This is a genomic window from Nocardia nova NBRC 15556, from assembly GCF_001613005.1.
Classification (GTDB): domain Bacteria; phylum Actinomycetota; class Actinomycetes; order Mycobacteriales; family Mycobacteriaceae; genus Nocardia; species Nocardia nova.
This window is the reverse complement of the sequence record NZ_BDBN01000077.1, coordinates 1-50,757: the sequence shown is the minus strand read 5'-3', so window position 1 is coordinate 50,757 and position 50,757 is coordinate 1. Positions and strand designations below refer to the sequence as shown.

Here is a 50,757-nt window from a genome sequence, read left to right as displayed (position 1 = left end):
CGGCAGCGCCCACCTCGCCGGTCGTGGCCGCGGCCGCCGAATCGCCGGTCGCGGAGGGACTCTCGGCCTCACCGTCGACCGCGCCGGCGGGGTCCGCAGGCGCACCCTCAGCGGTATCAGCAGCGGGAACGGCACCGAATTCGGCGGGCTCGGCGACAGCTGCGTTCGAAGGTTCCTCGGCCGCAGAGGTTTCCGGAGCGGCGTCGGCCGCGGACGTCTTGTGGGCGGCCGCATCGGCAGTCGACACCTCGGGCGCGGCCCCGCTGGCGCCGGTCGCGGAGACGTCGTTCGCGGCGTCCGACTGCGATTCGACGGTGCTCGAAATACCCTCGGCGGCAACGGCTTCCGGTACGGCAGCGGAGACGTGTCCGGAGTCGCCCACACTGTCCGCTACATCCGAAGGCTGGTTGTTTCCGGCTTCCGACGCCTCGTCGCCCTCGACGGCTTCCGGCGCGCTCTCGGCGGCGGTGTCTTCAGCGGCGGCCGTATCGGGCTCCGTCGCGGCGAGGTCCGTCGACGCCTCCGGAGCGATGGTCGACGGCGCCGCGGCCTCGGCGGCCCCGTCCCGCGCGTTCAGTTCCTCCGCCGGGACGACCTCGATCGCCGCATCGTCGTAGGCCTCGTAGAGCGGGGAGCCGGCACCGGTGGGCAATTCGGTGTCGGAGTGGGCGCCGCAGCCGTATTCGACGTGGACCACCCGGCCGTCGGCGCCCATCGCGTTGGCGCAGACGCCGAAGGCGGCACGCAGCGCACCGGCGAGGGGCACGAAGAATCCGCACACTCCGCACGTTCCGGGGGCCGAACGCGCCATCTCGGTGTCGGGGCCGAATTCGGAGTACCAGCGCTCGGCGGCCTCCACGCGCCCCTCACGGCTGAGGACCTGGCGGCGGCCGAGGCCGACCTCCTCACACACCTCGTCGACCACCGGGTCGCCGGTCTCCAGATATCCGGGCACCAGGCGCGGATCGTCGACGCGCGGGGCGAGCAGATCGCCGGGCGCGAGATCGCCGGGGCGGATGCGCTGGTCCCACGGCACGAATTCCGGCGCCACCAGTGCGCCCGGCCCGGGTAGCAGCGCGGATTCGCTGACCGTCGCGTATTCGGCATCGGGCGCGGCCGCGACCACGACCTCCCACCGCCAGCCGCGGTACCCCGGCAGGGTCGCCGCGAAGTGATGGGTCGCCGCACACTCGTTCTCGCCGGTGACGCCCAGATGTTCGCCCACACCCGTGGGCTGCAACTCCAGGAGCGCACGGCGAGCCAGGTCGACCGCCCCCGCCAGGATCGGTCGCACGCCGGACTCCGAAACAGACACTGCGCTCACGTCCTACATTTTGCCGTATGAAATGCCAACGCCGTGCGGCGGCCGCAGCAGTGCTGATCGCGGCGTCCACAATGCTGTCCGCCGCGGCCTGTGAGCGCGACGACAACACACCGCGCCTGCGGGTCGAGGTGGTCGCCACCCGCCCGCACGACCGCACCGCGTTCACCGAGGGGCTCGAGGTCGACGGCCCGGTTCTCTACGAGAGCATCGGGATGGAAGGCGACTCCGGAGTGCGGGCGACCGACCTCACCACCGGCGCGCCGATCGCCACCGCGAAACTCTCCGATGCCTACTTCGGCGAGGGCATCACCCGCGCCGGGGACACCGTCTGGCAACTCACCTGGAAGAACGAGACCGCCTTCGCCCGCGATCCGCGAACGCTCACCGAACGCCGCCGCGTCCACTACGACGGCGAAGGCTGGGGCCTGTGCACCCGCGGCGACCGCCTGGTGATGAGCGACGGCAGCGACACCCTCACCTTCCGCGATCCGGCCACCTTCGCGACCACCGGCACGATCCGGCTCACCAGCCATCACGACGCCCGGCTCAACGAACTCGATTGCGCCGCAGACGGTTCGATCTACGCCAACGTCTGGCCGACCGATCAGATCCTGCACATCGACCCGGTCGGCGGCGCGGTACTCGCCGAGATCGAGGCCGGCGGCCTGTTGCGCCCCACCGAGCGCACCGGAGCAGACGTCCTCAACGGCATCGCCCAGCTCCCCGGCACCGACCACTTCCTGATCACCGGAAAGTACTGGCCGACCATGTTCGAGGTCCGATTCGTCCCGATGTGAGCGCGGCGGTCACCACGACGGCGGCCGACACGCATCGGATCACAGCCCGGCCGATGTCCACGCGCCGACCGAGTGCGAGAGAATCGACATGTGACTGCCTCCCGCGAACCCTCCGGCACCGAACCCGGTCCGTGGGACGGCGAGGAGTATCCCGCTACCCGGCGGCATCCCGGCTACGACCGTTACCCGCCGCCGAACACCCCGTCGTCGCACGCCCCGTCGTCCGCGCCCCTGCCTCCGCTGCCGCGCCGCGGCGGTGAACCGGACGTGCCCGAATTCGTGACCCGGCGCATGGCGACGGGTGAGCCACCGCGGGCCCTTCCGCCGCGCGGATCGCACAGCGACGACCGCTCCGGCGAGGCCCCCGAGGCCCCCGAGGCACCGAGCGCAGCCGAGCGCCCCCGACCCAAGGACGCGAAAATCGCCGAACGCCAACGTGTCCCTCGCAAGATGACGGTGACGCGCGTGATGGCGATGCGCACCAGGGACCTCACCGAGAAGGGTTTCCACACCTTCCAGCGCGCGGCGCGAGCCGACGGCGCGGGCGAATCCGGGCTCACCGCACTCGTTTACGCGACCATGGCCAACTTCGCCCTCGACGCCGCGATCGCGGTGGCGCTGGCCAATACGCTGTTCTTCGCCAGTGCCACCGCGGAATCCAAGACCAAAGTGGCGCTGTATCTGCTGATCACGATCGCGCCGTTCGCGGTGATCGCGCCGCTGATCGGCCCGCTGCTGGACCGGCTGCAACGCGGGCGCAGACTCGCGCTGTCGACCTCGTTCGCGATCCGGGTGGTCTTCGCGATCCTGCTGATCTTCAATTTCGACAGCTGGGCGCTGTATCCGCTGGCGCTGTGCATGATGATCTCGAGTAAATCGTTCGCGGTCCTCAAGAGCGCGGTGACGCCACGGGTGCTGCCGCCCGGTATCGATCTGGTCCGCACCAATTCCCGGCTCACCGTATTCGGCCTGGTCGGCGGGACGCTCGGTGCGGGCGCGGTGGCCGGAGCGGTCGCCGCGGTGGCCGGATCCGTCGGCGCGCTGGTGTTCGCGGCGCTGATCGCGGCGGCCGGGGCCTATCTGAGTCTGCGGATTCCGTCCTGGGTCGAGGTCACCGAGGGCGAGGTGCCGGCGACCCTCGGCTACCACAGCCGCAGCGGCACCGAAGTGCTGGACCGCGGTGAGAAGTCCGCGGTGAAACCCGGTCGGCGCCGGCAGCCGCTGGGCCGGTCGGTGGTCACCGGACTGTGGGGCAACAGCGCGATCCGGGTGCTGACCGGCTTCCTCACCTTCTATGTGGCCTTCGTCGCGAAATCGACCGAACACCGCCCGGTGCAGCAGGCCGCGATGCTCGGACTGGTCGGCGCGGCCGCGGCGATCGGCAACTTCGTCGGCAATGCGACCGGCGCCCGGCTGAAACTGGGCCGGCCCTCGCTGATCGTGGTGGAGTGCACCGCGGCGTGTACCGCCGTCGCCGTCGTCGCGATGCTGCTCGACAACCTGGTCGGCGCCGCAGTCGCGGCGCTGGTGGCGGCCTGTGCCAGCGCGCTGGCCAAGGTCTCGCTGGACGCCTCGATCCAGGACGATCTGCCGCCGGAATCGATCGCCTCCGGATTCGGGCGCTCGGAAACGGTGCTGCAGCTGTCCTGGGTGGTCGGCGGCGCCGGCGGCGTGCTGCTGCCGACCGTGTACTGGGAGGGCTTCGCGGTGGTCACCGCGGTCCTGGCGCTCGGATTGGCGCAAACCTTCGTGAGCTACCGTGGGCATTCGCTGCTCCCCGGATTGGGCGGTAACCGTCCGCAGCACGTCAAACAGGAAGTCCCCCTAGCGACAGGAAAACAGCCACAGTGACCAAGCCCAGCACCCGCACGATCCTCGCGCTGGCCCTGGCGGCAGTTCTGGTCGTCGCCGCGGCCGTCGCCGGCATCGTGGCGGTGGCGGTGCACAACGCGCACGAGGCCGATCCCACGGTCACCGCCTATGCGCACGGCAAGACCGTCACGGTTCCGCCCTATCTGTACTGCACGATCGGCGAACCGGATCCGCACGGCCGCGTCTCCCCGGACTGTAGGCGCACCGAGATCACCGCGGAACTGAATCCGCCGCTGGGCTATCCGGTGCAGCTGTCGCTCCCCCGGCACATCGCCGACGCGCCCTGGGTGATGGTGCTGGAGTACCAGCAGATCGACAATCCGGGCAAGACCGTGCAGCACCTGGCGTCCTACCGCGACTACCCGCAGGGCACCCTGGCCGTGACGGTGGACAGCCATCCCGAACCGAACCTGCGCCTGATCGGCGTCGAGGTGCAGCTGCTGCTGCTCGTGCGTGACGAGGCAGGCAACGAAGCGTTCTCGCCGTATCAGGCGTGGTCGATCAGGGCGGCGTGACCGCGGTTTCCTCGCGAATCAGGCGCTCGCGAACTCAGTGATCGAGTTCGCGGGCCACCCCGCGCACCACTTCGGCGATGCGCTGCGCGGTCTTGCGATCGGGGTACTTACCCTTGCGCAGCTCCGGCTGCACCGTCGCCTCCAGCAGGGTGATCATGTCCTCGATCATCCCGTGCAGGTCGTCGGGCGCCTTGCGCGGATGGGCCGGAGCTTCCTTGCGCACCCGGTCGTTGCGGCCCTGCGCATTGCGCACCGAGGGCAGCGGATCGAGCAGCTTCAGGCTCAGCGCCTGCGGGCCGCGGCGACCGGCGGCCATTCCGAACTCCACGCGCTGGCCGGGCTTGAGCGCCTCGACACCCTTGGGCAAGGCGGACGACCGAACGTAGACGTCCTCACCCTCATCCTGGGAAAGGAAGCCGAAGCCCTTGTCGACGTCGTACCACTTCACCTTGCCGGTCGGCACTGCGCTCACCCGTTCGTCATCGTTGTCCGGTCCGTCCGAATCCAGCGGGGTCACGAACGACCCCGGACACGGACGTAGGTTCCGGCGAAACGCCGGAACCTATCTCTGTGCGAAAAGAACGCGCCCCACACAGCTATGCAGGACGCGATTGGTTCGAGTCTACCCCGGTGGGGATAGGGCGAGCACATCCGTTTTACGGTGCACCCATGCCGGACTCCTCCTCGCCCCGCGCGCCCCGGGGCTCCAGCGACGTGCTGTTGCGCGTGGCCGTGGGCCTGTTCGCGGTCGGCGTGCTCGCGATCGTCGCCATTTTCCTCACGCCGATCCTGACCGACGCCGACCCGCCGCTGTGGCTGTATCTGGTGGCGATGGCGGCGACCCCGCTCGGGCTGCTGCTCGCGATCGCGTTCGCGCTGTGGTCGGGGCGACGCGCCCGCTGACTGTTTCCCCAACACGCCGGGCAATTACACGTGTGACCTTCGTCACATAACGACGCGATAACGCCGCGGTCACGACCCGCACTCGGCGGAGACACGCCGTACTCACCTGCACAGACGCCGATTCGGAAGGTCTTGCGGCACAGCGCGACCGGCCATACACGCCGGTTACCAAATAGTGATTTTTCAGCCGGATCGTCGTACCGTCTATCGCAGCCGGGACATCCCGGCACCACCGGCCCGCCGCACCGAGCCTCGCCCCGCGGGTACGGACCCCGACGGAACCAGGGGCGAGGGCGGGGAACCCACGTTCCCACAGAGGTTTTCGGAGCTCAACCGAGTTTCGAAGCCTCCGCAGGAAGCGGGAACGGCCGGCAACGACCGATCCCTTGGGGTGAAGTCCCGGCGAGCCGGGACCGGACGGCCTCTCAGTCCGAACCCGACAGCTCACCTCGCAGGCGCGTACGAGAGGAAGACGACCCGATATGAGTGGACGCCATCGCAAGCAGACCAACACCGGTCGCACCGTCGCCAAGGTCGCTGTCTCCACCGCGATCATGGGTGGCGCGGGTGTGGCTCTCGCTGGACACGCCGCCGCGGCTCCCGATTCGGAGTGGGACCGCCTCGCACAGTGTGAATCCGGTGGTAACTGGGGCATCAACACCGGCAACGGCTACCAGGGCGGTTTGCAGTTCTCGCAGTCGACGTGGGCCGCTCACGGCGGCACGCAGTACGCCCCCTCCGCCAACCAGGCCAGCCGCGACCAGCAGATCGCGGTCGCCGAGAAGGTGCTCGCGACCCAGGGTTGGGGCGCGTGGCCTTCCTGCTCCTCCAGCCTCGGCCTGCACGGCAGCGCCACTCAGCGCGAGGTGCCCGCTTCTCCCGCTCAGTCCCCGCGCTGGCAGCCGGGTGCCGCCGAGAGCGAAGCCTCGACCCAGGCCCCTGCCGATGGCAACCAGCAGGTGTTCTCCGCCGTCGACAAGGCCGTCACCGCCGCACAGGCGCAGGGCGTGCAGCTGCCGCAACCGGCGCTCGACGCGTACAACGCCTTCAAAGCCAGTGGCGCCAAACTCGATCCGTCGATCGTGAACTTCTACGAGGCGAACAAGGGCCTGCTGCCCAACTAGACCGCTCACATAGTTTCCCCCTGCAGGGAAGGCCCGCATCTCGCGATGCGGGCCTTCCCTGCGTTTCCGGGGAGCATGAAGCGTGTATGCCCGCCGACGGCCTGCCTGCGACGCGAGCGCGGCGATGTCCGCCCGGATAGGACGCCTGGATACGGGACCCCGGATACGAAAAAGACCCGCCTTCCTATTACAGGAACGCGGGTCTTCTTCGTGTTCGCGTCAGCGGTTGACCACCGTGTGCGGATGCACGTAGGGCAGGGTGTCAGCCGGCACCGGAAACTCGGTGTCCTCACCGTAGGGCGAGAGGCCACCGGAACGGGTCGACGACAATTCGGTAACCGCGTGGTCACCGTGGTCCACCTCGGGCCAGCCGTTGTCGACGTAGGGTTTCTTCGATTTGTTCACCACGGCCTCATTCTGGCATGTTCGCTCGCCGTAGTCTGGATTGGATGACCACGACCGATGCCCGAGCCTCCGACGACGGCGCCGGGACGCATTCCGGGGCCGACGCCGGACCCGCCGAGCTCGGCACACTCACCGACTGGCTGAGCTCCCGCAGCGACGACGATCTGGTCCGGCTGCTGGGTTTGCGCCCCGACCTCGCCGTGCCGTTGCCCGGTTCGATGACCGTACTGGCCGCCCGCGCGGAACAGCGGGCGTCGGTGCTGCGTGCCGCCGACGATCTGAACACACTCGAGTTCGCCGTAATCGAAACTCTCGCCGCGCACAACGCATTCGGCGGCAGCCGCCAGGAGCGCCCGTTGCCGCGCCGGCGCCTGCACGAACTGCTCGCCGATCGGGTATCCGCCGCCGCTGTCGACGCCGCGCTCGCGCGCCTGATCGAGCGCGCGGTGGTGTGGGGCACCGAGGAACTGTTCGTCGTGCCCGCCGCGCCGGAGGCCCTGCCGTGGCCGATGGGGGCCACCACGGAACTCCCCGACGCACTGACAGAGCCCGAGATCGAGACGGCGCTGCGCGAGATCGGCGGCGCCGAACGCGCTCTGCTGGACAAGCTCGCGACCACCGGCCCCCGCGGCCGCACCCGCGACGCCGCGCCCGGCACCGATCCGGAGCGGCCCATCCAGCGGCTGCTGGCCCGCCGGCTGCTGATCTGGATCGACGACGAGACCGTCGAACTCCCTCCGGCCGTCGGCCAAGTGCTGCGGCGCGAACCGGTCACCGATCCCCACGTGCTCACGCCCCCGCAGCCACAGACCCGCGAGCACTCCGCCGCCGACGTGAACGCCGCGGCGGCCGGTGAGGTCGGCGAGTTGCTGCGCCACGCCGGCGACATCCTCGAGGTTGTCTCCCAGGTGCCGGCGCCGGTGCTGCGGGCGGGCGGCCTGGGGGTGCGAGAACTGCGGCGCATCGCCAAACAGACCGGGCTCGACGAGACGCGGGTAGGGCTGCTCGTGGAGGTGCTGGCCGCGGCCCGGCTGCTGGACAAGGGAATTCCCGAGCCGCCGCCGGACAACGACGCCGGTGAGGATTTCTGGGCCCCCACGATCGCCTCGGACGGCTGGCTGGAGGGCCCGGCGGCGCGCCGGTGGGCGGTGCTCGCGCACGCCTGGCTCGAGTTGGACCGCTTCCCGTGGATGATCGGCCTGCGCGATGTGAACGACAAGCCGCTGGCCGCCCTCTCGGCGGAGCTGCGCACCGCGCACGCGGTCCCCGATCGGCGTGCGATCCTGGCGGTGACCGCGGAGTTCCCGCCGGGTACGGCGATCACGGCCGCCGATGTGGCGCGGGTGCTGAGCTGGCGAATGCCGCGGCGGCGCAGGCATTTCCGCATCGAGGCGGTCGAGCGCACGCTGTCGGAAGCGGCGGCGCTGGGGGTGGTCGGCCGCGGCGCGCTCACCTCCGCGGGCCGGGCGCTGCTGCACGGCACCGTCGCCGACGCCGAGGCCGAAATGGACGCGGCCCTGCCCGAACCGGTCGATCACGTGCTGGTGCAAGCCGATCTGACCGTGGTCGCCCCGGGGCCGCTCGTGCCGGAACTGCGGGAGCGCATCGCCCTGGTCGCCGATATCGAATCCGCGGGCGCGGCAACCGTCTACCGCATCGGCGAAGGGTCGGTGCGGCGCGCGCTCGACGCCGGCATGACCGCCGCCGAACTGCATCAGCTGTTCACCGCCCATTCGCGCACCCCCGTCCCGCAATCGCTGACGTACCTGATCGACGACGTGGCACGCAGGCACGGGCGCTTGCGCGTCGGGATGGCGCAATCGTTCGTGCGCAGTGAGGATCCGGCGTTGCTGGCCGAGGTGCTGGCGGCACCCGTGGCGGGACAGCTGGCATTGCGAGCCGTCGCGCCGACGGTGGCGATCTCGCAGGCGCCGCTGGGCGAGGTGCTCGAGCAGCTGCGCGCGGCGGGGTTCAGTCCGGCCGGTGAGGATTCGTCGGGGGCGATCGTGGATCTGCGCCCGCGCGGGGCGCGGCTGTCCACCCGGCCGAACGAACGCCACGCCTGGCGGCCCACCCCGCCCAGTGCCGAACAGCTGCGGCTTCTGGTGGGCGAACTGCGCGCCGGGGAGAAGGCCGCCCGCAGCCGGTCCGGGCAGCGGGTGCGTAGCGACGGCACCCGCACGAGTACCGCGGCCACACTGGCGCTGCTGCAACTGGCGGTGCGGGTGCGCCGCCCGGTGCATATCGGTTACGTCGACGCCCAGGGCGTGGCCACCCAGCGCATCGTGGAACCGGTGCGGGTGGCCGGTGGCCAGCTGGATGCCACCGATCCGGACACCGGCGCGATCCGGCACTTCACCTTGCACCGGATCGCGTCGGTGGCCCTGGTCGAGCCGTGAACCGCGGCTCGTAGCGGCCTCAGCTCTTGGGGTTGGCCAGACAGAACGTGGTCTTGGGCTCCGAGAGCGTCAGGAAGGTCGAATTCGCATCGCAGAGGAATTCGTCGTTCTGACCGTCGACCCGCTTGACGACCTTGACCGTCGCGTCCGCCGAGTCGCAGTCGGCGTAGGAGTATCCGGTCGTCTTGTCCTCGTGATAGCAGCTGCCCTGTTTGAGGTTGGGCGCCAGGCACAGGAATGCGGTGGTACCGCCGTTGAAGGTCTCCTCGTACGAGGAGTATTCGGCCCCGCAGTCCTGCTTCTTGTCGGAGGTCGATTTCACCGTGTAGACGGCCTTGGCCGAGGAGCAATCCACCGGCTCGGTCTTGGAATCTGCGGGCGATCCCTCCAGCACGTTGATGCAGTCACCGACCTTCGCGCGGGCGGTGTCGGATTTTGCCGCATCGGAAAACATCGAACAGCCGGTCACAGTCAGGGCGGCGACCGCCATGAGCGCCAGCACGAGACCCTTGAGCGGTCTCGGTCCTGCGAACTTCACCTACGAAAACCTTTCTCGCCGAGCCGTTCACCAATGGCGAACGTGGTGGGGAGGATACCCGCCCGCCCTGCCGGGCGGGTCCCGCCTCACATATGCAGCGAGTGCAGGCCGTACATACCCATCAGCGAATAGTTGACGATGCTGGGCAGCAGGTGGTTGAGAAGCAGGAGCCCGAAATAATTCACGATCCGATACACCTTTCGAATATCCGCGAGCGCAGCCGCACACGCGCGATCTGTAGTCGATATCCTCGCCCGAATCGTTACGCTCTGCAGCATGAAGCTCGAGCAGACGACCGCAGAGCTCTATGCCCTCGACCCCGCCGAATTCGTGGCCGCTCGCGACGAAGCGGCCCGCACCGCGCGCGCGAACGGCGATAAACAGCTGGCCACGGCGATATCGCGGCTGCGGCGTCCGACCGTCGCGGCGTGGGCGGTGAATCTGCTGGCGCACAAGGCAACCCAGGAATTGGGGGCACTGCTGGATCTCGGCGAGGCGTTGCGCGAGGCGCAGCGCACCCTGTCCGCCGACCGGATGCGCACCCTCGCCGACCAACGCCGCAAAGCGGTGAACGCGTTGACGGACAAGGCCGCTCGCCTCGCCTCGGACGCGGGGAAGAAGCTCACCGAGCCGGTGTTGCGTGAGGTCGCGCAGACCCTCAATGCGGCACTGGCGGATCCGGAGGTCACCGACCAGGTCCGTGCCGGCGTGCTGACCGCCGCGGTCGACTACGCCGGTTTCGGCCCGGCCGGGCCCGCCTTGGCCGCCGTTCCCGACGAGCGGTCCGAGGAACCGGCCGACACCGGCGCCGAGGAGCTGGCCGCCGCCCGGGAAGCGCTGGAATCCGCTCGGGCGGATCGTGATTCGACGGCGGACGACCTCGAACGGCAGCGCTCCGACGTGGCCGCCCTGGACGAGCGGATCACCGCGTTGCGCGACGAACTCGCGCAGGCCGAGGAATCCCGCCGATTCGCCGCCGCCGGGGTGACATCCGCCGAAGCGGCGTTGCGACGAGCCGATACCGAACTGGAGCAGGCGCAGCAGCGCGTGGACGACCTGGACCGGTAACCGCGAAACAGGTTGCCGCCGATCATCTTCGGCGGCAACGGCGGATCAGCCGCGCAGCGAACCCGGGTACAGGTACTCGTCCGGCGGCGGCGTGGTGGTGTCGAGCCAGGCGGTGAAGAATCCGCTGAGATCCGTCGTGGTCTTCGTTTGGATGAAGCTGCGGAATTCCGGCATGGAAGCGTTCCCGTAGGCATGGGACCGCACGAATTGCGCCACGGCGGGAAAGAACACGTCGTCACCGAGTTCGTGGCGCAGGGCGTGCAGGAACAACGGTCCGCGCGAATACACCGTGGTGAATTCGTTTCCGGCGCCGGGATTCTGCAGCGGAATCTCCCAGTAGGCGGGCTTGTCGAGGGTTTTGGCGATCGTGCGGCGGTAGAGGGCGTCGACATCCTTACCCTCTTTCCGTTCCGGCCACAGATAATCGGCGGTATAGCTGGCGAAGCATTCGTTGAGGCACACATCCGACCAGTTCCGCACCGACATCGAATCGCCCCACCACTGGTGGGTGTTCTCGTGGACGACGGTGTTGAAATCGGTCCACGGCGCGTAGATGGGCCGGGTCTGGGTCTCCAGCGAGAAGTGCAGGTCGGTGTCGACGTAGATACCGCCGCCGCTTTCGAACGGATACGGGCCGTAGAGGGATTCGAGGAAATCGAGCACCTCCGGCAGCCGCTGCTCGAGTGCCTTGCCCTTGTCCGCACCCGGCGCGAAGGCGCTGATCAGCGGAGTGCCGTTCGCGCGGCGCTGTTCGAGGAAATCGAAGTGGTCGATCGCGACGGTGGTGAGATAGCCGATCGAGGGATGTTTCGAACTCCACGTCACGGTCCGCTTGTCGCCGGCGACGGTATCGCTGATTCGCAGTCCGTTCGAAACCGCTTGCCACTCTTGCGGAATCGTCACCCGCAAGTCGAAAGTCGCCTTGTCCAAGGGTGTGTCGTTGAGCGGGTACCAGGTGGTCGCCGAATGCGGCTCACCGGCGGCGAAGGCACCGCCGCTCGGTGAGATGGTCCAGCCGGAATCGGGGTCGTCGGATTCGTTACCCGCATAGTCGACCGTCACCGTGAACGGCAGCCCGGGCAGCACCGGCAGCGCCGGTGTGACGGTCAGTTCGTGTTCACCGCCGGTGGTGAAGCCCGCCGGCAGGTTGTTCACCGACACCTTGGACACCGCGGGCCCGGCGTAGTCGAGGTTGAACGCGCGCAGCGGCTGCGTCGACACCGCGTCGATCCGCGCCGTACCGGCGAGATGCCTGCTCGGCGGGTCGTAATCGATGGCGACGTCGTAGTGCTGCACGTCGTAGCCGCCGTTGCCGTCGTCGGGATAGTAGGGGTCGCCGAGGCCGGGCGATCCGGTGAACGGATCGGCGGCGGGCTGGGCCAGCACCGGGATCGGTTGCACCTGGCCGGGGAGCACCAGCGCCACCCCGCACAACGCTCCCGCCGTGAGACACCGTGCCCAGGCATGCGACTTCATCGACCCTCCACCCCTTTCGCGGCACGGTGTGCCGACCATCAGCCGATGCTAGTCGGCCCCGCTGCGCGCCGGAACCGCCACACGCGTCACCCGCGCAGTTCCTCGGGCAGTTGCTGCGGATCCAGCAGCAGCCGTTGGGAATCGACGCGGCCCACTTTCTCGGCGAGGCCGAGATTGTCGGCCAGCAATTTCCACTCCACATCGCTGATCGCGGTCCGGGCGCGCTCGATCACGCCCAGGTCGCGGGTGCCCCAGGCGATCGGCATCGCGCTCACCGCTTGGCGCAGATCGCCGACCGACCGCGGCGCGCGATCGGCCCGCACGGTCACCGCCGGAACCTGCTCCCCCGCGTCGGTGTCGTGCCCCGGCAGGGCACGTACGACGCGGGTGATCAGCGCGTAGCGCGGCACGGCGCCGGGTTTGGCGAGGTTCACCAGCGCGAGCAGCGTGATCCCCTTCGGGTGCCGTCCCGACACCACGGCCGGGACCAGCTCGCCCTCGGCGTACAACTTCTCGATGCGCGAGCGGTACGGCGTCCACAGCGCCACGAACAGCGCGGTGATGGTCGCCAATGCGAAGGCCACCGCCAGGAGGAACGAATACGGGTGATTGAGCCAGATCAGCCCCGCGGTACCGAGGCCGAGCACGATGGCCGCGGTGAAGGCCAGGATCCGCAGCCGCCGGATATCGCGGACGACTTCGTTCACCGCCCGGGCATGTTCGCGGTCGACCGCGAATTCGAAGCGTCGCACGTGTCAAATCCTCACATCTGTCCGGCAGCGGTAACCCAGCGGCGCGCCCACCGCGGCCCGATCGGCTGCCCTACCCGATCGCCGGGCCCAGCAGATCGTCCGCATCGGTGATGCGATAGGCATACCCCTGTTCGGCAAGGAAACGCTGGCGGTGGGCCGCGTATTCGGCATCCAGCGTGTCACGTGCCACCACCGAGTAGAAATGCGCCTGACCACCGTCGGACTTCGGGCGCAGCAGCCGGCCCAGACGCTGGGCCTCCTCCTGACGGGAACCGAAGGTGCCCGAAACCTGCACGGCCACGGACGCTTCCGGCAGATCGATGGAGAAGTTCGCGACCTTGCTGACCACGAGGACCGGGATTTCACCGTTGCGGAACGCGTCGAACAGCGCCTCACGCTCCTTGGTGCGGGTCGAACCCTGAATGACCGGAGCGTTGAGGTGTTCGCCGAGTTCGTCGAGCTGATCGAGATAGGCCCCGATCACCAGGCTGGGCGCGTCGCGGTGCCGGGCCAGGATGGATTCGACGACGGGGAGTTTGGTGCGCGCGGTGGAGCAGAGCTTGTAGCGTTCCTCCGGTTCCGCGGTGGCGTAGGCCATGCGTTCGGCTTCGGTGAGGGTGACCCGTACCTCGATGCAGTCGGCCGGCGCGATCCAGCCCTGGGCCTCGATGTCCTTCCACGGCGCGTCGTAGCGCTTCGGGCCGATCAGCGAGAACACGTCGCCCTCGCGGCCGTCCTCGCGCACCAGCGTCGCGGTGAGCCCGAGCCGGCGCCGCGACTGCAGGTCGGCGGTCATCCGGAACACCGGGGCGGGCAGCAGGTGGACCTCGTCGTAGATGACCAGGCCCCAGTCGCGGCTGTCGAACAGTTCCAGGTGCTTGTATTCGCCCTTGGTCTTGCGGGTGATCACCTGATAGGTCGCGATGGTGACCGGGCGGATCTCCTTGCGCTCGCCGGAGTACTCCCCGATCTCTTCCTCGGTCAGCGAGGTGCGGGCGAGCAGTTCTCGCTTCCACTGCCTACCTGCCACGGTGTTGGTGACCAGGATCAACGTCGTCGCCTGGGCCTTGGCCATCGCGGCGGCGCCCACCATGGTCTTGCCCGCCCCGCAGGGCAGCACCACCACACCGGAACCACCGGCCCAGAACGAGTCGGCGGCCAGCTCCTGATAGTCGCGCAGATGCCATTCGTGCGTGGCGAAGTCCAGATCGATGCGATGCGCCTCGCCGTCGACGTAGCCGGCGAGGTCCTCGGCGGGCCAGCCGATCTTCAACAGCATCTGTTTGATCCGCCCACGCTCGGACGGGTGCACGACGACCGTGTCGTCGTCGATGCGGGCGCCGAGCATAGGCTGAATCTTCTTGTGCCGCAACACTTCTTCCAGCACGGCGCGATCCAGGCTCACCAGCACCAGGCCGTGGGCGGGATGCTTGACCAGCTGCAACCGCCCGTAGCGGGCCATGGTCTCGACCACGTCGACCAGCAGCGGCTGCGGCACCGCATAACGCGAATAGCTGACCAGCGCGTCGACGACCTGTTCGGCGTCGTGCCCCGCCGCCCGCGCGTTCCACAGCGCCAGCGGCGTGACCCGGTAGGTGTGCACGTGCTCGGGTGCGCGTTCGAGTTCGGCGAACGGCGCGATCGCCTGCCGGGCCGCATCGGCCTGCTCATGGTCGACCTCGAGCAGCAGGGTCTTGTCGCTCTGCACGATGAGCGGTCCGTCCGTCACGGCACCTCCTCCAGATTCTCGGGCCGGCCCCCTGCGCCCCCTGCGCACGAGGAATACGTCCCACATTGTTGCCGGGACCCCCGACAAACCTTCATCAACCCTACGCGAGCTGGGCAGATGTTCGCTGTGAGTGCACTCGCAGCCGGACGCGTCAGAGCGCCGATCCGGACCCGCGCAGGGGCGGCCAGTCGGTGGCCGGCTCCGGCGGGTCGCCGGCCAGCCGCCCGGCGACCCAGGAATCCCTGCGCACGCCGCGCTGCACAGCCGCCCCACGCAGCAGCCCTTCGTAGTGGAAGCCGGTCCGCCGCACCACCGCGGCGGAGGCGAGGTTGCCGACGAACGCCCGCCACTCGATGCGGGCCAGGCCGAGCCCCTCGGCGGCGAAAGCGAAATCACAGACCAGCCGGACGCTGCGGGTCATCAACCCGCGCCCGCGCACCGCGTCGCTGAGCCAGAAGCCGATCTCGGCGGCCCCGGGCTGCGGCCCGGCCTCGAGGCCGACCATGCCGGCCACCGGCCCCTGCGCTGCCGTGCGCACGGCCCAGACCGGACTGCGGGCCGCCCACCCGGGCGCGACGATATCGGTCAGGAATCCCACCGCGTCGGCCCGCCGATACGGCACCGGCACCGTCGTCCACTCCGGGATCGACGGCTGCCGGCAGCACGCGACGATCGCGTCGATATCGGCCTCGGCCGGGCGCGACAACCACACCGTCCCGTCGGTCAGTTCACAGTCCTCCACGGCTTCATGCTGGCACGCAACCCAGCGGTGGCCCAGCGGATTTCCGGCGACCGTAGAATCGGACCAATGGTTGCCGCGTTGCTCGCCGATTTGTTCGAATCTCATCGGGCGCATCTGCTCTCGGTGGGCTATCGGCTGACCGGCAGCGTGGCCGACGCCGAGGACGCGGTGCAGGAAAGCTGGCTGCGGCTGGCCACCACCCATCAGTCCGAGATCGAGGACCTGCGCGCCTGGCTGACGACCGTGGTCAGCCGGATCTGCCTGGATCGGCTGCGCAGCGCCGCCTTCCGGCGGGAAAGCTATGTGGGACAATGGCTTCCGGAGCCGATCGTGACCCGCGTGACGCCCTCCAGCCTGCCGGATCCGCTGGAATCGGTGGTGCGCAAACAGGATTGCCGTTTCGCCGCGCTGGTGGTCCTCGACACCCTGACGCCGCCGCAGCGGGTGGCATTCGTATTGCACGACGGGTTCTCGGTGCCGTTCGACGAGATCGCCGAACTGCTCGAGGTGACGCCCGAGGCGGCCCGCCAGCTCGCGGTCCGGGCCCGGAAATCCCTGGCCGCGGCCCCGGAACCGGTATCGGACACCGAACATCTGGCCGCCGTCCAGCGACTGCTCGAGGCGCTGTATTCCGGCGATGTGGCGGCGGTCGTCGCGGCCCTGCATCCGGATTCGGTGTTCATCGGCGATACCGGCGGCACCGCGAAGACGGCGGCGCGGGCGATCGTCGGCGCGGACAAGATCGCGCGGTTCGTCCTCGGGCTCATCCGGATGTATCAGGTGGAACAGGCCGAACTCTCGCCCACCGGTTCCGATCGATTCGAATTCGTCGGCGTCAACGGCCAACTCGGGTTGCTGCTGCACGAGCGCGCTCCGCGCAACGGTGCGCCGGGATCACCACCGCGCGTGGTCGGCTTCACCGTCCGCGACGGATTGGTCTGGGGCACTTACGATGTCGCCAATCCCGCGAAGCTCGGCGGCATTCGCCTGCCCCGGGATCCGGCGTAGCCGCCGGAACGCATCGAGCGTCCCGGCGGCTCGTGACTACGGAGTGGACGAACCGGTCCACATGTCCGGGGTGCTCGAACCGAGTCCCCAGTTGCCCGTGGACGATCCGGTACCCCAGTTCGGCGTCGAGGATCCCCAGCCCCAATCGTTGCTGAAGATGTTGTGCAGGGTGTCGTTGATGTATCCGAGGACCGTTCCCGCCGCCGGATGCAGCAGAAGGTCGAGATAGGAGGCCATACATCGCCCCTTTCGAGCCACCACCGAAGTGGTTGTGAGATAGAACACGGGGAGGCTAGCTGTCACCAGGAAACCGCACAACCATGCAGGTCAGAAGCCCGAATGAAATGTGAAACATAGCCTTTCGCTATCGCACCGCAACCGTAGCGAACGGGCGGCAAGCATCGCCCCGATCCCCGGCCCGGGGTGTGCGCCGCGGGCACGACGGCGGTATCGCTACGTTGGGACCATGCCAGCCATCCCCACCGTCGCCCGCCTGCGCCCGTTCCGCGCCACGATCTTCGCGGAGATGACCGAGCTGGCCGTGCGCCACGACGCGATCAACCTCGGCCAGGGATTCCCCGATTCGGACGGCCCGGCCGCGATGCTGGAGGTGGCCCGCACCGCCATCGCCGACGGACTGAACCAGTACCCACCCGGGCGCGGGATGCCCGTGCTGCGCTGGGCGATCGCGGCGGACCGGAAGCGCCGCTACGGGGTGGACTACGACGTCGAATCGCAGGTCGTGGTCACCGTCGGCGCCACCGAGGCGATCGCGGCGGCGGTGCTGGGCCTGGTGGAGGCCGACGAGGAGGTGGTGCTGATCGAGCCGTACTACGACTCCTACGCCGCGGTGGTCGCCCTGGCCGGCGCCACCCGCCGCACCGCGCGGCTGGTGCCGGACGGCAACGGATTCGTCCTCGACCTGGACAGCCTGCGCGCGGCGATCACGCCGAAAACCCGCATGCTGCTGCTGAATTCGCCACACAACCCGACCGGCGCGATCCTGTCCCGGGCCGACCTCGAGGCGATCGCGGAGCTGGCTCGCGAGCACGACCTGATCGTGGTCTCCGACGAGGTGTACGAACATCTCGTCTACGACGGCAACACCCACATCAGCATCTCGACGCTGCCCGGCATGGTCGAGCGCACGATCGTGATCTCCAGTGCGGCCAAGACTTTCAGCGTCACCGGCTGGAAGATCGGCTGGGCGTGCGGCCCGGCACCACTGATCGACGGGTTGCTGGCCGCCAAGCAGTTCATGAGCTTCGTCGGTGGCGGGCCGTTCCAGCCGGCGGTCGCCTACGCCCTCGAACACGAGCAGCAGTGGGTCGCCGATCTCCGTGACCGCCTGTCCGACAAGCGCATTCGGCTCTCGGAGGCACTGGCCGACGCCGGATTCCGGGTCAAGCGCAGCGATGCGACCTATTTCGTCTGCGCCGATATCAGCCCGTTGAGTTCGGCCGACGCACTGGTCTTCTGCCGGGAGCTGCCGCAGCGGCTCGGCGTCGTCGCGGTCCCGATCGAGGTGTTCGCCGACGACCGCGAATCGTGGAACCGCCTGGTGCGCTTCGCATTCTGCAAGCGGGACGACACACTCGACGAGGCGGTCCGCCGTCTGCACGCGGCCCACGTGTGATCGGCGCGGCGCACGATCGAGCGGTCACCTTCGCCCCGAGCCGCGAACGAAGGTGACCGCGATCCTGTCTCAGCCGCGGCGCCGGGCCACCGCGTCGGCGAGGCGGTCCAGCTGCGCCGCCGTGGTCTCCCAGTCCAGGCAGGCGTCGGTGATCGACTGGCCGTAGGTCAGATCGTCGGCGTGGCCGAGGGTGAGGTCCTGACGGCCGGCGACCAGGAAGCTCTCCATCATCACACCCACCACCGCGCGGTCACCCGCGGCGATGCGCTCGGCGATATCGGTGACCACGTCGACCTGCTTGTTGTGGTCCTTGTTGCTGTTGCCGTGGCTGGCGTCGACGACCACTCGCTGCGGCAGCCCGGCCTTCTCCAGGCGCAGGCAGGCCTCGGCGACGGAGGCGGCGTCGTAGTTCGTGCCGGCGCTCCCGCCGCGCAGGATCACGTGGCAGTCCGGGTTGCCGCTGGTGCGGATCAGCGCCGAGCGACCGTCGAGGTCGGTGCCGGGGAAGACGTGGCTGGCCCCGGCCGCGCGCACCCCGTCCACGGCCACCTGCACATCACCGTCGGTGCCGTTCTTGATCCCGACCGGCATCGACAGCGCGCTGGAGAGCTGCCGGTGCACCTGGCTGGCCGCGGTGCGCGCGCCGATCGCACCGTAGGAGACCAAGTCCGCGATGTACTGCGGCGTGATCGGATCGAGGAATTCGCAGGCCACCGGCAGTCCGAGACCGGTGATGTCGACCAGCAGCCGCCGCCCCAGTCCGAGACCGGTGTTGACGTCGAACGAACCGTCCAGATGCGGATCGTTGATCAGGCCCTTCCACCCGAGCGTGGTCCGCGGCTTCTCGAAGTAGACCCGCATCACGATGTGCAGGCGATCGGAGAGTTCGGCGCTCTTGGCGGCCAGGCGGCGCGCGTAGTCGAGAGCGGCCTCGGGGTCGTGCACCGAACACGGACCGACGACGACCATCAGGCGGTCGTCGGCGCCGTCGAGGACTTTCACGGTGGCGGCGCGGCCGGCCCGCACGGTGTCGGCGAGCGCATCGTCGATCGGATGCTCGCGGCGAACCTCGGCGGGCGAGAGCAGGGGGCTGATACTCAGCGTGCGCTGATCGTCGAGGTCACTGTGTGAGGCATCGACATCGGCTGCGGTGGTCATGATGGGTTCCTTTTCTCAGGCCGACCCACCGAACGAGATCCCGTGGAGCCGGTCTGCAATCCGGCTCGGGGTGGGAGAAGGTCAGCGCGGGTCACCGACCGACCCACCCGGGGCCGGCTTGGTAAACCAGAAATACGCGCGCTGCACGAGGGTGACTGTACCAGGGGCGCGGCGGGAGTGGATTCGACCGGGTGGCCGGACGTGACGGTCCCCACAGGCGCGGCGGACGCGACGGGGCCCGGCCGGGATCGAACGATCCTGTGCCGGGCCCGAATTCGCGTGCGGCGGTCAGAACATGCCGGGCTCATAGGTGCCCGCCGGGGTGCCCGCGATGACGTTGAGCCGGTTGTAGGCGTTGATCAGCGCGATCAGCGAGATCAGGGCGCCGATCTGCTCGTCGTCGTAGTGCTTGCGCACCTGCTGCCAGGTCTCCTCGCTGATGCCGCGGTGGACATCGGCGAGGCGGGTGCCTTCCTCGGTCAGCGCGAGCGCGGCCCGCTCGGCATCGGTGAACACGATCGCCTCTCGCCACGCGGCGACCAGGTTGAGCCGCACCGAGGTCTCGCCCGCGGCGGCCGCATCCTTGGAATGCATATCGGTGCAGAAGCCGCAGCCGTTGATCTGGCTGGCGCGCAGCTTGACCAGTTCCTGCGTCACCTTGGGCAGCGGCGAGTTGTCCACGACCTGGCCGGCGTTACCGATCCGCTTGACGAACTTGGCGGCGATCTCGTTGCTGAACAGAGCGAAACGGGGTTCCATGACCATCCTCCTGTACACAGTGAGCCGCGCTTCGCGGCGTCGCTACACAGAGATGACGGCGCAGCACCCACCCGGTGTGACATCCGCGGAAGTGATGCCGATCACACCGATTCGAAGCGGCTCAGCGGCGGGCGAACGAGTAGGTCACGTCGGTGAGTTGTTCGGACAGGTCCCAGAGGCGGCGGGCGGTGACCTCGTCGCGGGAGGCGGCCGAGGAGCCGCAGCGCTCGGGATAACCACGCAGGCCGCCCAGGTGGGTCGGGCCGTAGAAGGCGCCGGGTTCGACCTTCGCAGTGGCGGCGTAAAGGCTTGGTAGCGCGCCCATTTCGGCCGACTGGGCGAGAATCCGGTTGCCCAGGGCCATGATCGCGTCCAGGAACGACTCCGTATGCGATTGCAGTTCGGTGCTGGCGTAGCCGGGATGGGCCGCGACCGAGACCTTCGGCGAACCGGCCGCGGACAGGCGGCGCTGGAGTTCGTAGGCGAACATCAGATTCGCCAGTTTCGACTGACCGTAGGCGCGCCAGCGTTCGTAGCGCCGATGCTGGTAGTTCGGATCGGCGAGGTCGATGCGGCCGATCATATGGGCGCCGCTGGATACCGTGACGACGCGATCGGAGATCTTGTCGAGCAGCAGTCCGGTCAGCGCGAAATGGCCGAGATGGTTGGTGCCGAACTGCATTTCGAAGCCGTCGGCGGTGCGGCGCAGCGGCAGGGCCATCACGCCGGCGTTGTTGATCAGCACATCGGCGCCCTCGATCGTGCGCGCGAATTCGCGAATCGAGGACAGGTCGGCCAGGTCGAGCCTGCGCACCTGCACCCGTTCGCCGATGGTGTCGGCGACCGCCCGGGCCTTCACCTCGTCGCGGCAGGCCATGATCACCTGCGCACCGGCCTGCGCCAGGGCCCTGGTGGTGGCCGCGCCCAGTCCGCTGTTCGCGCCGGTCACGATGATCGTGCGACCGCTCTGGTCCGGAATATCGGAGATGTTCCAACCGCTCACCCGCACGAGTCTAGGCGGGCACCGGCCGCTCCGCGCTGTTGTCGCGAGCCGGGCCGTGGCGTTTCGGGTCGCCCGTGACGCGACACGACCTCACCTGATATAGGGTTGCCTAACCTATCTAAGGCAGCTCGACACTGCGCAGCTCGACCGGTGAGGCGTTACCCGTGACTTCGATATCCCCCGCTCAGCAGGACCTGCTCGACGGTTACGTACCGTATCCGGCCGAACTCGCCGAAACTTATCGGGCCGCGGGCTACTGGCGCGGCGAACCGCTGGGCGAGCTGCTGCGCGACGCCGCCCGCCGCGGGCCCCGGCGTCCCGCCCTGCACACCGAGAGCGGGCCGATCGACTATGCCGAACTCGATCGCCGCGCCGATCGCGCGGCCCACGGGCTACTCGCCTTCGGACTCGAGCCCGGCGACCGCGTAGTGGTTCAACTGCCCAATGTGACCGAATTCGTGGAGGTGCTGTTCGGGCTGCTGCGCGCCGGGATCGTGCCCGTACTGGCCCTGCCGGCGCATCGGCAGGCCGAGATCGAACATCTGACCCGGCTGTCGGGGGCCGCCGGCTACATCGTCGCCGACAAGGCCGGCGACTTCGACTACCGCGAACTGGCGGCCGCGGTGGCCGCGCGGGTGCCATCGTTGCGCACGATCTTCGTACTCGGCGATCCCGGCGACTACGTCGATCTGCGAACGATTGCGCGCGAAGGCGATTCGCTGCCGGAAGTCGATGCGTCCGGTATCGCGGTGATGCTCGTTTCCGGCGGCACCACCGGCCTGCCGAAACTCATCGCCCGCACCCACGACGACTACCACTACAACGCCCGCGCCGGCGCCGAAATCTGCGCACTGAGCTCCGACGACGTGTACATGGCGACACTGCCCGCCGCACACAACTTTCCGCTCTCCTGCCCGGGCATTCTGGGCGCGGTCGCCGCGGGCGCGTCGGTCGTCATGCTGGCCGACCCGAGCCCGGAGAACGCGTTCGCGACCATCGAACGCCACGGCGTCACCGTGACGGCGGTGGTCCCGCCGCTGGCCCAACTGTGGTGTGCCGCGGTGGAATGGGAGGAGGCCGACCTGTCCAGCCTACGGCTGCTGCAGGTCGGTGGCGCGAAATTGGCCGAGGTCAATGCCCGCGAGGTGACTCCGGCCCTGGGCGCGACCCTGCAGCAGGTGTTCGGCATGGCCGAGGGACTGATCAACTACACCCGCCTCGACGATGCCGAGGAAACGATTCTGATCTCCCAGGGCCGCCCAGTCTCCCCCGCCGACGAGGTCCGCGTGGTCGACGGCGAGGGTAACGACGTCACACCCGGCGAGGAAGGCGAACTGCTCACCCGTGGTCCGTACACCATTCGCGGCTATTACCGTGCGCCGGAACACAATTCCCGCGCCATCACCCCCGACGGCTACTACCGCAGCGGTGATCTGGTGCGGCAACTGCCGAGCGGGCATCTGATCGTCTCGGGCCGGATCAAGGATGTGATCAATCGCGGCGGCGAGAACGTCTCCTGCGACGAACTCGAGGAACACCTGCTGGCCCATCCCGCGGTCCGGCACGCGGCCGCGGTCGGACTGCCCGACGCGGCCCTCGGCGAAAAGGTCTGTGCCGTCCTGGTGATCGACGGCGAGATGCCGAGCCTGGCCGAGATCAAGGAGTTCCTCACCGCTCGCGGCCTGGCGACCTACAAACTGCCCGACCTTCTCGAACAGGCCGACGCGCTGCCGTTCACCGCCGTCGGCAAGATCGACAAGAAGGTGCTGCGGGCCCGCTACGACACGCAGACCGCGACCGCGCCGAACCGAGCCTGACCGCCGCACCGAACTCTCGTCCCACGGCCCCTCCGGTACGAGAAAGCCCGGCGGTAGGTCCCGCCGGGCTCGTTCTATCGGGCTTCGACGACGTAAGGCGCTACGCTGCCCAGCTTTTCGCAGGTCTCGGTGAATTCGCGCTCCGGGCGCGACTGGGAGACGATGCCGGCTCCGGCGCGCAGCCAAGCGCCCTCCGCGGTCTGGTAGATCGCCCGCAGCACCAGCGTGGCCTCCAGCGCGCCGCCCGGCGAAACGGTCACCACCGCACCGGAATACAGGCCGCGGGCGTCGTGGTCGAGACGGAACACCGCGTCCACGCCGGTGCGCTTGGGGATACCGGAGGCGGTCACCGAGGGGAACAGCATTTCCAGCGCATCCCAGGCGCTCTTGCCCTCGGCGAGGGTGCCTCGCACGGTGGAGGCCAGATGTTGCACACTCCCGCGTTCGCGCACCGCCATGAAATCGGAGACGGCGGTGCTGCCCGGCTCGGCCACCGCGGCGATCTCGCCGAACGAGGTCTGCACCGAAATGGCGTGCTCGACAATTTCTTTCGGATCACCCACCAGCTCTTCGCGCGCGGCGGCATCGGCCGTCTCGCCGCGACCGAAGGCGCGGGTGCCGGCCAGCGGCTCGGTGGTCACGACCCGGTGGCGGTCGACCGAGGCCACCAGCTCGGGACTGAATCCGGCCGCCTCCAGGCCGCCCAGTCGCAACAGGAACGAGCGCGCGGGCGTGTTGCTGGCGCGCCCGAGCCGATAGGTCTGCGGAACGTCCACGGGGAAGGGCAGATCCACCTTTCGCGACAGGATCACCTTCTGATACCGCCCGTCCCGGATCTCGTCGACCGCCTCGGCGACCCGGCCGCGATAGTCGGTGGGATCGATGGTGACATCCACCGGCCGCGCCGACGCCGGAGGTGTCGCACTCGCCTGCGCGATCAGTTCGTGGATCTCCGCGGTCTCGCGGGGCGTCGCACCGGACACCCGCACGCCGGAGGCGTCGATGCGCACCTCGATGCGCGGAATCATCAGCTGCGCGAGGGTGGTTCGGGCCGGAACGTGCGCATCGGCGCCCAGCGCCCAGGCGCAGAATTCGAATCCGATCCAGCCGTAGGCGTTGCGACCCCGCAGCGGCAGCGTGGCCAGCGCCGCGTCGATCACCGCGGCCGGGCGGCCCTGCCACGGTTCGACGGTGGACCGGCCCTCCCATTCGACACGCAGTTCGCCGGAGTCCAATTCGATGCTGCCGATCGGATCGGCGGCGAACACCCAGCCGTCGGGCCCCTCGTAACCGACGTACTCGCCGAATCGGTCGGCCGCGGCGAGCGCCGCCATGGCGTCGGCGGGTGCGATCGCCGACGCCGTGCCCGTCACCTCCGGCCCCGTTGCCAGCTGCCCCGTCGCCCCCGGATCGTCCCCGTAACCGTTTCGCACCCGCTCGTCCGTGGTCGACACCGTTCCTCCAAGGTTATGCTTACCTAACTACAAGAGGTGAGGTTAGCATTACCTGTCCTTTTCGGTATTGTGCCGGAGCACACATCGGAATCGCTTTGCGAGCGTCATGGTCAACTTCCTGCGCGAATATGCTTCCGCGAGCTTGAATGGTGGAGCGCCGTCGAGGAGGGGCCCGCCATGATCGATCACGCTGCCGGCAATCCGGCTCCGAGTACCGCGAAGGATCTGCCGCGCTCGGCCGTCGCCCTGGTCGACGCAGTGTCGCCGGTGGAACGCGAATTGATCGGCGGCTGGCTCGCCGAGGGCGGGATCGCCGCCGAACTCGGAATCGACGCTCCCGTCACGCAGATCGACCTGGACGCCGCCGCTATCGCCGCCCGGCTCGTCGGCCGCCGCGACGACCCGCTGGTGATCCCGATCCGGGTGCTGTGGCTGCCGCCCGAACGAGACGGCGTGCGGCGCACCACCTTCGCCGATCTGGCGCTGCTGAGCAATCCGCGCCGGCCCCACCGGCTGCTGCAGCGCCGGCTGGTGGACAAGGCGCCCGACCGGCATCTCATTCTCACCGGACAGCCCGCACGGCTCAGCGATCTGCGTACGAACAACCCCGGGGCCGCCGAAAGTTCGGAACCGTTCGCGCGGGCGATCGTCCGTGCGGGCACGGTGGCGCTGGAACGCGCCGAACGATCGGTGATCGGCGACCGGTACAAGGTTCCCCGGATGGTGGTCGAGGAGATTCTCGACTCCCCAGACTTCCTGCGCCGCCTCGACACGATCGCCACCGAAACCGGAACCGAACCGCGCGAGGTGTACCGCCGGGCCGAGAAGGCGCTGCGCGAACTCGTGGCCGCGCAGAGCCGGCTGATCTCGGATCTGTTCACCCAGGCGATGCGGCCGGTGCACGCCTCGGCCTGGAGGATCGACTGCGACCGGTCCGGGCTCGCGGCACTGCGGCGCCTCAATCGCAACTACCCGCTGGTGTTCCTGCCCTCGCATCGTTCCTATGTGGATGCCTTCGTCCTCGGTGACGCGCTGGCGCGCAACGACTTTCCTCCCAACCATGTGATCGGCGGCGCCAATCTCGGTTTCTGGCCGATGGGGCCGATCGCGCGTCGCACCGGCACCGTCTTCATTCGCCGCAGCTTCGGCGACGACGAGATCTACAAGGCCGTGGTCGAGGAGTACTTCGCCTATCTGCTCGCCAAACGCTTCAATCTGGAGTGGTACTTCGAGGGTGGGCGCACCCGTACCGGGAAGTTGCGCCCGCCCCGGTTCGGACTGCTGAACTACCTGGCCTCGGCCATCCGTTCGCGGCGCATCGACGATGTGATGCTGGTGCCGGTGTCGATCACCTACGAACGGCTCAACGAGTTGGGATCCATTGCGACCGAACAGGTCGGCGGCGCCAAGAAGCCCGAGGGGCTGACCTGGCTGGCCCGCTACATCCGCAGCCAGCAACATTCCGCCGGGCGCGTCTACGTCCGTTTCGGCGCGCCGCTCTCGGCGCGCGACCGGCTGGCCGCCCACGGCGATCCGATGCAGCCGATCGCGGAATCGCTCGCTCCGGATCCGGAAGAAGTGTCGGACCGGCAGCGCAAAGCCGTGCAGCGCTTGGCTTTCGAGGTGGCGGTCGGCATCAACGCGGTCACTCCGGTCACGGTCAACGCGCTGGTGACGCTGGCCCTGCTCGGTGTGCACGAGCGCGCACTCACCCTCGGCGAGGTGCGCCAGACGCTGGAGCCGGTCCGTGGTTACATCTCACGCCGCGCGCTGCCGACCGGCGAGTTGGATACGCTGCGCGACGATCAGGGTCTGGCGGTGGTTCTGGAACAGCTGTCGCTGGCCAGGGTGGTGACGGTGTACCGGGGCGGGCTGGAACCGGTGTATTCGATCGAGGCCGGCGCCCATCTGGAAGCCGCGTTCTATCGCAACAGTGCCGTGCACTGGTTCGTGAACCGGGCGATTCTGGAATTGGCGATTCTGGAGGTGGCCGACCAGCAGGCCGGCGCCGCACCCGGTATCGAGGCCATCTGGGATGCCGCCTACCGGCTGCGCGATCTGCTCAAATTCGAGTTCTTCTTCCCCGACCGGATCGAATTCGCGGCCGAGATGAGCGCGGAGATGCTCCTGGTGGACCGCGATTGGGAGCAGCGCGGCAGTGCCGCGGAACTGGTCTGCGCGCTGGCCGATTCGGGATTCATCATGGCGCACCGCGTGGTGCGCTCGTTCTTCGATGCCCAGCTCGTGGTGGCCGAGCGCCTGGCCGCCGCCGATCCGGCCGCACCGCTGGACCGCAAACAGTTCATCGACGAATGCCTGGCCGTCGGACGCCAGATGCTGCTGCAGCAGCGGCTGCACAGCACCGAATCGGTATCGTCCGAATTGTTCTCCAGTGCGGTGAAACTCGCCGAGAACTACGGTCTGCTCGATCCGGGCACACCGGATCTCGCGCGGCGTCGCCGCGAGCTGGCCGACGAACTGCGCACCATCGGCGCTCGCATCTCCCGTGCGGCCGCTCTCGATCCGTCCAGCCGCGCACCGCAGGGGACAGTGTGAACCTTTCCGAAGCGATTTCCGCCATCCGGACCGGGCCGCAGGGCCCGCGAGTGGCGGCCGTATTCGACTTCGGCGGAACGGTCGTCGCGGGCTTCGCTCCCGCCGCCGCACCGCTGCGCCTGCTGCGCGGACGCGACTCGCGCCGGGCACTGACCGACACGCTGCTGTACAGCATTCGCGGTTCGCGGACCGAGGGTGAGTACGAGCGCTTCCTGCAGCGCCTCGCCCGAGTGTGGGCGGGCCGTACCGAGGAAGAGCTCACCGAACTCGGCGAACAACTGTTCCGCAGCACCGTCTACGGGCACGTGTATCCCGAAGCGTGGCAACTCGTCCGGGAGCACGAGGGGGCCGGGCACACGGTGGTGATGGTCACCAGCCTCACCCGTTTCCAGGTGCTACCGGTGGCCCGGGAACTCGGGGTGGACCACGTGCTCTACACCGCGATGGCCACCGCCGACGGCGTCCTCACCGGCTTCACCGAGGGAAAACCGCTGTGGCGCAACGAGAAGGCCGCGGCGGTGCGGCGCTTCGCCGCCGAACACGATATCGATCCCGCCGACAGCTACGCCTATGCCGACGCGGCCCCGGATATCCCACTGCTGGAATCCGTCGGCCATCCGGTCGCGGTCAATCCGGGACCGCGCATGTCCATGACCGCCGGTGAACGCGACTGGCCGACCCTCACCTTCAAGCCGCGGGAACCGGCCCGCGTCACCGACTTCGCCCGTACCGCGGTCGGTTTCACCGGGCTGCTCAGCGGCGCCGCCTTCGGGGTCGCCTCCCGCGCCGCCACCCGCCGCCACCGGGCGATGGCCGACGCCATGATCGCCACCGCCGCCGACACCACCCTGCGCACCACGGGCGTACGGGTGCGGGTGGTGGGCGCCGAGCATGCCCGGCAGCCGCGTCCGGCCGTCTTCCTGTTCAATCACCAGAGCCAGTTCGACATGGTGGTGCTGGCCGCGGTGCTGCGTTCGGGATTCACCGCTGTGGTGAAGAAGGAGGTCACCACCAACCCGGTCTTCGGCCCGCTGTTGCGATTCGCCGAGGCCACCTTCATCGATCGCTCCGACACCACGAGTGCGAAGGCGGCGTTAGAACCGGTCGTCGACACCCTTCGTGGCGGGCTCTCGCTCGTGGTGGCGCCGGAGGGCACACGCTCGATGACGCCGCGGATCGGCCCCTTCAAGAAGGGCGCCTTCCATATCGCGATCGAGGCCGGGGTGCCGATCATTCCGCTCGTCATCCGCAACTCCGGCGAAATCGCCTGGCGGAATTCGGCGATCGTGCGCAAGGGCACGGTGGATGTGGCGGTCCTGGCACCGATCGATGTGAGCGGCTGGGATCCGCAGCACATGGACGCCGACATCGCGCGCGTGCGGCAGCTGTTCATCGACACGCTGCTGGACTGGCCGGACGATGCGGCCGTGGAGGCAGTGCCCTAGGTGCCGGACGCCCCCAGCCCCCTAACGCCCCAGCCCCCTAACGCCCCAGCCGCTAGACGCGACGGCCGAACAGCAGCTTCCACGGCATCAGCGCCGATTCCAGCTGCACCTTCAGGCTCATCTTCGACGCGCCCTTGGTGCGCTCCTCGAAGCGGATCGGCACCTCGGCGATCGAAATACCCTGCTTGATCGTGCGGTAGTTCATCTCGACCTGGAACGAATAACCGTTGCTGTGGATCGAGGCCACATCGATGGCCCGCAGCGTCTCCGCCTTCCACGCCTTGAATCCGGCGGTCGCGTCCTTGACGCCGAGCCGCAGGATCGCGTTGACGTAGAAGTTCGCCCAGGCCGACAGGGCCTTGCGATACCACTTCCACTCCGCCGCGGTCGAGCCGCCCTCGACGTAGCGCGATCCCAGGACCACACCGGCATCGGAGGTCTCGAGCTTCTCCAACATGGCCGGAATCACCTCGGCCGGGTGGGAGAGGTCGGCGTCCATCTGGATGACCACGTCGGCGCCCTGGTCGAGCGCCGCGGTGATGCCGGCGATGTAGGCACGGCCGAGGCCGTCCTTCTCGGTCCGGTGCAGCACACCCACCACGGACGGCAGCTCGGCGGCCAGTTTGTCCGCGACCTCACCGGTACCGTCCGGGGAGTTGTCGTCGACCACCAGAACGTGCAGATCGGCGACCGGTAGTGCGGTCAGCCGCTCCACCGCCACCGGCAGGTTCTCCCGCTCGTTGTAGGTCGGCACCACCACGGTCACCTTCACAAGTCGCCCTCCACTCGATTCGACCTGACTGCGCGCGCCCGGATCCGGGCACGACGTGCTCTGGAGAACCGTAGCCCACCCACCTGAGAGGGCACGAGCGGCTCAGTCTCTCCCGTCGCGGGCATCCTCGCGGGCATTGCGTTCGCGCACGATCTCGAGCGCCCGCTCGGCGGTGGCACGGTCCGGATACGGCCCCATCCGGTCGGCGAACCAGCACCGCTTGCTCTGTTCGGCGCGGTGATGCTTGAGGCAGTAGTACCACTGATCGTCGGAATCGCCCATGCCGATCATCGTCGCACCCGGCGCCCGCCCTGTCAGGCAACCGGTGAATCCGCACGTCGGGCCGCCCGGCGGGCATCCACCGACGAGTGTGGCCCTTGACACACTCGCGTGGTGAATGTACGTTCATTCACAACAAATGCTAGTTCACTCATTCGGCGGTGGTCCGCTCGCCGACTCGTCGGAGCAGAAGGAAGCGCAATGGATTTCTCGACCTACTCCCAGCTCACGTTCAAACGCCTGGACGACGGCGTCCTGCTGATCACCATCGACCGGCCGGAGAAATACAACGCCGCCGACGAGCAGATGCACGCCGAGCTGGCCCGGGTCTGGACGGATGTCTCCGGCGATCCCGAAACCCGGGTCGCGGTCATCACCGGCGCCGGCAAAGCGTTCTCCGCGGGCGGTGACCTGGCGATGGTCGAGCGCATGGCCGGTAACCACGAGCGGGTGGCGAACATGCTGCAGGAGATGAGCGACCTGGTCTACAACATGATCAACTGCGAGAAGCCGGTCGTCGCCGCGATCAACGGCGTCGCGGTCGGCGCCGGGCTGGTGGTGGCGCTGCTCTCCGATATCTCGATCTGCGCCGAGGACGCCAAGCTGGGCGACGGGCACGTGAAGCTCGGCGTGGCCGCGGGCGATCACGCGGCGATCCTGTGGCCGCTGCTGTCCGGTATGGCCAAGGCCAAGTACTACCTGCTGACCGGCGAGATGGTCGTCGGCGCCGAGGCCGAGCGCATCGGCATGGTCACCAGCGCGGTGCCGCGCGAACAGGTGCTCGACGACGCGCTCGCGGTCGCGGGCAAGCTCGCCGGCGGTTCCCAGCTGGCCATCCGGTGGACGAAGAAGGCGCTCAACAACTGGCTCAAGCAGGCCGGTCCCATCTTCGACCAGTCCGCCGCCTACGAAATGCTCTGCTTCATGGGCCCGGATGTCACCGAGGGCTATACCGCCCTGCGCGAGAAGCGCGCCCCCAACTTCCCCTCCGCCCGCGCGGTCACCGGTAACTGAGGAGCCGAACACGATGAGCGACAACACCATTGCGGTAGTCACCGGAGCCGGTTCGGGTATCGGCCGGGCGATCACCCTGGCCCTGGCCGCCCGCGGCGACCGGGTCGTGGCCGCCGATCTGGATCTCGACGCCGCCAAGCGCACCGCCGAACAGCAGTCCGACCGCATCTTCGCCATGCAGGTCGACATCGCCGACGCCGAGCAGGTGCAGGCCCTGCGCGATCGGGTGCACGCCGAGGTCGGGGTGCCGAACATCCTGGTCAATGCCGCCGGCTGGGACCGCACCGACAAATTCCTCAACGCCACACCGGAATTCGCGCAGAAGGTGGTCGCGATCAACTACCTGGGGCCGGTGCACATGTGCAGCGCGTTCCTGCCGGGCATGGTGGAGGCCGGCGGCGGTCGGGTGGTCAACCTGGCCAGCGACGCCGGGCGCGTCGGCAGCTCCGGGGAAACCATCTATGCCGGCGCCAAGGGCGGAGTGATCGCCCTGACCAAATCGCTGGCGCGCGAGATGGCCCGCTACTCGATCACCGTCAACTGCGTCTGCCCCGGGCCGACCGACACCCCGCTGTTCCAGGCCCAGGACGAGAAGCTGAAAGAGGCGCTGATCAAGGCGATTCCGTTCCGCCGCCTCGCCCGGCCGGAGGAGGTCGCCGCCCCGGCTCTGTTCTTCGCCTCCCCCGACGCGTCGTTCATCACCGGTCAGGTGCTCAGCGTCAGCGGCGGACTCACCATGGCCGGCTGAGCGCCGCGCCGACTTCGGAGGACCAGATGTACGACGCCCATGCCTACCGGCAGTACTTCGAACACGATTTCACCTACCTCAACGGTTTCCGGCGCAACGTCCACCGCTACGCCCACCACCCGGCGATCGAGGATCCGGCGACCGGGACGACCGTCACCTACGCCGAACTGGGCGACCGCGTCGATCGGCTGGCCACCGGCCTCGCCGACGCCGGTGTCGAGCCGGGTGACGTCGTGGCATATCAGCTGTTCAACGGGGTCGAGTTCGCCGAGCTCTATCTGGCGACGCAGGCCGCCGGAGCGGTCGGCTCGCCGATGAACTTCCGGCTCGCCGCCGGTGAGACGTCCTACATCCTCGCTTCGAACCGTCCGCGGGTCTTCGTCTACGACACCGACCTCACGCCGATGGTGCGAGACGCGTTGGAGCGCAGTGAGTTCCGGCCCGGTCTGCTGGTGGCGGTGGGACCGGGTGAGCCGCTACCGGGCGCGGTCCGCTTCGACGACCTGGTCGCGGCGACGGCGCGGGCGCTCCAGCCGGATCGCACGGTGTGGGACGAGACCACCCGCCTGTACACCTCCGGCACCACCGGGATGCCGAAGGGCGTGCCGCTCAACAGCCTGGTGGAGATCTTCAGCGCACACGACGTCATCATGCATTTCCCGATGTCGCCCGAGGACAAGACGCTGAACATGACCCCGTGGTTCCATCGCGGCGGATTGTATTGCGCCGGACCGAATCCCACGTTCTACTTGGGCTCCTCCCTGGTACCGATGCGCGCCTTCGACGCCGACACCACCCTGGATCATGTGCAGCGCTACGGCCTGACCTTCCTCATCGGCGCGCCGACCAATCTGGCCATGCTCGCCCACGCACAGGAGGCCCGGCGCCGCGACCTGTCGAGCCTGCGCGGCATCGTGACGATGGGCGCTCCGCTGGAACGCGAGGCGGCGCTGCGCTATCAGAAGGTGTTGAATCCCAACATCTTCAACGGATACGGCAGTACCGAGGGATTCTGGAACACCTTCCTGCGCCCGTCCGATCTGCCGGCCATGGCCGGAACCGCCGGGCGCGCGTGCATCGACGACGACGTGGCGGTGGTCCGGGTACTCGACGACCGGCTGGCCGAGCCGGAGGAGACCGTCGCCAAGGACGGCACGGAAGTGGGCGAGGTCATCGTCCGCTCACCGAAGGGCGCCAATGCCTACGTCGACTCGCCCGATCAGGAGGCCCGCAAGTTCCATCGCGGCTGGTTGTATATCGGTGACCTCGCCACCTGGGACGAGCAGGAATTCGTCACCATCGTCGGACGCAAGGACGACATGCTGCTGTCCGGCGGCGAGAACGTCCACCCCGTCCAGGTCGAGGAGGCGCTCAACGAACATCCCGGCGTAGACGATTGCCTGGTGGTGGGCATACCCGACGAGCGCTGGGGGCAGGTGGTGGTGGCCTATGTGGTCGCCGCCGAGCCCGGAGTGGGCGTGGCGGAGCTGGACCGGCACTGCCGCACCCATCCCATGCTCTCGGCGTTCAAACGCCCGCGCGCCTACCGCTTCGTGGATTCGCTGCCGGTGTCGGCCACCGGCAAGAAATTGCATTACAAACTCACCGAACAGGCCCGCGACGATGCCGCGGCCGGCCTGTTCACCTATCCGGACAAGGAAAACGCATGAGCGCGAAACGTCCCCCCGCCTTCGACGCACTCGACCCGCTGGCCATCGATTCGCTGCTGTCCGAGGACGAACGGGCCGTGCGCGACAGTGTGCGGGGCTTCTGCGCCGAGCACATCACCCCGCATATCGCCGACTGGTTCGAAGCCGGCGATCTGCCCGGCGCGCGCGATCTGGCCCGCGAATTCGGCAGGCTCGGTGTACTCGGCATGCATCTCGAGGGTTACGGATGCAGCGGCGCCTCGGCCGTGCACTACGGTCTGGCCTGCCTGGAACTCGAGGCCTGCGATTCCGGTATCCGCTCGCTGGTCTCGGTGCAGGGCTCGCTGGCCATGTTCTCCATCTGGAACAACGGTTCGGAGGAACAGAAGCAGCGGTGGCTGCCGGGTATGGCCACGGGCGAGATCATCGGCTGCTTCGGCCTCACCGAACCGGATGTGGGCAGCGATCCGGCGGCCATGCAGACCCGCGCCAAGCGCGACGGTGACGACTGGATCCTCAACGGGCGCAAGATGTGGATCACCAACGGCTCGATCGCCGATGTCGCGGTGGTGTGGGCCAACACCGACGAGGGCATCCGCGGTTTCATCGTCCCCACCGACACCCAGGGTTTCAGCGCACACACCATCAAACACAAACTGTCGCTGCGCGCCTCGATCACCAGCGAACTGGTCCTCGACGACGTGCGCCTGCCCGCCGAGGCGATGATGCCCGAGGGCCGCGGCGTCAAGGCGCCGCTGTCGAGTCTGTCCGAGGCGCGCTACGGCATCATCTGGGGTTCGATGGGCGCGGCGCGCTCGGCCTGGCAAGCGGCTCGCGATTATTCGATGCAGCGCAATCAGTTCGGACGTCCGATCGCCGGATTTCAGCTGACCCAGGCCAAACTCACCGATATGGCCGTCGAACTGCACAAGGGCCAACTGCTTTCGCTGCATCTGGGCCGGCTCAAGGATTCGGTGGGACTGCGGCCCGAACAGGTGAGCTTCGGCAAACTCAACAACACCCGCGAGGCGATCGAGATCTGCCGCACCGCGCGAACCATTTTGGGCGGCAACGGTATTTCGCTCGAATATCCGATCATCCGGCACATGGTGAATCTCGAATCCGTCCTCACCTACGAGGGGACGCCGGAGATGCATCAACTCGTGCTCGGCCAGGCCTTCACCGGCCAGAACGCCTTCCGCTGACAAGAGGTCCCATGAACGCACGACTGGAGTACGACTCCGAACACCGCCAATTCCGTTCCGTGGTCCGCGATTTCGTCCGGCAGACGGTCGCGCCCGCCCACGAGGACTGGGAACACGCCGGCCGGCTGGACCGATCGCTGTTCACCGAGGCGGGCAAGCTGGGACTGCTCGGCTTCCCGGTCCCGGAGCGTTTCGGTGGGCCGGGAGTCGAGGATTTCCGCTACCACGCCATCGTGATCGAGGAGATCACGCGGGCGGGTGCGGCCGCGGCGGGTATCGCGTTCTCCCTGCAGAACGATGTGGTGCTTCCCTATCTGACCGATCTCACCGACGAGGAGCAGAAGGCCCGCTGGCTGCCCGGCGTCGTCACCGGTGAGACCGTCCTGGGGATCGCCATGACCGAACCGGGTACGGGCAGCGATCTCACCGGCATTCGCACCACCGCCGTACGCGACGGCGAGTATTACGTGGTCGACGGCAGCAAGACCTTCATCTCGAACGGGCAGAACGGTGACCTGTTCGTGGTCGCGGTCCGCACCGGCGAGGACAAGCACAAGGGGCTGACGCTGCTGGTCGTCGAGGCCGACACACCGGGATTCGGCCGCGGCCGCAACCTGGAGAAGATCGGCCTGCACGCCCAGGACACCAGCGAACTCACCTTCACCGAGATGCGGGTGCCGGTGGCGAACCGGCTCGGCGCCGACGGCGAGGGCTTCTATCAGCTGGTGCGGAATCTGCCGCAGGAGCGGTTGTCGCTCTCGGTCGGCGCGGTCGCGGCGGCCGAGGGAGTGCTCGCGCACACCCTGGACTACGTGCGCGAACGCAAGGCCTTCGGCGCCTCGATCGCGAGCTTCCAGAACACGCAATTCGTGCTGGCGGAATTGGCGACCGAACTCGATATCGCGCGGACCTTCCTCGACGACTGCCTTGCCGAACACATTTCCGGCGGCCTCACCGCGGCCCGCGCCGCCCGGCTGAAATGGTGGACCACCGAATTACAGATGCGAGTGGCCGACCGCTGCCTGCAGTTGCACGGCGGCTACGGGTATATGCGCGAATACGCGGTCTCGCGGGCCTTCGTCGACGCGCGTATTCAGAGCATCTACGGCGGCACCACCGAGATCATGAAGACGATCATCGCGAAGGAGCTGGGCATCTGATTTTCGGTGGACCACTCTAGAGTTGAGTGAACCGTCGTTCATTCGACTGCGCAGATACGGAAGGGTATGCCCGATGGCGAAGCGATCCGCACCGATGGAACTCGAGGAGGCGGTGCGCGCGGTGCGAACCAGCTCGCGCCGGCGCCAACTCCTCAACGCGGCCGTCGCCGTCATGCAGACCACGGGCTTTCATCAGATGTCGATGCAGGCGCTCGCGGATCAGGCCGATGTGAGCGTCGGACTCATCTACAAGTATTTCGGCGGTAAGGAAGACCTGCTGCTCGCGGCGATCGTCGATATTCTCGACGCCTTCCGGGACGAATTGGCTCCGGCCATGGACGCGGTCGGCGACGATCCGGTGGAGCGGCTCGTCTCCGGTTTCCGGCACTACGTGGAAATCGTCGACGAGAATCTCGACGCCGTGGTCCTGACCTATCGGGAGAGCCGGACCCTCGATCCGGAGGGCCGCGAACGGATCAAGGAGCTCGAGGTCGAAACCTCCGCCCCGCTGCGGGCCGCCGTCGAGGCGGGTATCGCGGCGGGTCTGATGAACGACCTCGATCCGGATCTCGTCGTCTTCAACCTGATGATGCTCGCCCACGCCTGGGCCCTCAAACATTGGCATTTCGCGCCGCGCTACACCGTCGAGCAGTACATCCGGGCACAGGTGCGTTTCGTGCTGCCCACCGTGCTCGCCCCCGGAGTCGCCGAGCGCTATCGACATCTCATGGAGTGAACTATCTTGTCGGTCACGCTGTCTCGTACCGGCGCCGTCGGCGTCCTCACCCTCGACCGCCCGCCGGTCAATGCCTTCGATGAGGAACAGGCCGGTGAATTCGCCACCGCGGTAGCCGAATTCGGCGCCGATCCGGCGGTGCGTGCGGTCGTGGTGCGCAGTGCGGCGAAGGTGTTCAGCGCGGGTGCCGATATCGCCATGATGGATTCGTGGCGGGAACTGCCCGACCGGGGTGTGCGGCTGGAGAAGTTCTGCCTGCTGCTGCAGGATGCGTTCGCGGCCCTGGCGGCACTGGAAAAACCCACGATCGCCGAGATCGGCGGTGCGGCCACCGGCGGCGGATTCGAACTCGCCCTCGCCTGCGATTTCCGGGTCGCGCGGGCGACCGCGAAGATCGGGTTGCCCGAGGTCGGAATCGGTTTGCTGCCGGGAGCCGGTGGCACTCAGCGGCTTACCCGCCTGGTCGGACCGGCCACCGCGTACCGGCTGATTCTCGGCGCGGAGCTGATCGACGCGACGACGGCCGAGCGGCTCGGCCTCGTGCACTGGGCCGTCGACGATGCGGCGGCCACGGCGATGACGCTAGCCGAACGCCTGGCCGATCTTCCCGCGGATGCCTACACCGCCGCCAAACGGTGTATCGACGCGGCGGGCACCGGAGACGGGTACGGCTTGGAGCGCACCGAAATCGGGGCACTCATCCACACCGAGGAAACCGGGCGCCGCTTGGATCGATTCGTTTCCCGCTAGGGCGAATTTCTCGTGCGTCGATTCGGCGGAGCTGCGGCTGTTGTCCGAATCCGGCTCCGCTCGGCCGCGCGATGCCTAGAGTGCGCTCATGAGCAGAGTGGGCGCCCTGGTTCGAGTCGCGCTGGCCTATGTCGTAGCCGTCGTCGCGGGTCTCGCCTGGCTGCTGTGGGGGCCGGATACCGGACAGCTGTGGTTGAACGGCCTGATCGCCGACTTGATCGCCACGGTTGTGATCTTCGTATTCAGCCGGATCTACCGGAATTCCAGCTTCTACGACCCGTACTGGAGCGTGATCCCGCCCCTGCTGGCCTTCTACTGGTGGATTCGCAGCGACGAGCCGTCGAATACGACCCGCTGGTGGCTGATGATGGCCGTCATGCTGGTGTGGGCGGTGCGGCTCACCGCCAACTGGGTGACGACCTTTCCCGGTATGCACCATGAGGATTGGCGCTATCCGATGGTGCGCGAACGAGCGGGCAGGTTCGCCTTCGTCGCGGATCTGTTCGGAATCCACGTCTTTCCGACGCTGCAGGTGTTCGCCGGGCTGATTCCGGTGTACGTGGTGGCGACGCGCGCCGGCGAACCGTTCGGTGCGCTCGATATCGTCGCAGTCGTGATCGGTGCGGGTGCGGTTGCCTTGGAAACCGTCGCCGACCTGCAGATGCATCGCTTCGCCGCCACCACATCGCCGGGCCAGGTCATGGACCGCGGGGTGTGGGCGTGGTCGCGGCATCCGAACTATTTCGGCGAGTGCGGCGTCTGGCTCTCGTTCGGCCTGTTCGGGCTCGCGGCCGCCCCGGGCAGCTGGTGGGTTCTCGCGGGGGTGGTGACCATGGTGGCGATGTTCGTGGGCGTCAGCATTCCGATGATGGAACAGCGCAGCCTGCAGCGGCGGCCGGCGTATCGGGATGTGGTGCACAGGGTTTCGGTATTCGTTCCCCTGCCGCCGCGGAAACGAGCGGCATGACCGGACCTCGGGTCGTCATCGGGGGTGCTGCCGACCCTGCGCGTCGTGGGTTCGACGACGTCTTCGCGGTGGGCGACGTGGCGGCCACCGACCGGTAGCGACCCGAGCGCGTGCCATGCTGCCGACGGGCACGCAGCGGGCAATACTGCACGGGTGAGCGGTTCCGAGAACGACACCGACGACGTTCCGGCGTGGGCACGCCGCACGGCCGGCGAATCACGCTGGGCGGCGACGGCCGCGATGGTGGGCATCATCGTCCTGCAAGTGCTGCTACCCGATCACTTTCAGCTGCGCCCGGTCTGGCTGCTGCCGATGCTGGAAACGGTGCTGCTGATCGTGCTGGTGGCGAGTAGCCCGGTGCGCCTGGACCGTGAGGAGATCTGGCTGCGTTGGTGCAGCCTGGGGTTGTCGGCGCTGCTCGGCATCGCCACCGCCTGGTCGGTGTTCCGGCTGGTGGCCGGCCTGATCAACGGCACGCTCAGCAACGATCCGCCGGTCCTGCTCGGTTCCGGCGCGGCGATCTGGCTGACCAACGTCACCGTATTCGCGCTCTGGTTCTGGGAACTCGATCGCGGCGGCCCGGCCGCACGGGCGCACGCCCGCGAACAGCTACCCGATTTCCTGTTCGTCCAGATGCAGAATCCCGAGCTCTCCCCCGCCGACTGGGAGCCGGAATTCCTCGACTACCTCTACCTGTCGTTCACCAATGCCACCGCGTTCAGCCCCACCGATGTGATGCCGATGACGCGCTGGGCCAAGACGCTGATGATGGCCGAATCCGCGTTGTCGCTGATCACCGCGGCACTGGTCATCGCGCGGGCGGTCAACGTCTTGAAGTGAGGACGGCGCGGAGTTTTCCGAGCCGCCGGAGCGGCTCGCCTACCGGTCCACCAGTTCGGCCACCGCGAGCCGGGCGGCATTGGCGCCGCACATGCCGTGGGCGCCCGGTCCGGGCGGGGTCGCTGCCGAGCAGATGTACATGCCGCGAACGCCGAGGCTATAGGGCGACAACGTGGTTCGCGGTCCGAACATCAGCTGGCGAATGTCCTTGGCGCCGGTCATGATGTCGCCGCCGACATAGTTCGGGTTGTACACGGCCATCTCGGTGGTCGAGCGAACCGCCTGTCCCACAATGCGTTCCCGGAAGCCGGGGGCGAACCGCTCGATCTGCGCGATGATCGCCTCGGTCGCATCGCCCGAATAGCCGTTGGGCACATGGGCGTAACTCCACACCGGGTGAATGTCACCGGCCGAACGTTGTGGATCGGCCAGATACTGCTGCCCGACCAGTACGAAAGGACGCTCGGGCATCCGGCCCGCGTGGATCTCGCGTTCACCGGCGGCCACCTCCGCGTAGGTCCCGCCGAGGTGCACGGTCCCCGCCCGGTGCGCGTGCGGAGCGGTCCACGGCACCCCACCGGCGACCGCGAAGTCGACCTTGTAGGCCCCGGGCCCGCGCCGGAAACGGGCGAACGCATGCCGAACTCGTCGCGGTAACCGATCGCCGAGAATACGAGCGACGGCATCGGGCGCCAGATCGAACATGGTGATGTCGGCCGGCGGCAACTGTGCCGCCGACTCGACCCGCACCCCGGTCTCGATCTTTCCGCCCAGCTCCGCCAGCAGCGCCGCCAGCGCATCCGCAATCGCCTGTGATCCGCCTTCGGCCACCGCCCAGCCGTGCCGATGACCGGCGGTGAGGATGCCGAGGCCGACGGCCGATGTGAGCGGATGGTGCAGCGGCCGGAAGGCATGGACCGCAACGCCACCGAACAGTGCCCGCGCCTGCTCGGTGCGGAACACCCGGGCGAAGGCCGAACCGGGCAGCAGCGTCGGCATCCCGAAGCGAGCCAACGTCAACGGGTGATGCGGTACGCGCAGCAGCGGGCGCATGATGTCCTCGCTCAGCGCGTCGTAGCGGCGCACCGGGCGGTCGAATGCCAGTCGCCAGCGCGAGCCGTCGCGACCGAGCCCGGCCGCGGTCTGCTCGACCGAGCGGTACAGCACCCCTGCGCTGCCGTCGTCGAGCGGATGCACACAATCGATCTCGGGCAACCGCCAGGTCAGTCCGTAGCGGTCGAGCCCCAGGCCGGCGAGGAACGGTGACCCGACGGCCATCGGGTGGATGGCCGAGCAGTGATCGTGCAGCAGACCGGGAACGATGGCCTCGCTGCTGCGCGTACCGCCGCCGATCTGCTCGGCAGCCTCGAGCACGGTGACCTCGACACCTTCGGAGGCGAGGGCGACGGCGGCGGCGAGCCCGTTGGGCCCGCCGCCGACCACCAGTGCGGTTGTCACGCCACCACTCCGAAATCGTCCTGGCTGGGCTCGGTCTGCACCGGGCGAACCCAGATGGGCCGCAACGGAATCGGACCGTTGGGCAGCCACGGCTGCTCGGCGACGGCATCGGCGACATTCCAGGTGCCGCGTTCGATCACGCCCAGCGCGGCGTCGATCAGCTTGTAGTGCTGCACGCCGCTGCCGAACGCCTCCGACTCCACCCAGGCGATCACACATTCGCCGGGTTCGAAGCGAGCCTCGTCCTGCACCGCGCGGATCATCTCCTCGTCGTGGAAGTGGCCGTCACCGAAATTGAACCCCACGATCGAGTTGCAGAGGAACTCCCCCTCCCGGACCGTGCGCGAATCGATATCGGGCAGCCGTGAGATCAGCAGCGAGAACAGGCCCCGCCCCTGGCTGTGCAGGGTGCGCCAGGCAATCGTCTTCTGCAAGGTGATCTCCGCCCACTGCGGGTCGTAACCGAATTCGATGAACTGATCGATCTGATTGCGGGCCGAGCGGGTCACCCGGTTCAACTTCTCCTCGGCGCCCGGGGTGAACGTCCACACCGCCGAGGCCCAGTTGCCCGCGTACTGCCGCATCGACGGCAGGAACGAGACCTTGTCGGGCCGCAGATTGCCGAGCACCGGGAAGAACAGCAGCGCGGCGACCACCGGAACGACCAGCCACACCGGCGACATGTCCCACACGGCGTATCCGTTCCAGGCGGGGAAGCCCAGGAACAGGAAGACGGTGGCGTAGGCGAACAGCACGTTCCATTCCAACGGCACCGCCAGCGGGAAGGTGGACACGATGAAGAGGTGGAAGATCACCATGATCAGCACCGCGACCAGGGTCACCCACTTGTTCGTGGAGAACAACAGCACCAGCGGAACCAGCATCTCCACGCAGGTGCCGTTGACGTGGGCCATGAAATGCGCGATGCCGGAGGGACGCATATCGCGCGGGAAATCCTTGTAGTGCGCGCGTTTCACCGATTTGAACGGCACCGACGGGCTGTTGGACACCATCGGCGGCACCACGTTGGAGAAATGCTTGCCGAGTTTGGAGAAGCCGGCGCACACCCAGACGACCACGATCAGCAGTTTCAACGCGACGATCATGTTCACGAACGGGAACACCGTGAACGCGATCAGCGCCGGCAGATATTGCTCGCCGCGGGCGCCGAGGAAGACGACCTTGTCGCGCAGGCCGTTGAGGATCAGCAGCACGATCGGCGCCGCCAGCGCGGCGGGCGCGATGAGCCCGGAGGTGTTGCCCGGAAGTACCGCCGCGAGCGAATCACTGTGCGCGCCGGGCAGAACCAGCGCGATCACCAAACTCGCGAGCAGGGCCAGATACAGGGTGACGTCGAACCAGGTGCGGCGATCACCGCCGGTGCCGGGCATCCACGCCCACGGGCGTTGCCGGATCGTGCCGGGTCGGGCCCAGAAGAGGATGCCGCCGGTCATCGGTTTGACCTTGCCGGCCAACGGGCCCCAGGAACCGGCGAGGCCGAGAACCTCCAGCAGCACCGTCCAGACGACGGCCTTCTGATAGACGATCGGCTGATTCCACCATTCGACGACATGCCAGAACGCCGGCAGGCCGGAAGTCAGTGTGGCCACGGTGATTCCGCCGATCGCGTAGAGCACGATCAACTTGAGGATGTAGACGCAATGCACCATTTTCGGTGAGCCGAAGCCGTTCTCGGCCCAATCGGCGCCGAGGATGCGCATGCGCTCCATCAGCGGTTGCTGCAGGAATGTGTCCGGATCGACGGCCGGCAGATCCGGCTTGGTGAATCCCATCGGAATATCTCCTTCTCGTGGGGGCGGATCAGGCGGTCGGCACGCGGCGCAGCGACGGTTTGTCGAGTTTGCCGACGGCGTTCTTGGGCAGGTCGTCGAGGAAAGTGATCGCCACGGGCAGTTTGTATTTCGACAAATTGCGCCGGGTATGGGCGAGCACCTGTTCGGCGGTGAGAGTGGCGCCGGAATTCAGGGCGAGGAACAGCACCGGCTCCTCGCCGTAGAGCTCGCTGGCCCGGCCGACCACCGCGGCCTCGGCGACCTCGGGCAGCTGGTAGACGACGCTCTCGATCTCCTTGGGATAGATGTTCTCGCCGCCCCGGATGATCATGTCCTTGGCGCGGTCCACCAGGACGAGATAGCCGTCCTCGTCGATCCGGCCGATATCGCCGGTGCGCAGCCAGCCGTCGACAACTGTGCGAGCCGTGTCCTCCGGCCGATTCAGGTAGCCACGCATGACATTCGGGCCCTGGATCAGGACCTCGCCCGCGGCGCCGTCGGCGACCGGTGTGCCGTCCGGGTCGGCGATGCGGATGGACTGGCCGGGCAGCGGGAGACCGACCGTGCCCGGCTTGCGGCGGCCACGCAGCGGGTTGACCACGCTCGCACAGGTGCCCTCGGACAATCCGTAACCCTCGACGATCGATATGCCGTAACGGCTTTCGAACTTCCGCAGCAGTTCGGCACTGGCAGGCGCCGCGCCACACACCGCGAAACGCACCGCCGAGGTATCGGGGGTGACCTCCGGCGGCAGGTCGGCCAGCATCGTGTAGATGGTCGGCACCGCGGAGAAGTAGGTGGCGCCACTGCGTTCGAGCCGGGCGAAGAACGTGCCGGGGGCGAACCGGCCCGCGATCGTGGTGCGCCCACCGGCGAGCAGCGGGGCGAGGGTGCTCACCACGATCCCGTTGACGTGGAACAGCGGCAGGATCAGGAGGCTGTGGTCGGCGGCCGTGAGTTCGAAGGCGCCGATCACCATGGCGCACATGGCCTTCAGATTCGCGTGGTCGAGCATCACGCCCTTGGGCCGCCCGGTGGTCCCGCTGGTGTAGACCAGCAGGGCCAGCGCGTCGTCGCGGACTTCGGCGGTGGTATCGGCGGGCGGGGGCGCGGTGAGCTCGGCCGGGGTGAGCACGGTGATCCCGATATCCATCGGCCGATCGGTGACCAGGACCTTGGCGCCGGCGTCGGCGCCCTGAAAGCCGACCTCGGCCGGAACGAGCGACGGATTGATCGGCGTCACCGCGGCGCCCAGACGCCATGCGGCGAACAGGGATACCACCAGCGTCACGGTGTTCGGCAGCATCACCGCGACCACGTCACCGGGCGAAACTCCCTGTGCGGCAAACGCGGTGGCGGCCCGCCGCACCGCGTCGGCGAATTCGGCGTTGGTCAACTCGACCTGATCGTCGGCCACACAGGGTGCGCCGGGATCGTGGCGGCTTCGAAGGTCGGGCAACTCGGAAAGGTGCATGGACGGGTCCTGAATCCTCGGTGTCGAACGGATACGTCAACGCTAGGAATCAGTGAGCTGGACCACACCGTCGTCCGTGGACGAATTACTGCCGAAGTCTTGTCTCTGCGAGACAAAGATCACGCGCCGAGACCTCGGAGCGCGTTCGATGGTCAGCGAGTGAGGACCGTCTTGCCGTACCAGTGGCACACCAGCAGTGCGAGTTCCACGTCGAGCCGGGCGTCGGCGATGGGCCGGCCACGCCGCGACACGGCCCGGCCCACCCGGTATTTCACCGAGTTGTAGTGCAGATCCAGTTCCTGCGCGGCCGCCTTGTAACTGGACCCGGTCCGGAGAAATACCCGCAGGGTGTCGCGCAGCCGCGCATCGCTCGCGGTGTCGGTGGCCAGTGGACCGAGAACGTCGGCCACCCAGTCCCGGACCGCGGCCGGATTCCCGCCGAGTAAGGCGGCCGCCATCAATCCGGGATCGGTGGACGCCACGATCTTGTCCTCGGGCCCGCGCCGTGCCGCCACGGCGCGGGCCTGCTGGGCCTGGCGGTGGGACCGGCGGAATCCGTCGACTCCCACCCCCACCGCCCCGATCGCGATGTGCGGAGTATCGGGCCGGCCGAGGGCGAACCGGCGGATCTGCTCGGCCGGATCGCCGGGATCCGAGGTGAACGGCAACCAGACCCACCCGCTGGTGCGGTCGGCCGCGGCGAACAGCGGAGCGGCGGCGGCATCGACGGCACCGGCCAGTTCACGGACGAACCGCTGCAACCGGGCCAGGTCGTCGCTGTCGGAGTCGGCGTCCGGGTACCAGAGCACCATCGCCACGTGATGCCGGCGCAACGGATACCGGATCGCGGCGGTGGCGTCGTCCACGTCGACGGCCGTGTCCTGGGCCAGCATCTCGCGGACTCGCATGGCGCGCACGCTGTTCCGGTTCTCCAGCCACCGCTCACGTTCCTCCTCGTAGACCGCGACGACCTGCTGTGAGATCCAGTCGATGTAGGCGAACAGCACGTCGGTGATCTCCTCGATCACCGCGATCCGGGTGGTCGGCTCCATATCTATGGCGTGCAGCTCCGCGAAGACCAGCTCGGTCAACCGCCGCTGCCCCAGCCGATACGCCCGCACCAGCGCGTTCACCGGAACCCCGTGCTGCGCGAGCCGCCGGGCGTATTCCAGCGCGGCGGTCGGCGCGGTGATCCGCTCCACCGCGATGCCGTGCCGCAGCGCATGCAGAATCGTGTCGACATTCCCCTCGACACTCGCCCCCAGCAACTCCACCGTCCGCGCATCCCCCCGCAACTCCGGTATGAGCTGTTCGAGCGCATCCTTGATGAGCGAGCTGACCCCGGTCACCTGCTCGTTCATCCGCGCGGCGATCCGGGCCACATATTCTCCCGAACCGACCTCGCCGTCGTGCGCCTTCGTCACACCACGGACGGTAGGCCCCGAACGCCCACCTCGACCGGCGTTCCGCCCGAAATTCGTCCTCCCGGAACAAAGGCGGATGTGGAATCTGTCTCGGCGCGATCAGCGACCGGTCCGAGACGAGAAGATCCGGTTCCCCGCCGGGCTGTCGCTACCGGATACGACGCGTACCCGGACGTATGCTGTGAACCCACGGTCGGTCACCCGCTGCGCTCCTGACCTGCCATTACAGGCTCACGGTCGGGTCGGGAGGGGTTTGCTACCGGCCACGTATGCGTCGCTCCACACAACCTGGAGGAACATCGCATGAAGAAACTCGTATCGGAACGAGCTCCGTGGATGGCCCGCCGTACGACCCGCATCGGGTCGATCGCTGCCGCAGCGATCACGGCGTCCTTCGTCGCGCTGACACTCGCGTTCTCCGCACCCCCCGGCCAGCCGCAGACATCGGCTCCCTCCCCGACCTTTCCCCCTCCCCTCCCGACCTTCCCTCCTCCCCTCCCGACCTTTCCTCCTCCTCTCCCGACCTTCCCCCCTCCTGGCGGAAGCGGCTCGGCCGGGTGTGCCACGTGGAGCGGCTCGGCTGGTTCGAGCGGTTCGGGTAGCTGTTGAGAGCAGCGGCGCGCGAAGGGTTCCGCGGGGCGCCCCGTTCATCCGGGACCAGTCATGGCCGTCGAAGACAAAAAATCCCCCCGACCACAGGTCGAGGGGATTTCAAAGTGGCCAAGGCCGGGATCGAACCGGCGACCTTCCGCTTTTCAGGCGGACGCTCGTACCAACTGAGCTACCTGGCCGGGGCACCCGAACCGAATGCCGTACAACAAAGCGACCCTGACGGGACTCGAACCCGCGACCTCCGCCGTGACAGGGCGGCGCGCTAACCAACTGCGCCACAGGGCCTTGCATGCTCTCAACGGTGTTGCCACCGTACCCCCTACGGGATTCGAACCCGCGCTACCGCCTTGAAAGGGCGGCGTCCTAGGCCGCTAGACGAAGGGGGCCCGCCGGATCTCTCCGGTCCGTACCTCAACGGCTTCCGTTGGGAGCTCGCATAGCTTATGACAGGCTTTGCGCTATTCCCAAATCGGCTGGTCAGAGGCCCAGATTCAGATCTTCCAGGCGTGCCGAGGCCTTCCAGCCGTGCCGGCGGAACTCCTCGAGCCAATCCTGAGTCGCCATCGCCTCGATGATCACCTCCAGCGCCTCGGTGAACCGGGTGCGCAGATCGACCCCGCCGCCGAGCAGATCGATGATGTAGCGCTGTCCGGCCAGCGCGGCCGCCAGGGTGCGGGTGAACCGGTCCGGGTCGGTGTCCAGGCGCAGTTGCTTGCGGTCGACGGCACGCACCGCGAGCAGTCGCGCCGACCGGCTGACGATCCGGCTGCCGCCCGACCGCGCGTCCTGATAGAACTCGGGTTCGATCACGAGCCGGAACTCCGCCTGGGCGATGATGTCGTTCTCCAGGCGCAGCGCGACCTCGTCGATCATCCCGTGCATGATGTCCAGCGGCTCGAGATCCGTTCTGGCCAGCCACCTTTCGGTGGTCGCCCGATATCGTTCGACGGCAGCGTCCAGCACCGCCCGGGCCAGATCCTCCTTGGAATCGAAATGGAAGTACATCGCGCCCTTGGTCGCGCGCGATCCCTCCAATATGCGATTCAGCGATGCCGCGGCGTAGCCGCTCTTCCCGAATTCAACGGCGGCGGACCTGATGATCGCCGCCCGTGTCCGGCGGGCCCGCTCTTGCTGCCGTGCCATGCTCGAAACGCCTCCGAAGCTGCTTGCCGCCGGAGGAACCGATAGGGGACGGTCCTCGACGAGAAGTTATTAGATTTTCAAATACTTAATTCCGGGCTACCGCCCGGCTTTCAGACTTTTGGTACGAAAATTCGCAGGGATACCTGAAACACACCAGCTGGTATAGTTTCGACGTCCGGGTGCGCCGCAGGGGGTGCGCACCCGGGCGTTTTGTTCGTCTCGGATCCGCCTCCTGCGACGTCGTCTCCTCCGACCTCGCGACCGGCCCGGCCGATCGCGACATGTGCCGGCACAACAACCTTCGGCCGAATCCCAACCGCCGGAAGATCTCCCGGTTTCGCCGGAATTCACCAAGCGATCACCGTACCCCGAATCCCGAGACGACGCGCCACGTACCGAGGAGTCACTTCACCGGAAACCGGGACCGCTCGTGGCAAATGCCCGGTTAGCGCCCGCGTATGCGAATTCCGGCGCGCCCCAGCAATGTTCACCACCACGGCCGGCACCGTCGATACCCGGGACTCATCCCGGCCGCTGCGGTCGGCCACCGGGCGGATCCACCGACACGATCACCTCCCGTACCAAATATGTTGTCACGCACTACGTTTGGACAATGTTTCCACACTTCCGCGCTGAAACAAATTGCTGAGCAAGGAGATTGCCCGAGAATCGGCCGGGTATACGGGAACGCCCCGGCGCTGCCGGGCCGGCCGATCCGGGCACAGGTCCACCGGGCCGGGTCGGGCGGACGTCGCCCGGCGTTCAGGAGGCGCCCCGGGTCCCGCCGGCGGCGATCCCGCTCCCGGCATCCGCCACTTCGCCCCGGAGGGCCGCGCCACCAGGGCAGATGCCCACCGCCACACCGTCACACGGATACCGGTTACCACTTCCGCGCGCGAAACATTAGACTTGCGGACCGCGCCCCTATAGCTCAGTTGGTAGAGCTACGGACTTTTAATCCGCAGGTCCCAGGTTCGAGCCCTGGTGGGGGCACACCGATGGGCCGGAGCGAGAGTTCCGGCCCATCGTCGTCTCGGGCTCTGTTTCGTGCCGCGACCAGCGGCGCGGGCACCCGGGACCCAGAAATCCGATGCTCGGCTAACGTTCACGACTCCCAGGCGATACACCGTTGGCGCACAGGTCTCCCACCTACACTCGCACCGGTTGGGGCATGTGCCGAACACCCTTATGAGTTCCGTCACCGATGCTGTGAACTCATACAGGTGCGCTTCGCATCACACCTACGGTGCCGTAAGGTATGGGCGGCGGCGGCACGGCCAGCAGGGGGGCGACCAGCAATATCGCAGGACAACACCGAAGGGCGTATGTATGGCAAGGGATCTGACTCAACTCGAGCTGCTGACGGAGTTGGAGCCGGTTGCCGAAGAAAACGTCAACCGGCACCTTTCGATGGCCAAGGAATGGCACCCGCACGACTACGTGCCGTGGGACGAGGGGCGCAACTTCGCCGCGCTGGGCGGCGTCGACTGGGATCCGGAGCAGTCGAAGCTCAGTGAAGTGGCGAAGGCCGCGATGATCACCAACCTCCTCACCGAGGACAACCTGCCCTCCTACCACCGCGAAATCGCCGAGAACTTCTCCCAGGACGGCGCCTGGGGAACCTGGGTCGGTCGCTGGACCGCCGAGGAGAACCGCCACGGCATCGTGATGCGCGACTACCTCGTGGTCACCCGCGGCGTGGACCCGGTGGCGCTGGAACAGGCCCGCATGGTCCACATGACCAACGGCTTCGCCTCCCCTGCCGAGGCCGACGCCGGCTTCCTGCACTCGGTCGCCTATGTGACCTTCCAGGAGCTGGCCACCCGCGTCAGCCACCGCAACACCGGCAAGGTGTGCGACGACGCGATCGCCGACCGCATGCTGCAGCGCGTCGCCGCCGACGAGAACCTGCACATGATCTTCTACCGCAACATGTGCGGTGCGGCGCTGGATCTGGCGCCCGACCAGGCCCTCGACGCGATCACCCTGATCCTCGAGAACTTCCAGATGCCCGGCGCCGGAATGCCGAACTTCCGCCGCAACGGTGTGCTGATGGCCAAGCACGGCATCTACGACCTGCGCCAGCACCTCGAAGAGGTCGTCCAGCCGGTGCTGAAGAAGTGGCGCATCTTCGAGCGCGACGACTTCACCGCGCGCGGCGAGGCGACCCGCGAGCGGCTCGGCCTGTTCCTCGACCAGCTGGGCAAGGACGTCCTGAAGTTCGAGGAGCAGCGCGACCGCATGCTGGCCCGCGAGGCCGCCAAGCGCGAACGCGACCTCACCGCGGCGAGCTGAGCTCACCGCACGACTACGACCGGGACCGGTGCCGCACGGCACCGGTCCCGTCGCACGCACAGGGCACCCCTGTGATCTCTCGCACTGTCATTCGGATGGGACACTGGAACTCGTGACCGCGGCACTCGACACCAGAACCGGATTGCGAATCGGCCCCTACCCCGTCGATCCGCCGGTGGTGCTCGCCCCGATGGCCGGGATCACCAATGTCGCGTTCCGCAAGCTGTGCCGCGAATTCGGCAGCCGCACCTCGATCTACGTCTGCGAGATGATCACCGCCCGCGCGGTGGTCGAGCGGCACGAGAAGACGCTGCACATGATGGCCTTCGACGAGGACGAACATCCCCGCTCGATGCAGCTCTACGGCGTGGACCCGAAGACGCTCGGCGAGGCGGTGCGCATCATCGTCGGCGAGGGGTGGGCCGACCACATCGATATGAACCTCGGCTGTCCCGTGAAGAAGGTCACCCGGCTCGGCGGGGGTGCGGCGCTGCCCTACAAGCGGCGGCTGTTCGCCGAGATCGTGCGGGAGATGGTCGCGGCGGCCGAACCCGCCGGTGTCCCGGTGACATTCAAATTCCGCATCGGCATCGACGACGACCATCAGACCTATCTCGACACCGGACGCATCGCCGAGGCCGAGGGCGCCGCCGCGGTGTCGCTGCACGCCCGTACCGCCGCGCAGCTGTATTCCGGCACGGCCGACTGGTCGGCCATCGCGCGGCTCAAGGAAGCCGTCACCACGATCCCGGTACTCGGCAACGGCGATATCTTCAGCGCCGCAGACGCACTCGCGATGATCGCCGAAACCGGTTGTGACGGTGTGGTCGTCGGACGCGGCTGCTTGGGCAGACCGTGGCTGTTCGCCGAGCTGAGCGCCGCGCTGCGCGGGGAGCCGATTCCGGAGGGACCGCGACTGGGCCGGGTCGGCGAGATCCTGTACCGGCACGCGACGCTGCTCGTCGACCACGACGGCGAGGACAAGGCCATGCGCGATATCCGCAAACATATGGCCTGGTACTTCATGGGCTTCCCGCTCGGTTCGCAGCTGCGCCGCAGCTTCGCGACCGTGGGCAGCCTGACCCAGTTGCGCGAGCTGATCGACCAGCTGCCGCCGGATGTGCCGTTCCCCACGGATGCGCAGGGACCGCGCGGGCGACAGGGCTCACCCGCGGCGAAGGTGGTGCTGCCGGAGGGCTGGCTCGACGATCCCGAGGATCCCACCGTGCCCGCGGCCGCCGATGTGATGCACAGCGGAGGCTGACGCGCAGATACTCTCCGACCTGCGCCGACAGTGATGGCTGGTTTAGAAGTGGCCAACTGTGGCGTAATCGTTATCATGGCTGGGGCCGATTCGGCCGGATGTGACTGCGCGTGCCGCCACCGGAGTGATGGAATCGACAGCTCCGGTCGCGACGAAGAGTGAAGTGAGGTTCGTTGGTGGGTGACGACGATCGGCGCGGGCGTTCGTCCCGGCCCGGAGGTCGCGCCCCGTGGGAGCGATACCCTGCGCCGGATTCCGACGACGCCCCTCGCAACCGGCGTGCGGACGAACCGCAGACCTCCAAGCCGATCACCGTCCACGACCTCGTTCAGCGGGTCGACAGTGAACGTATCGAGCGTCGCCGCAAGGACGAGGCCGCGGACAAGCGCCGCAAAGCGGGCGAGAGCGGCTCCGGCCGCGGTCGTAACCCGCAGCCGGAGGACGCCGGCCGTCAGGCCGGAAACCGCGGGCGCACAACGGATAACACCGCCCGGCCCGCCACCGGTGCGAACCGGACGGCAGGTCGCGGCAACCCGCGAGCCGCCCAGCCTCCGAACCCGCCCGGCCGGGGCGGCAGCGAACGCCGGGTCGATCCCCGCGACCTCGCCCCCGGCGCCGCGCCACGTCCCGCAGCACCCGGACCCGCAGCACCCGGGCCCACGGCCCGCGGGCAGGCGCCGACCGGCGCATCGGG

43 protein-coding genes, 4 tRNA genes, 1 pseudogene and 1 riboswitch are annotated in these 50,757 nt (G+C 68.1%); of the genes and pseudogenes, 25 read left to right on the top strand and 23 right to left on the bottom strand.

What is annotated here, in order from left to right; translation table 11 throughout:
- On the bottom strand, positions 1-1,324 hold a 1,324-nt coding region (locus tag NN2_RS35840), incomplete at its 3' end, for a DUF3027 domain-containing protein (protein WP_245658873.1).
- A gap of 17 nt (positions 1,325-1,341) precedes the next feature.
- Between NN2_RS35840 and NN2_RS27160 the strand changes: the two genes are divergently transcribed.
- From NN2_RS27160 to NN2_RS27150, 3 genes are all read left to right on the top strand, one after another.
- Positions 1,342-2,121: a glutaminyl-peptide cyclotransferase gene (locus tag NN2_RS27160; RefSeq protein ID WP_063017076.1), complete on the top strand. Its 780-nt coding sequence runs from the start codon at positions 1,342-1,344 to the stop codon at positions 2,119-2,121.
- 90 nt (positions 2,122-2,211) lie between these two features.
- Complete coding sequence (locus NN2_RS27155; RefSeq protein WP_063017074.1) at positions 2,212-3,972, top strand: MFS transporter; 1,761 nt, start codon at positions 2,212-2,214, stop codon at positions 3,970-3,972.
- Complete coding sequence (locus NN2_RS27150) at positions 3,969-4,508, top strand: DUF2771 domain-containing protein (RefSeq protein WP_063017072.1); 540 nt, start codon at positions 3,969-3,971, stop codon at positions 4,506-4,508. The genes NN2_RS27155 and NN2_RS27150 overlap by 4 nt, the downstream gene beginning before the upstream one ends.
- A 34-nt stretch (positions 4,509-4,542) precedes the next feature.
- On the opposite strand, the gene NN2_RS27145 is transcribed toward NN2_RS27150, so the two are convergent.
- Entirely contained in the window at positions 4,543-4,971 is a 429-nt protein-coding gene (locus NN2_RS27145) for a cold-shock protein (RefSeq protein ID WP_174553987.1), read from the bottom strand.
- A 206-nt stretch (positions 4,972-5,177) separates the two neighbouring features.
- On the opposite strand from NN2_RS27145, the gene NN2_RS27140 reads away from it, so the two are divergent.
- Complete coding sequence (locus tag NN2_RS27140; RefSeq protein WP_030513265.1) at positions 5,178-5,411, top strand: hypothetical protein; 234 nt, start codon at positions 5,178-5,180, stop codon at positions 5,409-5,411.
- A 321-nt stretch (positions 5,412-5,732) separates the two neighbouring features.
- Positions 5,733-5,884: riboswitch (cyclic di-AMP (ydaO/yuaA leader) on the top strand.
- Positions 5,885-5,893: 9 nt separating this feature from the next.
- Complete coding sequence (locus NN2_RS27135) at positions 5,894-6,535, top strand: resuscitation-promoting factor Rpf1 domain-containing protein (RefSeq protein WP_030513264.1); 642 nt, start codon at positions 5,894-5,896, stop codon at positions 6,533-6,535.
- Between the two features lie 219 nt (positions 6,536-6,754).
- On the opposite strand, the gene NN2_RS27130 is transcribed toward NN2_RS27135, so the two are convergent.
- Positions 6,755-6,943: a hypothetical protein gene (locus NN2_RS27130; protein ID WP_063017070.1), complete on the bottom strand. Its 189-nt coding sequence runs from the start codon at positions 6,941-6,943 to the stop codon at positions 6,755-6,757.
- Positions 6,944-6,984: 41 nt separating this feature from the next.
- Here NN2_RS27130 and NN2_RS27125 point away from each other — a divergent pair, with 41 nt between their 5' ends.
- Entirely contained in the window at positions 6,985-9,339 is a 2,355-nt protein-coding gene (locus NN2_RS27125; protein ID WP_063017085.1) for a helicase-associated domain-containing protein, read from the top strand.
- 19 nt (positions 9,340-9,358) lie between these two features.
- On the opposite strand, the gene NN2_RS27120 is transcribed toward NN2_RS27125, so the two are convergent.
- Positions 9,359-9,877, bottom strand: coding sequence for an LppU/SCO3897 family protein (locus NN2_RS27120; RefSeq protein ID WP_104363257.1), 519 nt, complete (start codon positions 9,875-9,877; stop codon positions 9,359-9,361).
- A gap of 276 nt (positions 9,878-10,153) precedes the next feature.
- Here NN2_RS27120 and NN2_RS27115 point away from each other — a divergent pair, with 276 nt between their 5' ends.
- Positions 10,154-10,945 carry a hypothetical protein gene (locus tag NN2_RS27115; RefSeq protein WP_063017068.1) on the top strand — a complete coding sequence of 264 codons (792 nt, stop codon included), beginning with the start codon at positions 10,154-10,156 and terminating at the stop codon, positions 10,943-10,945.
- A 45-nt stretch (positions 10,946-10,990) separates the two neighbouring features.
- Here the strand turns inward: NN2_RS27115 and NN2_RS27110 are convergent, their stop codons facing one another.
- The 4 genes from NN2_RS27110 to NN2_RS27095 form a co-directional block, all read right to left on the bottom strand.
- The gene (locus NN2_RS27110) at positions 10,991-12,421 is read right to left on the bottom strand and encodes a M1 family metallopeptidase (protein WP_082857299.1); all 1,431 of its coding nucleotides are present in this window, start codon (positions 12,419-12,421) and stop codon (positions 10,991-10,993) included.
- Between the two features lie 86 nt (positions 12,422-12,507).
- Entirely contained in the window at positions 12,508-13,173 is a 666-nt protein-coding gene (locus NN2_RS27105; RefSeq protein WP_063017066.1) for a DUF3239 domain-containing protein, read from the bottom strand.
- A gap of 70 nt (positions 13,174-13,243) precedes the next feature.
- Positions 13,244-14,902 (bottom strand): DNA repair helicase XPB, encoded by a 1,659-nt coding sequence (locus NN2_RS27100; protein ID WP_063017064.1) that lies wholly within the window; start codon positions 14,900-14,902, stop codon positions 13,244-13,246.
- Between the two features lie 151 nt (positions 14,903-15,053).
- Positions 15,054-15,644: a GNAT family N-acetyltransferase gene (locus NN2_RS27095; RefSeq protein ID WP_063017062.1), complete on the bottom strand. Its 591-nt coding sequence runs from the start codon at positions 15,642-15,644 to the stop codon at positions 15,054-15,056.
- A 66-nt stretch (positions 15,645-15,710) separates the two neighbouring features.
- On the opposite strand from NN2_RS27095, the gene NN2_RS27090 reads away from it, so the two are divergent.
- Positions 15,711-16,652, top strand: a complete 942-nt coding sequence (locus NN2_RS27090) for a sigma-70 family RNA polymerase sigma factor (RefSeq protein WP_063017060.1) — start codon at positions 15,711-15,713, stop codon at positions 16,650-16,652.
- A gap of 36 nt (positions 16,653-16,688) precedes the next feature.
- On the opposite strand, the gene NN2_RS27085 is transcribed toward NN2_RS27090, so the two are convergent.
- The gene (locus NN2_RS27085) at positions 16,689-16,889 is read right to left on the bottom strand and encodes a hypothetical protein (protein WP_030513254.1); all 201 of its coding nucleotides are present in this window, start codon (positions 16,887-16,889) and stop codon (positions 16,689-16,691) included.
- A gap of 229 nt (positions 16,890-17,118) precedes the next feature.
- Here NN2_RS27085 and NN2_RS27080 point away from each other — a divergent pair, with 229 nt between their 5' ends.
- Positions 17,119-18,288: a pyridoxal phosphate-dependent aminotransferase gene (locus NN2_RS27080; protein ID WP_063017058.1), complete on the top strand. Its 1,170-nt coding sequence runs from the start codon at positions 17,119-17,121 to the stop codon at positions 18,286-18,288.
- A 69-nt stretch (positions 18,289-18,357) separates the two neighbouring features.
- Here NN2_RS27080 and NN2_RS27075 read toward each other — a convergent pair whose 3' ends face one another.
- The 3 genes from NN2_RS27075 to NN2_RS27065 form a co-directional block, all read right to left on the bottom strand.
- Positions 18,358-19,446: a 3-deoxy-7-phosphoheptulonate synthase gene (locus NN2_RS27075; protein WP_030513252.1), complete on the bottom strand. Its 1,089-nt coding sequence runs from the start codon at positions 19,444-19,446 to the stop codon at positions 18,358-18,360.
- Positions 19,447-19,734: 288 nt separating this feature from the next.
- Positions 19,735-20,205, bottom strand: a complete 471-nt coding sequence (locus tag NN2_RS27070) for a carboxymuconolactone decarboxylase family protein (RefSeq protein WP_063017080.1) — start codon at positions 20,203-20,205, stop codon at positions 19,735-19,737.
- 121 nt (positions 20,206-20,326) lie between these two features.
- Positions 20,327-21,208: an oxidoreductase gene (locus NN2_RS27065; RefSeq protein WP_030517480.1), complete on the bottom strand. Its 882-nt coding sequence runs from the start codon at positions 21,206-21,208 to the stop codon at positions 20,327-20,329.
- A 164-nt stretch (positions 21,209-21,372) separates the two neighbouring features.
- Between NN2_RS27065 and NN2_RS27060 the strand changes: the two genes are divergently transcribed.
- Positions 21,373-23,025 (top strand): (2,3-dihydroxybenzoyl)adenylate synthase, encoded by a 1,653-nt coding sequence (locus NN2_RS27060; RefSeq protein ID WP_063017056.1) that lies wholly within the window; start codon positions 21,373-21,375, stop codon positions 23,023-23,025.
- 74 nt (positions 23,026-23,099) lie between these two features.
- On the opposite strand, the gene NN2_RS27055 is transcribed toward NN2_RS27060, so the two are convergent.
- On the bottom strand, positions 23,100-24,479 hold the full coding sequence (locus NN2_RS27055; RefSeq protein ID WP_063017054.1) for a salicylate synthase: 1,380 nt from the start codon (positions 24,477-24,479) through the stop codon (positions 23,100-23,102).
- Positions 24,480-24,656: 177 nt separating this feature from the next.
- Here NN2_RS27055 and NN2_RS27050 point away from each other — a divergent pair, with 177 nt between their 5' ends.
- Positions 24,657-27,035 carry a glycerol-3-phosphate 1-O-acyltransferase gene (locus NN2_RS27050; protein ID WP_082857298.1) on the top strand — a complete coding sequence of 793 codons (2,379 nt, stop codon included), beginning with the start codon at positions 24,657-24,659 and terminating at the stop codon, positions 27,033-27,035.
- Positions 27,032-28,480 carry an HAD-IB family hydrolase gene (locus tag NN2_RS27045; protein WP_063017052.1) on the top strand — a complete coding sequence of 483 codons (1,449 nt, stop codon included), beginning with the start codon at positions 27,032-27,034 and terminating at the stop codon, positions 28,478-28,480. Before NN2_RS27050 ends, NN2_RS27045 begins: the two co-directional genes overlap by 4 nt.
- A gap of 52 nt (positions 28,481-28,532) precedes the next feature.
- Here the strand turns inward: NN2_RS27045 and NN2_RS27040 are convergent, their stop codons facing one another.
- Both NN2_RS27040 and NN2_RS27035 read right to left on the bottom strand, forming a co-directional pair.
- Positions 28,533-29,234, bottom strand: a complete 702-nt coding sequence (locus NN2_RS27040; RefSeq protein ID WP_036525684.1) for a polyprenol monophosphomannose synthase — start codon at positions 29,232-29,234, stop codon at positions 28,533-28,535.
- 120 nt (positions 29,235-29,354) lie between these two features.
- On the bottom strand, positions 29,355-29,534 hold the full coding sequence (locus NN2_RS27035; RefSeq protein WP_030517474.1) for a hypothetical protein: 180 nt from the start codon (positions 29,532-29,534) through the stop codon (positions 29,355-29,357).
- Positions 29,535-29,732: 198 nt separating this feature from the next.
- Here NN2_RS27035 and NN2_RS27030 point away from each other — a divergent pair, with 198 nt between their 5' ends.
- The 9 genes from NN2_RS27030 to NN2_RS26990 all read left to right on the top strand — a co-directional run bounded on the left by NN2_RS27030 (position 29,733) and on the right by NN2_RS26990 (position 38,600).
- On the top strand, positions 29,733-30,545 hold the full coding sequence (locus NN2_RS27030) for an enoyl-CoA hydratase/isomerase family protein (RefSeq protein ID WP_063017050.1): 813 nt from the start codon (positions 29,733-29,735) through the stop codon (positions 30,543-30,545).
- Between the two features lie 13 nt (positions 30,546-30,558).
- On the top strand, positions 30,559-31,293 hold the full coding sequence (locus NN2_RS27025; protein WP_063017048.1) for an SDR family NAD(P)-dependent oxidoreductase: 735 nt from the start codon (positions 30,559-30,561) through the stop codon (positions 31,291-31,293).
- Between the two features lie 26 nt (positions 31,294-31,319).
- On the top strand, positions 31,320-32,963 hold the full coding sequence (locus NN2_RS27020) for a class I adenylate-forming enzyme family protein (RefSeq protein WP_063017047.1): 1,644 nt from the start codon (positions 31,320-31,322) through the stop codon (positions 32,961-32,963).
- On the top strand, positions 32,960-34,147 hold the full coding sequence (locus tag NN2_RS27015) for an acyl-CoA dehydrogenase (protein ID WP_030517470.1): 1,188 nt from the start codon (positions 32,960-32,962) through the stop codon (positions 34,145-34,147). The genes NN2_RS27020 and NN2_RS27015 overlap by 4 nt, the downstream gene beginning before the upstream one ends.
- A gap of 11 nt (positions 34,148-34,158) precedes the next feature.
- Positions 34,159-35,307 (top strand): acyl-CoA dehydrogenase family protein, encoded by a 1,149-nt coding sequence (locus NN2_RS27010; protein ID WP_063017045.1) that lies wholly within the window; start codon positions 34,159-34,161, stop codon positions 35,305-35,307.
- A gap of 73 nt (positions 35,308-35,380) precedes the next feature.
- On the top strand, positions 35,381-36,043 hold the full coding sequence (locus NN2_RS27005; RefSeq protein WP_063017043.1) for a TetR/AcrR family transcriptional regulator: 663 nt from the start codon (positions 35,381-35,383) through the stop codon (positions 36,041-36,043).
- Positions 36,044-36,049: 6 nt separating this feature from the next.
- Positions 36,050-36,793: an enoyl-CoA hydratase/isomerase family protein gene (locus tag NN2_RS27000; RefSeq protein WP_063017041.1), complete on the top strand. Its 744-nt coding sequence runs from the start codon at positions 36,050-36,052 to the stop codon at positions 36,791-36,793.
- Between the two features lie 88 nt (positions 36,794-36,881).
- Positions 36,882-37,760 (top strand): DUF1295 domain-containing protein, encoded by an 879-nt coding sequence (locus tag NN2_RS26995; RefSeq protein WP_063017036.1) that lies wholly within the window; start codon positions 36,882-36,884, stop codon positions 37,758-37,760.
- 153 nt (positions 37,761-37,913) lie between these two features.
- On the top strand, positions 37,914-38,600 hold the full coding sequence (locus NN2_RS26990) for a DUF1345 domain-containing protein (RefSeq protein ID WP_030517465.1): 687 nt from the start codon (positions 37,914-37,916) through the stop codon (positions 38,598-38,600).
- A 39-nt stretch (positions 38,601-38,639) separates the two neighbouring features.
- On the opposite strand, the gene NN2_RS26985 is transcribed toward NN2_RS26990, so the two are convergent.
- From NN2_RS26985 to NN2_RS26950, 8 genes are all read right to left on the bottom strand, one after another.
- The gene (locus tag NN2_RS26985; RefSeq protein WP_063017034.1) at positions 38,640-40,058 is read right to left on the bottom strand and encodes a phytoene desaturase family protein; all 1,419 of its coding nucleotides are present in this window, start codon (positions 40,056-40,058) and stop codon (positions 38,640-38,642) included.
- Complete coding sequence (locus NN2_RS38255) at positions 40,055-41,851, bottom strand: DUF3556 domain-containing protein (protein WP_063017032.1); 1,797 nt, start codon at positions 41,849-41,851, stop codon at positions 40,055-40,057. The genes NN2_RS26985 and NN2_RS38255 overlap by 4 nt, the downstream gene beginning before the upstream one ends.
- A gap of 28 nt (positions 41,852-41,879) precedes the next feature.
- A complete protein-coding gene (locus NN2_RS26975; RefSeq protein ID WP_063017030.1) occupies positions 41,880-43,325 on the bottom strand; it encodes a class I adenylate-forming enzyme family protein in 1,446 nt (481 codons plus the stop codon).
- A 152-nt stretch (positions 43,326-43,477) separates the two neighbouring features.
- Positions 43,478-44,749: a PucR family transcriptional regulator gene (locus NN2_RS26970; RefSeq protein WP_063017029.1), complete on the bottom strand. Its 1,272-nt coding sequence runs from the start codon at positions 44,747-44,749 to the stop codon at positions 43,478-43,480.
- A 717-nt stretch (positions 44,750-45,466) separates the two neighbouring features.
- Positions 45,467-45,540 (bottom strand) — tRNA-Phe (locus NN2_RS26965).
- A gap of 32 nt (positions 45,541-45,572) precedes the next feature.
- Positions 45,573-45,646, bottom strand: a tRNA-Asp gene (locus NN2_RS26960).
- A gap of 28 nt (positions 45,647-45,674) precedes the next feature.
- Positions 45,675-45,747 (bottom strand) — tRNA-Glu (locus tag NN2_RS26955).
- Positions 45,748-45,838: 91 nt separating this feature from the next.
- Positions 45,839-46,504: a TetR family transcriptional regulator gene (locus tag NN2_RS26950; protein WP_063017027.1), complete on the bottom strand. Its 666-nt coding sequence runs from the start codon at positions 46,502-46,504 to the stop codon at positions 45,839-45,841.
- A gap of 920 nt (positions 46,505-47,424) precedes the next feature.
- Between NN2_RS26950 and NN2_RS26945 the strand changes: the two genes are divergently transcribed.
- The 4 genes and pseudogenes from NN2_RS26945 to NN2_RS26930 all read left to right on the top strand — a co-directional run.
- Positions 47,425-47,497: transfer RNA gene (locus NN2_RS26945), tRNA-Lys, on the top strand.
- Between the two features lie 336 nt (positions 47,498-47,833).
- Positions 47,834-48,799, top strand: coding sequence for an acyl-ACP desaturase (locus NN2_RS26940; protein WP_063017025.1), 966 nt, complete (start codon positions 47,834-47,836; stop codon positions 48,797-48,799).
- A 142-nt stretch (positions 48,800-48,941) separates the two neighbouring features.
- Positions 48,942-50,063: a tRNA dihydrouridine synthase DusB gene (gene dusB / locus NN2_RS26935; protein ID WP_197516698.1), complete on the top strand. Its 1,122-nt coding sequence runs from the start codon at positions 48,942-48,944 to the stop codon at positions 50,061-50,063.
- A 176-nt stretch (positions 50,064-50,239) separates the two neighbouring features.
- Positions 50,240-50,757 (top strand): annotated as a pseudogene (locus tag NN2_RS26930) (hypothetical protein); the annotation flags it as partial.

What these genes read in the sequence shown, in the direction of transcription:
- NN2_RS27115 (WP_063017068.1), top strand. Translation starts at nt 10,154, where the DNA reads ATGAAGCTCGAGCAGACGACCGCAGAGCTCTATGCCCTCGACCCCGCC.
- NN2_RS38255 (WP_063017032.1), bottom strand. Translation starts at nt 41,851, where the DNA reads ATGGGATTCACCAAGCCGGATCTGCCGGCCGTCGATCCGGACACATTC.
- NN2_RS27070 (WP_063017080.1), bottom strand. Translation starts at nt 20,205, where the DNA reads ATGGAACCCCGTTTCGCTCTGTTCAGCAACGAGATCGCCGCCAAGTTC.
- NN2_RS26940 (WP_063017025.1), top strand. Translation starts at nt 47,834, where the DNA reads ATGGCAAGGGATCTGACTCAACTCGAGCTGCTGACGGAGTTGGAGCCG.
- NN2_RS27075 (WP_030513252.1), bottom strand. Translation starts at nt 19,446, where the DNA reads ATGACCACCGCAGCCGATGTCGATGCCTCACACAGTGACCTCGACGAT.
- NN2_RS27090 (WP_063017060.1), top strand. Translation starts at nt 15,711, where the DNA reads ATGGTTGCCGCGTTGCTCGCCGATTTGTTCGAATCTCATCGGGCGCAT.
- NN2_RS27085 (WP_030513254.1), bottom strand. Translation starts at nt 16,889, where the DNA reads ATGGCCTCCTATCTCGACCTTCTGCTGCATCCGGCGGCGGGAACGGTC.
- NN2_RS27015 (WP_030517470.1), top strand. Translation starts at nt 32,960, where the DNA reads ATGAGCGCGAAACGTCCCCCCGCCTTCGACGCACTCGACCCGCTGGCC.
- NN2_RS27005 (WP_063017043.1), top strand. Translation starts at nt 35,381, where the DNA reads ATGGCGAAGCGATCCGCACCGATGGAACTCGAGGAGGCGGTGCGCGCG.
- NN2_RS27135 (WP_030513264.1), top strand. Translation starts at nt 5,894, where the DNA reads ATGAGTGGACGCCATCGCAAGCAGACCAACACCGGTCGCACCGTCGCC.
- NN2_RS26975 (WP_063017030.1), bottom strand. Translation starts at nt 43,325, where the DNA reads ATGCACCTTTCCGAGTTGCCCGACCTTCGAAGCCGCCACGATCCCGGC.
- NN2_RS27035 (WP_030517474.1), bottom strand. Translation starts at nt 29,534, where the DNA reads ATGGGCGATTCCGACGATCAGTGGTACTACTGCCTCAAGCATCACCGC.
- NN2_RS26950 (WP_063017027.1), bottom strand. Translation starts at nt 46,504, where the DNA reads ATGGCACGGCAGCAAGAGCGGGCCCGCCGGACACGGGCGGCGATCATC.
- NN2_RS27050 (WP_082857298.1), top strand. Translation starts at nt 24,657, where the DNA reads ATGATCGATCACGCTGCCGGCAATCCGGCTCCGAGTACCGCGAAGGAT.
- NN2_RS27080 (WP_063017058.1), top strand. Translation starts at nt 17,119, where the DNA reads ATGCCAGCCATCCCCACCGTCGCCCGCCTGCGCCCGTTCCGCGCCACG.
- NN2_RS27160 (WP_063017076.1), top strand. Translation starts at nt 1,342, where the DNA reads ATGAAATGCCAACGCCGTGCGGCGGCCGCAGCAGTGCTGATCGCGGCG.
- NN2_RS27010 (WP_063017045.1), top strand. Translation starts at nt 34,159, where the DNA reads ATGAACGCACGACTGGAGTACGACTCCGAACACCGCCAATTCCGTTCC.
- NN2_RS27025 (WP_063017048.1), top strand. Translation starts at nt 30,559, where the DNA reads ATGAGCGACAACACCATTGCGGTAGTCACCGGAGCCGGTTCGGGTATC.
- NN2_RS27110 (WP_082857299.1), bottom strand. Translation starts at nt 12,421, where the DNA reads ATGAAGTCGCATGCCTGGGCACGGTGTCTCACGGCGGGAGCGTTGTGC.
- NN2_RS27030 (WP_063017050.1), top strand. Translation starts at nt 29,733, where the DNA reads ATGGATTTCTCGACCTACTCCCAGCTCACGTTCAAACGCCTGGACGAC.
- NN2_RS27020 (WP_063017047.1), top strand. Translation starts at nt 31,320, where the DNA reads ATGTACGACGCCCATGCCTACCGGCAGTACTTCGAACACGATTTCACC.
- NN2_RS27125 (WP_063017085.1), top strand. Translation starts at nt 6,985, where the DNA reads ATGACCACGACCGATGCCCGAGCCTCCGACGACGGCGCCGGGACGCAT.
- NN2_RS26995 (WP_063017036.1), top strand. Translation starts at nt 36,882, where the DNA reads ATGAGCAGAGTGGGCGCCCTGGTTCGAGTCGCGCTGGCCTATGTCGTA.
- NN2_RS27140 (WP_030513265.1), top strand. Translation starts at nt 5,178, where the DNA reads ATGCCGGACTCCTCCTCGCCCCGCGCGCCCCGGGGCTCCAGCGACGTG.